Here is a 52,274-nt window from a genome sequence, read left to right as displayed (position 1 = left end):
GCCCCCACGCCCGGGGGGGGGCGGGCGCGCCGCGCCCCGCCCCCCCCCCCGCCCCCCCCCCCCCCCCCCCCCCCCGGGGGGGGGGCCCCCGGGGGGGGGGGGGGGCGCCCCCCCCGGCAGCGGCGCCGTCGGGGGCTCCGCCCCCGGGACCCCCGCGCCTCGAACGCCGGCGGGACTGAAGGGGGTCAGGCCTCCAGGGCCGAGAGCTGGGCCGTGAACCACTGGGCCGGGGGAAGGGCCGTCGCGGCGGCGGCCAGCCGCTTGGTGCGCTCCGCACGCTCCGCCACCGGCATGGCCAGCGCCGCGTGCAGCGCCTCCGCCGTCTGCGACACGTCGTACGGGTTGACCGTCAGCGCGTCCTCGCGGAGCTCCTCGTACGCCCCCGCGCCCGTCGACAGCACCACCGCGCACCCCGCCTCCGACACCACCGGGATCTCCTTCGCCACCAGGTTCATCCCGTCCCGCACCGGGTTCACCAGTGCCACGTCCGCCATCCGGTAGACCGCCAACGACCGCGCGAAGTCGTCCTTCACCGACACCAGCACCGGCTGCCAGTCCTCCGTGCCGAACTCCGCGTTGATCTCCGCCGCCAGCTCCGAGACGGCCGCCGTGTAGTCCCGGTACACCTTCAGGTCCTGCCGTGACGGGTAGGCCGAGGCCAGGTGCACCACCCGGCCGCGCCACTCGGGGTGGACCGCCAGCAGCTCCCGGTAGGCCAGCAGGCCGCGCAGGACGTTCTTCGACAGCTCCGTCCGGTCCACCCGGGCGATCGTCTTCCGGTCCCCGACCTCCGCCCGCAGCTCCGCCAGCTTCGCGTCCACCTCCGGCCGGTGCGCGAGCGCCCGCAGCTCGTCGGCGTCCACGCCCAACGGGTACACGGCCACCTCGGTCCGCTTGTGCCGCACCGGACTCGCCGGGTTCTTCTGGACGTACCTCGCGTGCGGCGGCTCCGTCCCGGCCGCGGACTTCGGCTCGGCGACGCCCCGTTCGTCGTCCAGGTGCGTGCCGCTCATGAAGGCGTCCGCCCAGGCCCAGGTGTGGAAGCCGACGACGTCCGCGCCGAGCATCCCCCACACCAGCTCGCTGCGGATGCCGTCGGGCAACATCCCCAGGACCTCCTGCGAAGCCCACGGGGTGTGCGTGAAGTGCGCGATCCGCAGGTCCGGCCGCAGTTCCCGCAGCTGCCCCGGGACCAGGGCCAGGTGGTAGTCCTGCACCAGCACACGGGCACCCTGCGCCGCCTCCTCGGCGAGGGCGCGCGCGAAGGCCTCGTTGTACGCCACGTACGAGCCCCACAGGCGCCGGAACTCCGCGTCGAAGACCGGCTCGCGCGGCACGTCGTACAGGTGGTGGTGGGTGAACCACAGCACCGAGTTCGCGATGCCGTTGTACGCGTCGTCGTACATCGTGGGATCGATGTCCAGCATCCGGACGCCCGGCTCGGAGACGTCCCGCCGGACCGCCTCCCGGTCCGCGTCCGACAGCGCCGCGCAGATCCACAGCGCCCCCGGCTGCTCCGCCAGGGCCGCCGAGAGTCCGGACACGAGACCACCCCCGCCGCGCCGGGCACTGAGGGTGCCGTCGTCGGAGAGGGCGTAGGAGAGCGGGCCGCGGTTCGCCGCGACGAGTACCTGAGAAGCCATGCGGCGAACCTAGCCCGGCCTGCGCTCGCTCAAACGTATGGACACGGTCAGGCGACGTGGCGCCGGCCGTACTCCTGAACGCCCAGCATCGGCGGCCGCTCCTCGGTGTCCACCGCGTACGTCCGTGGCACGAAGCCCTCCGGTCCCCGCTCGAACTGCGTCAGCTCCGGCCGTACGAGGTGCCCGCGCGAGAGCCGCACCTGAGCCGTCCGGTAGATCGCCGCGGCCATCCGGCCCAACGCCTGACCGCCCTGGTGGCGGTGCAGCCGTACGCCCACGTCCACCTGGGCCAGCGCGTCCAGTCCGACCGTGTGCAGCGCGTCGACCAGCAGGCCCAGCTCGACGCCGTAGCCGACGGGGAAGGGCAGGCGCTCCAGCAGCGAGCGCCGTACGGCGTACTCGCCGCCCAGCGGCTGGACGAAGCCGGCCAGCTGCGGCCAGTGGAGGTTCAGCAGAGGGCGGGCGACCAGCTCGGTGACCCGGCCGCCCTGGCCCGGTGCGTCGCCGAGCGGGCGGTCGTACATCGCCTTGACGAAGTGCACGCCGGGGTCGGTCAGGAGCGGGCCGACGATCCCGGAGACGAAGGAGGCGGAGAAGTCCCGCAGGTCGGCGTCGACGAAGCAGACGATGTCCCCGCCGGTGACCAGCAGCGAGCGCCACAGCACCTCGCCCTTGCCGGGCAGCGCCGGGATCCGCGGCAGGATCTCGTCGCGGTGCACCACCCGGGCGCCGGCCTTCGCCGCGACCTCGGCCGTCCGGTCGGCCGAGCCCGAGTCGATCACGACCAGCTCGTCCACGAGGGGGACCGGCAGCCCCTCGATCAGCTCACGCCGGATCACCTCGACGATCGCGCCGACCGTCGCCTCCTCGTCCAGCGCGGGCAGCACCACGCTGACCGTGGTCCCGGCCGCCCGTTTGAGGTCGAGCAGCTGGTCGAGCGGTCGGTCGGCGGCGGACCAGGAGCGGTCGGCCAGCCAGCGCTCCACCTCTTCCAGCACTCTCAGCACTCCCTGCGTGTCGGCGTTATCGGCCTTTATGTGATCCATCTCGCGGTTCGGACGGCTGTCTCAACCGCCCGGCCCTTCGGTTACAGTCTTGAACAACGCGAAGGACCACCGCATGCCGGGGTCCCCCGCGTACAAACGCACCGGCGCGCCACAGAGCGCGTGTGCCGGTGCCATACCGCTCATCCAGAGGGGCAGAGGGACACGGCCCGTTGAAGCCCCGGCAACCCTCCAGTCGGTTCTCGCGATCGCGCAGCAGCGCTCGTCAGCGAGGTCCCCGGCTAGGGAAGGTGCCAATTCCGTCTCATGGCGAAATGCGCCATGGGGAAGATGAGGAGAAAGGGCCTCGCCATCATGGCTGCACAGACTGTCGCCACCTCTGTCGATCTCGGACCTGCCACCGGCCTTTCCTGTCGCGAGTGCGGTACCCGCTTCGAGCTCGGCCCCATCTTCGCGTGCGTCGAGTGCTTCGGACCGCTGGAAGTCGCCTACGAGCTCCCGACCGGTGACCCCGAAGCCCTGCGCGCCGCGATCGAGGCCGGCCCCAACAACATCTGGCGTTACGCGCCGCTGCTGCCCGTCCCCGCCGACGTGGCGTCCAAGCCCAGCCTGAACCCCGGCTTCACCAAGCTCGTCGACGCGGCGAACCTGGCCAAGGAGCTGGGCGTCACCGGCAAGCTGTACGTCAAGGACGACTCCGGCAACCCGACGCACTCCTTCAAGGACCGCGTCGTGGCCATCGCCGTCGAGGCCGCCCGCGCCTTCGGCTTCACCACCCTGTCCTGCTCCTCCACCGGCAACCTGGCCGGCGCCGTCGGCGCCGCGGCCGCCCGGGCCGGTTTCCGCTCCTGCGTGTTCATCCCGCACGACCTGGAGCAGGGCAAGGTCGTCATGGCCGGTGTGTACGGCGGCGACCTGGTCGGCATCGAGGGCAACTACGACGACGTCAACCGCTTCTGCTCCGAGCTCATCGGCGACCCGCTGGGCGAGGGCTGGGGCTTCGTCAACGTCAACCTGCGCCCCTACTACGGCGAGGGCTCCAAGACCCTGGCGTACGAGATCTGCGAGCAGCTCGGCTGGCAGCTGCCCGACCAGATCGTCATTCCGATCGCGTCCGGCTCGCAGCTGACGAAGATCGACAAGGGCCTGCAGGAGCTGGTCAAGCTCGGCCTCGTCGAGGACAAGCCGTACAAGATCTTCGGAGCCCAGGCCGAGGGCTGCTCCCCGGTGTCGACCGCCTTCAAGGCCGGTCACGACGTGGTCCGCCCGCAGAAGCCGAACACCATCGCCAAGTCCCTCGCGATCGGCAACCCGGCGGACGGCCCGTACGTCCTGGACATCGCGCGCCGCACCGGCGGCTTCGTCGAGGACGTCAACGACGAGCAGGTCGTCGAGGCCATCAAGATCCTCGCCCAGACCGAGGGCATCTTCGCCGAGACCGCGGGCGGCGTGACCGTCGGCGTGACGAAGAAGCTCATCGAGAACGGGCAGCTCGACCCGGCGCTGACCACAGTCGTCCTCAACACCGGTGACGGCCTCAAGACCCTGGAGGCGGTGGCCGCGGACAGCGGACAGACCGCCACCATCCGCCCCAGCCTGGACGCGTTCCGCGCCGCCGGCCTGGCCTGACCACCCTCCACGTACTACCGGAAAGGCAGTAGCGCCATGAGCGTCAACGTCCGCATCCCCACCATCCTGCGCACCTACACCGCCGGTCAGGCCGAGGTCCCGGCCGAGGGTGCGACCCTCGCCGAGGTCATCGAGTCCCTGGAGAAGAACCACCCGGGCATCGCCGCGCGGGTCCTGGACGACCAGGGCAAGCTCCGCCGCTTCGTGAACGTCTACGTCAACGACGACGACGTGCGCTTCGAGGGCGGGCTGGAGGCGGTGACGCCGGACGGCGCCGGCGTCTCGATCATCCCGGCCGTCGCGGGCGGCTGCTGATCCGGGGCTGAACCCCGGCCGAAAACCGAAATTGCCCCCTCCGCTAAAAGTGGAGGGGGTAATTCTGCTTGATTGGGCACGGTAGAGTTGGGGAAGTCCCCTCCGCTGGACTTGCCCGCTGCATATGAACGGGTCGCGTGAGGGTCGACATCGGGTCAATGTGCAGGCGCGGTATGGGGCTTTGGCGAGATATGCGGGGCCCGAGTTGCCCTGGAATATGCCAAATTTTCACTCTATTTCAATGTTTCTCGGTGTCCAGATTTCTCGTCGGATTGACCTGTTGCAGACAGCACTCGCGCAGATACATTCAGCCTCGGTCGACGCGTTCCGACGCAAGTTCTGACCCGGGAACGCGAAGTGCGTTCCCGCGCAAGGGCCAGTAATAGGGGAGTTAGGCATGGCTCAGGGCACCGTCAAGTGGTTCAACGCGGAGAAGGGCTACGGCTTCATCGCGGTCGACGGTGGTGCGGATGTGTTCGTCCACTACAGCGCCATCCAGATGGACGGGTACCGCACCCTTGAAGAGGGTCAGCGGGTCGAGTTCGAGATCTCGCAGGGCCAGAAGGGTCCGCAGGCGGACATGGTCAAGCTCGCGCTCGGCTAGTCCCGGAGCATCGACCACCGACGCTCGGTCTTCCGTCGAAGACCCGGAAGATCCACGAGGGGCCCACATCCCGGACACGGGATGTGGGCCCCTCGCGTGTGCGCCCGACGGCGCCGGGATCGTCCCCCCGAGCCGCTTGCGCGCACCCGTCACCCGACCGCCACCCCTCATCGAGGCTTCTTCGAAGCCGCTTGCACTCTCGGGGGTCGAGTGCTAATCATTGGCGTTAGCACTCTACGAGTGAGAGTGCTACTGAAACGAGGACCGGGTCGGTGAGGCCCGCAGGGTCCGGTGGGAAGGAACCGCCGGGCACGCAGGCCGTCCGTCGCGGGCGCGGGCGCGGTCCTGGGAGCAATCCACCGCTGTCCGGGAGGACCACTTCAGATGGCCAAGATCATTGCGTTCGACGAGGAGGCCCGTCGCGGCCTCGAGCGTGGGATGAACCAGCTCGCCGACGCCGTCAAGGTCACCCTTGGCCCCAAGGGTCGCAACGTCGTCCTTGAGAAGAAGTGGGGCGCCCCCACGATCACCAACGATGGTGTCTCCATCGCCAAGGAGATCGAGCTCGAGGACCCGTACGAGAAGATCGGCGCCGAGCTGGTCAAGGAAGTCGCCAAGAAGACGGACGACGTCGCCGGCGACGGTACGACCACCGCCACCGTCCTGGCCCAGGCGCTCGTCCGCGAGGGCCTGCGCAACGTGGCCGCCGGTGCCAACCCGATGGCCCTCAAGCGTGGAATCGAGAAGGCCGTCGAGGCCGTCTCCGCCGCCCTGCTCGCCCAGGCCAAGGATGTCGAGACCAAGGAGCAGATCGCTTCCACGGCCTCCATCTCCGCCGCCGACACCCAGATCGGCGAGCTCATCGCCGAGGCCATGGACAAGGTCGGCAAGGAAGGCGTCATCACCGTCGAGGAGTCCCAGACCTTCGGTCTGGAGCTGGAGCTCACCGAGGGCATGCGCTTCGACAAGGGCTACATCTCGGCGTACTTCGCCACCGACATGGAGCGCATGGAGTCGTCCCTCGACGACCCGTACATCCTGATCGTCAACTCCAAGATCGGCTCGGTCAAGGACCTGCTGCCGCTCCTGGAGAAGGTCATGCAGTCCGGCAAGCCGCTGCTGATCATCGCCGAGGACGTCGAGGGCGAGGCCCTGTCGACCCTGGTCGTCAACAAGATCCGCGGCACCTTCAAGTCCGTCGCCGTCAAGGCCCCGGGCTTCGGCGACCGCCGCAAGGCCATGCTCGGTGACATCGCCATCCTCACGGGCGGCACGGTCATCTCCGAGGAGGTCGGCCTCAAGCTCGAGAACGCGGGCCTGGACCTGCTCGGCCGCGCCCGCAAGGTCGTCATCACCAAGGACGAGACGACCATCGTCGACGGTGCCGGTGAAAGCGACCAGGTCGCCGGTCGCGTGAACCAGATCCGCGCCGAGATCGAGAACTCCGACTCGGACTACGACCGCGAGAAGCTCCAGGAGCGCCTCGCGAAGCTGGCCGGCGGCGTGGCCGTCATCAAGGCCGGTGCCGCGACCGAGGTCGAGCTCAAGGAGCGCAAGCACCGCATCGAGGACGCCGTTCGCAACGCGAAGGCGGCCGTCGAGGAGGGCATCGTCGCCGGTGGTGGCGTGGCCCTGCTGCAGGCCTCCGCGGTCTTCGAGAAGCTGGAGCTGGAGGGTGACGAGGCGACCGGCGCCAACGCCGTGAAGCTCGCGCTGGAGGCCCCGCTGAAGCAGATCGCCGTCAACGGTGGTCTCGAAGGCGGCGTCGTCGTCGAGAAGGTGCGCAACCTTCCGATCGGTCACGGCCTGAACGCCGCGACCGGCGAGTACGTCGACATGATCGCCGAGGGCATCATCGACCCGGCGAAGGTCACGCGCTCTGCCCTGCAGAACGCCGCGTCCATCGCCGCGCTGTTCCTCACCACCGAGGCCGTCATCGCCGACAAGCCCGAGAAGGCCGGCGCCGGCGCCCCGGGCGGCATGCCGGGCGGCGACATGGACTTCTGATCGACCTGAAGGTTGATCGGCTGTTCTCGAACGAGGGCGGCACCCCCACGGGGGTGCCGCCCTCGGGCGTTCCCGCGCCGGCCCGGAGGCGGGAAAACCGCTGGCCGGGGTGGGTCGGGCTGTGTGACCGTACGGCCCATGGGCCAATCCGTCGCTTCTCCCGTCCCGCGCACCACCGATCCCGTCGATCCAGGGCGGGGCTGAACGGGGGATGGGGAGTTCGCGGGCGTACCCCGTGTACCGGACCGACGACCTCGGTGAGGCGTACCGGCGGGCCCGGCTGTTGTGCGGGCGGATGAGGCCGCTCGAACCGGAGATGTGGCTGTGCGCGCGGACGGAGAGCGTCGCGGAGGCCCGCGGGATGGCGGCGCTGCTGCCGACGGGCATGTTCGATCCGTCGGACTACTGGGCGGCGGCGGACACCTGGTACCTGGGTGCCGAACTGCCACGCGACGACCGGGAGCTGGCGGCGGCGCTGCCGCTGACCGTCGACGCGTACGCGGCTCCCGGGCCGGTGGAACAGGCGTTCCTGCGGGCGCTGCGCGGCGGGGCGGCCACGATGCTGTGGCGGGGGGCCTGGCCGGACGTGCCCGGGATACCGTCCTCGTCGGCCGATCCGACGAACCAGCGGGTGGAGCTGGACCTCAACGAGGAGCATCCCGACGGGCGGCACACCGTCTACGTGCACTTCGCGACCGCCGACGACGTGGGCGCCGCCCATCTCGCGGCCCTCGTCGGCGGGACCGTGCTCGGGCCCGTGCAGATCGGCCGCTGACCGGGGCCGGGCCGGTCCGCATAGGCTGGACGCATGGCTGACCTCTTCGTCAAGATCTGCGGGCTCAGGACCGCGCCGGACGTCGCTGCCGCGGTGGCGGCCGGGGCCGACGCCGTCGGGTTCGTGTTCGCCCCCGGCAGCCCACGCACGGTCGACGCCGCGACCGCGCGCGAGCTGGCGGCCCGGGTCCCGGACTCGGTGCTGACCGTCGGGGTGTTCCGCGGCCAGTCCGTCGAGGAGGTGCGCCGCTTCACCGAGGAGAGCGGCGTACGGGGCGTGCAGCTGCACGGCGAGGAGGGCCCGGGCGACTTCGCGGCGTTGCGGGCCGAGGGCCGCACCCTGCTGCGGGCCACCGCCGAGCGGGTGGAGCGCTGCGGCGAGTACGGCGAGGACCTCCTGCTGCTCGACGCCCCCGACCCCGGCTCCGGCAAGCCGTGGAACTGGGGGTCGGCCGACTTCATCGCGCCCGAGGGGCGGTGGCTGCTGGCAGGCGGGCTGAACCCGGGCAACGTGCGCGAAGCGCTCGCGGTCACCGGGGCGTGGGGCGTGGACGTGTCCAGCGGCGTCGAGCGGGAGCGCGGCGTCAAGTCGCCGGAGCTGATCCGCGCCTTCGTCGAGGCGGTGCGCGGAGCCTAGGTCGTGTCGTCGAAGTCCCGCCCGGCCGGCGGCCCTTCGGGCGGCCGCCGCTACTTTGACGACACTCCCTGAGGGCTGTGGCCCCGTGCGGGCGATCGGCACGGTCACGGGATCGGGCGCGCCGCATGGGATCCGGCGCACGGGGCACCAGGGCGGTGAGGACGCTTCGTCGTTCAGGAGGTGGAAGCGGTGCGCCGTACGAAGGTGCTGAACTCCTTTCCCGCCGGTGACCCTTACGGCAGTTGGCCCGCCGAGGAGTACGCGGCCAGGTGCCGGGAGCGCGGGCAGCGGGCGACCGTCGTGATGGACCTCGACAGGGACGCCTTCCTCGTCGTGGCCCTCGACGCTGAGGCGCCGCACGGGGCGGTGTGACACCGCCCGCCGCCGCGGGGGAGTGCGTCAGGAAGCCGCGCGCCAGATCGTCATGTCGGCCCTGAGCCAGCTGGGGTCCTTCGACAGGCCCGGGGCGGACTTGATCCCGATGACGAACAGCGCGATGTCCCCCGAGGGGTGCCTGACGCAGACCTCGCTGCCGGCCGCCAGGACGTGCAGCGTCAGGTCGTTCTTCTTCGCGAACTCCAGCTCCTCGCGGCACGTTTCGAGGTTGCCGGTGCCCGCCTTCTGGGGCATGGAGAACACGCTGGCGTCGCTCTCCATGCGGCAGCCGCTGGCGAGACCGCACTTCATGCGGATGTCCCCGGTGCGGTCACCGTCCTCGTGCTGGACGGGCTCCTTGAAGCTGATCGAGTTCTTCTCGTTCAGCTCCAGCCCGGGGTACGGGACGGGCTTGGGCGGCTGTGAGGCGCTCGGCGTCGGAGTGGGGGTGGGCGTGGGGGCGGTGCCGGCCGGCGTCGCCGCCGGGCCGGACGACGTGGTCGCGGCGCCCTCCCGTCCGGCCGCCCGGTCCGTCCCGTCCATCAGCTTCCAGCCCAGACCCGCGAGCGTCAGCGCGCCGGTCATCGCCACCACGCCGGCGACCCGCGCGGTGCGCCGCCGCTTGTGGACCGCCGCCGGAGCGCCCGCCCCCGCCTGCGCCCCAGCCGGTGCCGGTGCCTGTGCCTGCGCGTCCGCTTCCGCCGACGCGCCCGACGACGTCGCGTGCCCCGGTGCCAGTGCCGGGGCTCCGGCCGGGGCGGCCGTCACGTGACCCGCGCCGGCCCCCGGCGCCTCGTCCCCCCACGTCGTCGCCGCGGCGGGCCGGGCGACCGGATCCGGTATCTCCTCCTCCAGGCCCGCGACCTCCCGCCAGACGGCCGGTCCGCCGCCCGCGACGGCCTCGTCGCCCAGGTACTCGCGGCACCACGCCAGGATCTCCGCCGGGGTGGCCCGCTCCTCCGGGGCGGTGGCCAGGCACAGTGCGAACAGCGGCCGCAGCGGTTCCGGCAGTTGGGTCAGGTCGGGTTTGGAGTGGACGATCCGGAACAGCACGGTCATGGAGGGGCCGTCCCCGTACAGCGGCTTGCCCAGTGCCGCGAACGCCGCCGTCTGGCCCAGCGCGAAGACGTCGGTGGCCGGCGTGGTCTCGCCCGCCAGCCCCTGTTCGGGGGCCATGTACTGGGGCGTGCCGATGGTGTTGCCCGTGGCGGTGGCGGTGAGGCCGGAGGCCTGCGAGATGCCGAAGTCGATGACGCGGGGCCCGTCGGCGGCCAGCAGTACGTTCGACGGCTTGAGGTCGCGGTGCACGACGCCCGCGGCGTGGACGGCCACGAGGGCCTCGGCCACGCCCGCCATCAGCCACACCACGGCGGCGTCCGGCAGCGGCCCGCGCCGGGCGACGGCCTCCGACAGCGAGGGGCCGGGCACGTACACGGTGGCCAGCCAGGGCGGGGCCGCCTCCGCGTCGGCGTCGATCAGCTCGGCGGTGTACGCCCCCCGGACCCGCCGCGCGGCCTCCACCTCCCGGCGGAAGCGCCGCCGGAAGGCCGGGTCCTCGGCCAGCTCGGGATGCACCACCTTGAGGGCGACGGGGCGGCCTCCCTGGGTGTGCGACAGGTAGACCCGGCCCATGCCCCCCGACCCGAGCCGGGCGGCGAGGCGGTAACCGCCCACGGTCTGCGGATCGTCAGCCCGCAGCGGCTGGAACACCTCGGTCGCGCTGTTCATCGGTCTCCCCCCGATCCCTACCGGACCAACCGATGAGTTGATCCACGTAACCCTAAGCGCCGGGCGGGTACGGGGCGATGCCGGGGATCCGGTGCGGCCGGGCGGGCCGGGGGCGGGCCGGGCGGATGTCGGGTGCGGTCAGTCGGCCGTGTCGAAGGAGGACACGCCGCCGTCCTCCTGTACGGACTCCACCCCGGGGATGACGTGCAGGGCCATGACCTGCCCGGGGCTCAGCCGGGCGGAGAAGCCGTGCAGGGCGGTGCTGTAGACGTAGTCCGGGGAGGCCCCGACCATCCCGGCGACCCTCGCCGGATCGATGTCCTGGTGGACGGTGACGATGTACGGGGCTTCGTCGGCGGCGGCCGCACGGGATACGGGCGCGGCCACGGCGGCGGTGGCCGCGGCCACGGGCAGGGCGGTGAGGGCGGCAAGGACGGCGACAGCAGCGGGCAGGGTGCGGCCCGCTCGGCTCAGGAGGATGCGCATGGGTGGAGGGCATCACGCACGGCCGGGCCGGTCAAAGACCTCCGCGGGCGTGGCGGGTGCACGCGGGGCGCGCCGCCCGTGCGCCCCCTGAGGTGGCGGCGGACCGTACGGGTGATCTTGCCGGGGCGGCCGACGGCCGTGCGGCCGGGCCGTAGGCCCGACGGCACGTCGATGGCCGCCCCGCACGTCGAGGGCGTCGCCGCCCGCTGCGAGCAGGCGCGCCCGAGCGCTGGCCCGGACCTCGGTGACCGGCCCCCCGACAGGCACGCCGACTAGGCTGTGGCCAGGGGGGATCATGGACAAGCACACATCTCAGGGCGTGCGGTGGCTACCGCCCGCCCTGTTCGTCTCCGGCGTGGCGGTCGCCGCCGTGACCGTGCTGTACCTGGTACTGCTCGGGCGGATGGCTTTCGTCGAGTGGACCCGGGGCAGGGGCTGGCTGCTGCTGCTCACCCCCGCCCTGGGGCTCCTCGCGTACGTGCTGCTGGCCCGGGGGCGTGACGGCCGACGTGGGTGGATCCGCTGGGTGGCGGCGGCCGTCGCGCTGGTCGCGCTGTGGCCCGCCTGGCAGGGGTACGCCTGGATGCGCGGCCCGCAGGCGTACGCGTGGACCTGGTGGCAGGCGGAGAACCCGGAGCCGGCCCGGCCCGTGGGTGCCTGGCAGCTCCCCTCGGCGGGCCTCGTACGGGCCCGCACGGACGGCCTGCGCATCTACAACGGCGAGGGCCGCTCGGCCGGCGGGCAGGCCGCCCCCGAGGGCACCGTCTTCTGCGCCCTGAGCCGGACGGTCGCGGACGGCGTCGGACTGGTCGCGGCCGCGCGGACCCCGGGCGGCTGCGGCACACGGGTGTCGGCCGTGGACCTGCGTCAGGACGACGAACTGTGGGCCAAGGACCTCCCCGCGGCGCCCTCAGCCGACGTGGACTCACCGCCGGTGGCGGTGGTGGACGGCACGGCCGCCGTCGTCACGGACGGCGCCCTGCTCGGCCTGGCCCTGCGCGGCGGCGAGGAACGCTGGCGGATGCCGGTGCCGTCCGGCTGCCGGGTCCGCGCGCTCGACGGGACCGCCGACCGGATCCTGTACGTGGAGGACTGCCCCGGCGCCGGCACGGCGCGGCTGACGTCCCTGGACGCGCGGACCGGCACCCCGGCCTGGCAGACCCCGCTGCGGAACCCCTCGGGTGAGCTGCGGGTGCTGTCGGCACGGCCGATCGCGCTGCGCGCGGGCGACTCGGTGCGGTTGTTCGACGACGCGGGGCGGGAGCGCGGCGCGGTGCCGGTGTCGGGACCGGAGGAGGACCTCCTCGCGGAACCGGACCCGCTGGTCAGCGGTGATCTGCTGGTCCTCCCGGTGAAGGGCAAGGTCCCGGGGATCTCGGCGTACTCGCTGTTGGACGGCCGCCGCGTATGGCACGCCGGGCTCGACGGGGCCACCGTCCTCGGCCTCGCGCAGGGCCGCGCCCGGGGCGGGGCCGACGTGGTGACGTCGACCGCCGCGCGGACGCAACTGTGGCACCTGGACGGGACCACGGGCAGGGCGAAGGCCGAGCCCACGATCCTGCGGGACGTCCCGCTGGGCCGCCGGTTCGAGATCTACCCGACGGGCACCGAGGGCTACACGTTCGTGAACCTCGACCCGGCGGGAGACCTGCCGTCGTATGTGGCCCTGAAGCGGGTCACAGGCTGGTGAGGAACGCCTTCCAGGCGGGCCCGCTGAAAGTGAGGTTCGGCCCGCCGGGCACCTTTGAGTCCCGTACGGGCACCGTTGCGCTGCCGCCGGCCTCGCAGTGGGTGTACTTCGGCCAGGTGGCCATCTCCAGGCAGTTCCCGCCATCGCCGCCGCTGTAGCTGGACTTGTGCCAAGTGGCCGCTGACAGGTCGTACTCAGGCATGCTGGTCACGTTCGTACTCCTCCGCCACGGACTCGATCAGGGCCAGCGACCTGCGCGGTGACAGTGCGCTGGCCGTGAGCAGATCGTAGGTCAGTGTGTGGCGCGCGACCGTGGCCGGATCGTCGAACAACTGGCCCATGCCGATGCCGTCGACGTAGACGAGCGGGGGAGCGTCCTCGAAGGCCATCAGCTTGAGCGAACCGTCCAGGCCGGCGTGAGGACCTGCGCTGAACGGCAGCACTTGCACAATGACTCGGTGCGACCGGATCAGGGTCGCCACGTGCCGCAGGGCCTCGGCGAGTACTGCCGTGTTCTCACCCACCCGTCGGAGAACCGCCTCGTCGAGGACGCACCACAACAGTGGGGTAGTTGGATCACTCAGTAGCGCGGCTCGCGCGAGGCGGTTCTCGACGAGTTCGTCGATGGCCGTCTCAGGGGCGGTGGGCTGGTACGCGCGGAACACCTCGCGGGCGTACGCCTCCGTCTGGAGCAGCCCGGGGATCAGCTGAGGCGCGTACTCGCGGATGGCCTTCGCCAGAGCCTCCGCTTCGGCCGCCGCGGCGAAGTGGTCCGGGTACTTGGACTTGGCCGCCGCGCCGCAGTTGCGGACGAAGAAGCCGTTCGTGCTGAGGATGTCGTCTATCTGGCGGGCGAATTCGATGTGCATCCGGCGCGTGCCCGCTTCGAGTTGGCCGATGAACGAACCGCTCACGAAAAGCGGTTCGCCGAGCTCGGCCTGGCTCAGTCCCGCGGCTTCGCGCGCCACGCGCAGTTCGGCGCCGAGCAGGGCGCGGGGTGAGGAGGACGGGTCGAGGTTCTTACCTGCCATGGCAACTCCAAGGCCAACAGGTGGGGTTGTTCTCGGTGCTTCCTTGAAAGGCTAGCCAGCCGATCACCACTCTGTGTGCAGAAGCAGATCACTCAGAGTGGAAAGGTGACATGTCATGGTGCTCACGCCCACGGAACGGATCCGGGCGGCCGAGGAGGCCGTACGGGAACTGAAGGAGGCCCTCGGCGGGGTGGGCGTCGTGTTCCCCTCCCTGGGTGTGGAACGGGTCTCGGCGGCCGGTGCGTACGGGCTGCCGCTGGTCGACCTGGGCCGCTGCAACCTGGACACCGCGCTCCGGCTGGCCGCCGTGCTCCACGAGCGGGCCCACCCGTGAGCGGGTGCGACCGGCCCCGGGTGGAGGCGGCGCTGGAGGGGTTCTTCGAGGTGGCGCGGAGCTGGGAGTTCGAGCTGGCCTGGAAGCTGTGCTGGTTGGAAAGGGACCTCGCCGACGCCGGGTGGAGAGGTGGGCCGCCGGCTCCTCCGCCGCCGGGGTGGCAGCGGTTCACGCTGGTCCACGGCGGTGAGGACGATCCACGCCACGACGCGCTCCGGGCACGGCCGCCGCAGGGCTGCGTGGTGGACGACTCCGAGGGCTGCTTCACGCTGCGCTGCGAGCGGCCCGGCGGGCGGCTGCTGGACGCCGTGGCCGCGACGTGTGCCGAGATCCGGGACGAGTACGGGCTGCTGATGTCCGGGCTGGGCGCCGACGGCCCCGGCGACCGGGGCGCGTTGAACGTCGGGCGGCTGCTGCTGATGGCGGCCGACCGTGGGCCGCACGTCGGCTATTCGGTGGACGACCTGGCCCGCTTCCTGCGGAAGGCAGGCGGAGCGGACGAGGCAGGAGCGTGAGAGGGGCGGACTCGCCCGCTCGCCGACAAGATGGCATGCAACGTGATCCGATCCGTACGCCGAGGCTCCGGCCGGCTTCCGCTCACCGACGAGATCGGCGAACGCGCCATCGAGGTGCAGGCCTACGACACCGACTACGACGGCATCGTTCGAGGTCCCAGGTCAGTCTGTGGAGTGGGTGGTGAAACACGGGTCCGTCCCGTAGCCGGGCCGCCGCGGGCCCGGCATGATCGGCGCGACACCCCCTAAGGGGTGGGGTCCGTGCGGAGGCGGGCGTGGAGGTGTTCGTCGTGCCAGCCGTCCGCGTGGAGGAGGGCGCCGCGCATGGTGCCCTCCAAGGGGAAGCCGGCCTTCGTCGCGACGGCGCAGGAGGCCGGGTTGGCGACGGAGTGCGTGATGCGCACGCGGTGCAGGCCGAGGTCGTCGAAGGCCCAGCGGGTGAGGCGGTCGGCGGCCCGCACCATGACGCCGGTGCCGCGCCCGGCGGGCAGCAGCCAGTAGAGGATCTCGCCGCTGCCGCCCGCCAGGTCGATGTCGGCGATGCCGATGAGGCCGACGGCCCGGCCGCCGTCGGGGGCGATCGCCCAGGTTCCGGCCTTCTCCGCCTGCCAGCGGTCGCGCCAGAGGGCGATCCGCTCCTCGGCCCCGGCCAGGTCGAGGTGGCTCGGGCGGTTCCAGTGCCGGATGTCCGGGTCGTGGTGGGCCGCCACGAGTGCGGGGGCGTCGGCCGCGGTCCAGGGGCGCAGGGACATCCCGCCGGGGAGGGCGAGCTCCGGGTGCGGCAGTTCGCGCATCCGGCCGGGCGGGACCACGGGGGGTATGGAGTCGATCATGATCCGATCATGCCCGTCGCTTCGCGGAGACGGGCGGAGGGCGGGCGTCAGGCCAGGGCCGGTTCCTTCGGAGGGCCGGTCACCGGGTCCGGGCCGTCCGGGTCCGGGTCGGTGTTGAGGTCGGCCAGCATCTGGCGGGTGAAGCCGAAGAAATAGGTGGCGGCGAAACCGACGAGGTAGCCGGTCAGCAGGCCGCCCGCGTAGATCGCGACGGTGACGCCCAGGTTCGAGCTGCCGTCCAGCAGGGGGAAGAGGGCCCAACCGGAGGGGCCGATGGCGGTGGATCCGAAGGCGATGCCCAGCTGGTTGAAGAGGCCGACGAAGGCGCCGCCGGCCGCGCCGCCGACGCAGGCGGTGACGAAGGGGCGGCCGAGCGGCAGGGAGACGCCGTAGATCAGCGGTTCGCCGACACCGAGGAAGCCCGCCGGCAGGGCGGACTTGATGGTGGCGCGGAGCGAGCCGTTGCGCGGGAGACGGCGGTGGACGGCGATGGCCGCGCCGACCTGGCCCGCGCCCGCCATGGCGAGGATCGGCAGCAGGACGGTGTGGCCGGACTGCTCGATGAGCGTGGTGTGGATGGGGATCAGGGCCTGGTGCAGGCCGAGCATCACCAACGGCAGGAAGAGCCCGCCCAGGACCAGTCCCGCGAACGCGCCGCCGGTGGACAGCAGCCGGTCGGCGAAGGTGCCGATGGCCGCGGAGGCCTCACCGGCGAGGAACATCAGGCCGAAGAGGGTGACCAGGCCCGCGATCAGGACGGTGAGGGTGGGGGTGACCAGGACGTCCAGGGCCTCCGGGACCAGGCGCCGGCAGCGCTTCTCCACGTACACGGCGAGCAGGGCGGCCGCGAGCGCGCCGAGGACGCCGCCCTGGCCGGGCCTGAGCTCCGTCCCGAAGACGGTGATCTTCGCGACGCCCGGGAAGACGATGATGGCGGCGACCGCGCCGCCCAGGATCGGGGTGCCGCCGAACTCCTTGGCGGTGTTGTGGCCGACGAACACCGCGATCAGCGACATGAAGCCGGACGCGATCGCGGTGAGCGCCGGGACGACGGAGGGCAGCCGGTCGAGGTTCGTGAGCAGGCCGCCCAGGCCGGCGATGATCCCGCAGCCGATGAGGGCCGGGATCAGCGGCACGAAGATGTTCGCGATGCGGCGCAGCATCAGTTTGAAGGGGGTGGCGTTGCGTGCCTTCTGTGCCTCCTTCAGGGCCGCTCCCTGCGCGGCGAGTTCGGCGGCGGTGACCGGGTGGGCGGCGGCGGGGGGCGCCGCCGAGCGGCCCTCCTCGACCAGCGCCTCGAACTGCGGGGTGACGCGGGCGACGGCGCCCGGACCGAGCACGATCTGGTAGGTGTCGTCCTCCACCACGCCCAGCACCGCCGGGAGGGCCTTGAGGGCCTCGTCCTGGACGAGCGAGCGGTCGCGCAGCGAGATGCGCAGGCGGGTCATGCAGTGCGCGATCGAGGTGACGTTGTCCGGGCCGCCGACCAGGGGGAGGATCGCGGCGGCCGTGGCGCGGTTCTTGTCAGGGGACTCAGTGGACTCAGTGGACATGGTGGTGGTCGCCTTGCCGTAGGGGGTGGGTCAGCGGGTCCGGGCGTGGGCGAGGGCCGCGCGGAGGTGGCCGCGGGAGGCGGCGAGGAGTTCGGCGGCGGCCGGGCCGTCGACCTCGCCGAGGACGACGAGGATGGCGTTCTTGACCTCGCCGCCGGTGGCCGTCAGCGCGGCCTCGATCTCCTCGTCGGGAGCGCCGGTGGCCAGGGCCACGATGCGGCGGGCGCGGGCGCGCAGCTTCTCGTTGGAGGAGCGCATGTCCACCATGAGGTTCCCGTAGGTCTTGCCCAGGCGGATCATGGTGATCGTCGAGATGAGGTTGAGGACGAGCTTCTGCGCGGTACCGGCCTTCAAGCGGGTGGAACCGGTGAGGAGTTCGGGGCCGACGACGACCTCGATGCCGTGGTCGGCCGCGGCGGCGAGCGCGGAGCCGGCGTTGCAGGACAGGCCGACGGTGAGCGCGCCGCGGCCGCGGGCGGACTCGACGGCGCCGATCGCGTACGGGGTGCGGCCGGAGGCGGAGATGCCGATGACGGTGTCGTCCGGTCCGATCCGCAGCGCGGCGAGGTCCTCGGCGGCCAGCTGCGGGGAGTCCTCGGCGCCCTCGACGGCCTTGACCATGGCGGAGGGGCCGCCCGCGATCAGGCCGACGACGTCGGCCGGGTCGGTGTTGAAGGTGGGCGGGCACTCGCTGGCGTCCAGGACGCCCATCCGGCCGGCGGTGCCGGCGCCCGCGTAGACGAGGCGGCCGCCGCGGGCCATCCGCTCCGCGATCGCGTCGATGGCGGCGGCGATCCGCGGCAGCTCGGCGGCGACGGCGGCCGGGACGGTGGCGTCCTCGGCGTTCATGGTGCGGGCGATGTCGAGGGTGGACAGCCGGTCGATCTCGGCGAGTTCGGGACGGAAGGCCTCGGTGGTCAGCGTCTCCAGCTGGGCGCGGAGTTCGGCGTACGCGGTCATGGGCGGGGGCCTCCGGCGGTTGGTCGGTTCGGCGGTGGGGGTGTGGGCGGGGTCCGGCGGGCGAGTGCGGTGCCGGTCGGTGGCGGGGGCGGCGGTTCCTCGGGACGGGCGGCCTGCCGCCGGGCGTCGGGTGCTGTGGTGGCTTCCGCCGCGGGGGCGCTCGTGGCGTTGGCGCTGTGGCAGGGAGGCCGGCGCGGCGTCCTGGGCAGCTCCCGCGGCAGCCCGCCGTGCCGCACCGCCCTGGTGGGCGCCGGGGCGGCCTCCGCGTCGGCTGCCGCGCGGGCGGCCCGCCCTCGGCCCGGGGGTCTGCGGCGGTGGTCCTGCGGGCGTGGGAAGGGGCCCGGGGTGGGCCTCCGGGCGGGCGGCCGGGAGTTCCTTTCGGCTCCTTGGTCACGCCTGAAAGCTATTTTCAGGCGGGGTGGGGGTCAATCCGCCATTGGGCCCACGGCAGGCGGGCCTTCTTCACCGGCGCCCGGCAGGTTCACAATGGGCCCATGGACCACACGACCCCCCTGGAACAGGCGCTGCACGTCGCCCGCGCACTCGTGCTCGCCGATCTCGCCGCAGGTGAGGTCGCCGATGCCGATGTCGTCTCCCTCGTCGAGGACTCGGTCACGCACCGCCGGTGGTGGGTGGAGCAGTGGCCGGAGGGCGTCGACTACCTCCCGGGGCTCGTCGCCCAGGACGTGCAGGACTCGCTGCTGGAGAAGTACGGGCGCTGGCCGCTGTGCCCGGTCTGCCACCACGGCGATCCGCACGCGCTGGACGTGGAGCCGGAGCTGGGACCCGACCCGCACTGGGTGTGCTCGGAGGCGGGCGTGAGAGTGGCCGCGGTCGGCGGCCTCGGCCCGGTCCTCGGCCTCAGGTGAGCCGCCGATGACCGTCTACATCGACCCGCCGACCTGGCCGGGCCACGGCCGTATGTGGTCGCACCTGGTCAGCGACGTCTCGTACGAGGAGCTGCACGCCTTCGCAGCGGGCATCGGCTGTCCGCCGCGGGCCTTCGAGCGGGACCACTACGACGTGCCCTCGTACCGGTACGCCGACGCGGTCGGGGCGGGTGCGGTGGAGGTCGGCAGCAAGGAACTCGTCCGCCGCCTCACCGCGGCCGGCCTGCGCCGCCCGAAGGGCCGGCCGGCGGCTTAGGACCGGGCCGACGGACCTACGGCTTCACGACGCGGGCGACGCGGGTGAGGCGGGCGGTGCGGGCGGTGCGGGCGACGCGGACGGTACCGGGTCGGGCTGGGCCGCGGCCGGGAGGTCCCAGACGTGCTCCGGGGTCACGATCTTGGTGATCCTGTTGGCGATGAGGGAGCTCAGGCTGCCGAACTTCCCGTCGACGTCGGAGTTCACCACGATCACCATGGTGGCGCGGGCCTGCGGGAGCCGGACGGCGACGGTCTCGTAGCCGGGCAGCTCGCCGTTGTGGCCGATCCAGCCGTCGAGTTCGGCGATGCCGAGCCCGTAGCCCACGTCGGGGTGCCCGGTGGGCAGCATGCGCAGCCGCTGGGCCTGGGTGTCCCGCTCCAGGAGCCGGTCGCCGTCCGGCAGCCGTCCGCTGACCAGGGTCGGGACCCAGCTGTGCAGGTCGTCGATGGTGGAGATCATCGCGCCGGCCGCCCAGCCCCAGGACGGGTTCCACTGGGAGGCGTCGACCGTCGCGCCGTCCGGGGTGAAGTTCGTGTAGCCGTGCACGTACGGGCTGGTGATCGCGGCGCCGGTCGGCAGCGACGTCGCGTCCAGGCCTGCGGGCGCGAAGACGTGCTGCTCCAGGTAGGTGTGCAGGGGCTGCCCGCTGACCTTCTCCACGAGCAGGCCGAGCAGGATGGTGTTGGTGTTGGAGTACTCCCAGCGTGCGCCCGGCGGGAAGTCGGCCGGGTGCCGGAAGGCGATGTCCAGCAGCTGCTGCGGGGTCCAGGCGCGGTACGGGTCGGCCTTGAAGGCGGCCATCCAGCGCGGGTCCTCGGTGTAGTTGTAGAGGCCGCTGCGCATCTCGGCGAGCTGCCGGACGGTGATGCGGTCGCCGCCGGGCACGCCGTCGAGGTACGTCGAGATCGGCGCGTCGAGCCGTACCTTCCCGTCGTCGACGAGCTGGAGGACGCCGGTGACGGCGAAGGTCTTGGTGACGCTGCCGATGCGGGTGTGCATGTCGGTCTTGACGGGCGCGCCGGTGGTCTTGTCGGAGGTGCCGAAGGCGCGCACGTAGGCCTCGTCGCCGTCGATCCACAGGCCGACGCCCACGCCGGGGATGCCGGCCTCCCGCATGGCCGCGGTGATCGCGTCGTCGAGCTTCTCGGCGATCACGTCGTCGATGCCGACCCGGCCCGGCGGGGCGGCGGCGGGCGCCTGACCCGCGCACAGCGCGGTCAGCAGGAGGGAGGCGGCGGCCAAGACGGTGGGCGTGCGGTACCGGCCCATGCAGATCACCTCTGACGCACGTCCCCGAGCCGACCTTCCCATCGTAGGAAGGCGGGTCCGGGGCGGCGACCGGGACCGGCGCCCGTGCGCTGGGACGCCGGTGGCGGGGACGCTCCCAGGACCCAAGAACACGAGAGAAAGGACGACACCCCACCCCACCCCTCCCGCCCGTGGCACGCACTCACTCGCTTGAGTGAAAAAGGCCAACTTGACTGGCTTCGGGGCGGGTTGCCTGATCTACGCTCAGCGCGACAGACCACATCACCGGCTGCGGTGACGCCGAGACCCTGGGCCGCTGGCTCCGGCGGGCCGTGACCGCGCCCTCGGCCGACGCGATCTTCGGGGGCGGGTAGCGGGCGCCGTCAGGCGCGGGTGGTCACCGGGGCGGTGGCGCTGCTCCCGGCCACGACGCGGGTCGCCCGCGGCGGCGTACGGCGGTCCAGGCGCAGGGCGGTCACGGCGAGGGCGATCGCGGTCACCGTCATGGCGGCGCCGGCCCAGGCGGTCGCGGAGAAGCCCAGGCCCGCGTCGATGACGGTGCCGCCGAGCCAGGGGCCGCCGGTGTTGCCGAGGTTGAAGGCGGCCGTGGTGGTCGCTCCGGCCAGCGTCGGCGCGGCACCGGCCACGTTGAACATGCGGGCGTTGAGCGCCGGGGCGGTGAAGAACGCCGAGACGCCCAGCAGGAAGGACAGCGTGATCGCGGCGACGGCGACCGGGGCCAGGAGGGCGAGTACGGTCAGGAAGACGGTGGAGGCGGTGATGCCCCAGATCATCACGCCGAACAGGTGCGCGTCGGCGACCCGGCCGCCGATGGTCGTGCCGACGAGCGCGCCGATCCCGAAGAGGCCGAGGATCCACGGGACCCACTTCGAGTCCAGCCCGGCCACGTCCGTGAGCAGCGGCGACAGGTAGCTGAAGGCGCAGAAGACGCCGCCCGCCCCCAGGGCGGTGATGCCGATCGCGAGCCACACCTGGCGGTCGCCGTAGATGCGCAGCTCGCGGCGGAGCGTCGGCCTCTCGCTGGGCAGCGGGATCCGGGGGATCAGGGCGAGGATGCCGGCGAGGGCGACCGCGGAGGCCGCGGCAACTGACCAGAACGCGGAGCGCCAGCCCAGGTGCTCGCCGAGGAACGCGCCGGCCGGGACGCCGAGGACGTTGGCGATGGACAGGCCGCCGATCATCACGGCCATCGCGCGGGCGCGCTGGTCCTTGTCGACCATGGCGATGGCCACGGCCGCGCCGACGGCCCAGAAGCCGGCGCAGGCGAAGGCCGCGACCACGCGGGAGGCGAAGAGGAGCTCGTAGGAGGGGGCCAGCGCGCCCGCGACCTGGCCGAGGCCGAAGAGGCTGATCAGGGCGATGAGGGTGGTGCGGCGGGGGAGGCGCAGGGTGGCCACGGCCAGCAGGGGAGCGCCGATGACCATGCCGATCGCGAACGCGGAGATGAGCAGACCCGCCTGCGGGATGCTGACGCCCATGTCGTCGGCGATCGGCGGCAGCAGCCCGGAGAGCATGAACTCGCTGGTGCCGAGTGCGAAGACGGACAGGCCGAGGACGTAGACGGCGACGGGCATGCGGCGGCGTGCGGCGACTGCGGGCATGACTGTCACCAACCCGTGCGAACGCGCTTGAATTCCCCCGGGTGTGTCATTCCTGTGACGGCTGTGCGGTCAGGGCGGCGAGCTCGGCGGCCAGGTTCGCGCGGGCCGGGGCCTCCCAGTGCGCCGTGCCGTAGGGGGTGCGGAAGAGCCGCGGCAGGTCGAGGAGCTGGCGCAGTACGGCGGCTCGGCCGGCGCGGAAGGCGTCGTCGGGGACGAAGACGTACTCGTCGCGGACGGCGGCGGCGTAGGCGGCGTACGCCTGCGCGGAGCCGGCCAGCACCGCCAGGTCCGCGTCGCAGAGCACCTCGCCGTCGGTGTCGCCGGGGGCGGGGTCGTGGGTGATGGTGAGCCGGACCAGGCGGGCCACCTCGGCGGTGCGGGCGGCGTCGACGCCCAGCTCGGGGAGGGCGCGCTCGGCCAGGGCGGCGCTGCGCTCCTCGTTCTCGGAGCGGTCGGGACGGTAGACGGCGTCGTGGAACCAGGCGGCGAGCCGGACGGCGGCGGGGTCGGCGGCGTAGGGGGCCAGTACGTCGATCCGTGCGAGTACGTCGGCCAGGTGCGCGGTGGTGTGGTAGCGGCGCTGCGGCTCCGCCCAGGCGGCGAGGAGGCGGTCGGCGTAGGGGTCGGGATCGCGGTCGGCGGGGGCGCCGGCCTCGGCGACGGCGGCCCGCCAGCGGGCGCGGAGGTCCGTCGTGTCGGTGTGCGGGGTGCCTATGTCCATGCGCACATTGTGGGGGTGGCGTGATTGTGCTGGTGGAGCGCGGCCGGAGGAACGTACCCTGGATATTGGACTAGACCTATTTTGTGTGACTTCTCGAAGGATGGGATCGAATGAGCAACCGTGCGCTCCTGGAGGTGATCGCCCTCGACGTGGAGGACGCGGTCGCGGCCCAGGCCGGTGGGGCCGATCGACTGGAGCTGGTCACCGACATGGCCGCCGACGGGCTCACCCCGGCGCGCGAGACGTTCGCGGCGATCCGGGCGGCGGTCGACATCCCGCTGCGCGTGATGATCCGCACGGCGGACGGCTTCGCCGCGGGGGACGTCTCGGTCCTGGCCGCGACGGCGCGTCGGCTGCGGGCGGAGGGCGCGCAGGAGTTCGTCCTCGGCTTCCTGCGCGCGGACGGCAGCCCCGACCTGGCCGCCGTCGAGGCGGTCGTCGCGGAACTTGACGGCTGCCCGTGGACCTTCCACCGGGCGATCGACCGCGCGGCGGACCGGGACCAGCTGCGCAAGGCGCTGGCCGACCTGCCCGGCCTCGACACCTACCTGACGGCGGGCTCGGCGGCCGGGGTCGACGAGGGTCTGGCGGTGCTGCTCGCGGAGGCGGGGCGGGGTGGCGAGCCGGGGTACGGGGCGCGGATCCTCGTCGGCGGCGGCCTGACGCTCGCCCACCTGCCGGTGCTGCGGGCGGGCGGGGTCGACGCGTTCCACATCGGCGGGGCGGCGCGGCCCGACGGCTGGGGCCGGCCGGTCTCGGCGTCGGCGGTCGCCGAGTGGCGCGCTGCACTGGACGAATCCAGCCCCGCCGGCGTTTGAGGGGCGGGGGCCGGGGTCAGGTCAGGGCTGGGGGGAGGGGGGTGGCGTGGAGGGCTGTCAGGCCCGAGACGGCTCGGGTGAGGCAGACGTACAGGCGGCGCAGGCCGGTCCGTTCGTCCGGTTCGCCGTCGACGATCGCGGCCGGCTCGTCGAGTACGACGTAGTCGTACTCCAGGCCCTTCGCCAGCGATGCCGGGACCAGCGTCAGGCGGGACTCGGCGGTCGTCTCCTCGCCGGGCGACAGGTACGGCAGGTCCGCCGCCAGCAGGGCCTCGGCCAGGACGGGGATGCGGGCGTCAGCCGCGATCAGGCCGATCGAGCCCTCATGGGTCAGGGACTCGCGGCAGGCCCGGACCACCGATGCGGTCAGGTCGTCCGTCGCCGTCACCCGCAGCGAGCCCGGAGTCTCACGGACCGAGGAGACCGGGGCCAGGCCCGGGGAGATCTCCGGCAGCAGGCGGGAGGCGTAGGCGATCACCTCGCGCGGCACGCGGAAGCCCGCCGTCAGCTCCTCCAGCACCGCCTGAGGCTTGCCCAGGTGCGCCAGTGCCTCGTCCCAGCTGCGCGTGGCCCACGGCGTGGTGCCCTGCGCGAGGTCGCCGAGGACCGTCGCCGAGCCGGTCGTGCAGCGCCGTCCCACCGCCCGGTACTGCATGGGGGAGAGGTCCTGGGCCTCGTCGAGGACGACGTGGCCGAGCGAGGGGGTGCGTTCCACCAGGTCGGCGGCCTCGTCGATGAGGACCAGGTCCGCCGCCGACCACTTCGCCGACTTCACGCTCCGGAACGGCTTGGGCCACAGCAGGAGTTTCTGTTCGTCCGCCGTCAGGACGTCCTGCGCGTGGACGGCGAGGAAGTCCGGGTCGGAGAGGAGGCGCAGGACCAGCTTCGCCGGTTCGACGGGCGGCCAGATCTCCTTCACCGCCGCCTTCACGGCCGCGTTGCGCGCCACCGCGTCCTGTACGCGGTCGTCGGGAGCCTCGCCGGCCTGTTCCATGCGGACCAGGACGGCGTGCGCGATGCGCTGGGGGAGGGCGTCGCGGGCGGCGCCGTAGCGGATGTCGCGGTTCTGCAGCTCCTCGACCATCTCCTCCAGCTCGTAGGCCGGCACGCGCCAGCGGCGTGAGCCGCGGACCACCATCAGCGGCTCCGTGGGGCGGCCGACGTGCGAGCGGACCGCGCGGCGCAGCACCTCCGCCATGCGGGCGTCGCCCTTGACGACGGCGGTTTCGGCCGGGTCGGTGCCGCGTACCTCCAGGCCCTCGCGGGCGACCAGGTCGTCGACGGTGGCCTGCTTGACCTCCAGCTCGCCCAGGGCCGGCAGGACCTGCTCGATGTAGTGCAGGAAGGAACGGTTCGGCCCGATGACGAGGGTGCCGGTGCGGGCGAGGCGCTCGCGGTGGGCGTAGAGCAGGTACGCCACGCGGTGCAGGCCGACGGCGGTCTTCCCGGTGCCGGGGCCTCCCTGGACGCAGACGGAGCCGGACAGGCCGGAGCGGACGATCTCGTCCTGCTCGGGCTGGATCGTCGCGACGATGTCGCGCATGGGGCCGACGCGCGGCCGCTCGATCTCCTGCTGGAGCAGCTTGCTGACCGCGGCGGCCTCGGCGGGGTCGGAGAGGTGCTCGTCCTCGTACGCGGTGAGTTCGCCGCCCGTGTAGCCGAAGCGGCGGCGCAGGGCGATGTCCTGCGGGTCCTTCTTGGAGGCCCGGTAGAACGGCTGGGAGACGGGTGCGCGCCAGTCGATGACCATCGGGTCGCCGTCGGCGTCGTGGACGTGGCGGCGGCCGATGTAGAACTGCTCGCCCCCCGCGCCTTCGGCGAGCTCGGCGCCGGGGGAGTGGAGGTAGTCGAGGCGGCCGAAGAAGAGGGGCGTGTGGGCGAGGTCGGCGAGGGCCTTGATGCGGTCGTCGATCTGGGCCTGGAGGACGATCGCGTTGACCCAGTTCGCGGTGACGTCGCGGATGTCGAGGGCCTCGACGTCCTCGCGCATGGCGCGCAGGGCCGAACGCGAGGCGGCGAGGTGGGCCCGTTCGCGGCCCAGCGGGTCGGCGGGCGGGGTCGCGTCGTCGGGGGTGGTGTCGGGAGCGTGCGCGGGCACGGGACTGCCTCCAGCTGCTGGTACGGAACAGATGCCCCCGGTTTCCGGCCGGCGGGCGGCTCTCCCCGATGAGGCGGTGGGAGGCGGCAAGAGCGGAGATTGTAGTCAGCGGGGCGCGTCCGCGCGAACGAATTCAACGGGCCCGAAGTCCGTCCGGGCGGGACCTCCGTACGGGTGTCGTACCCGGGAGTATCAGGCCTTCGGGAGGTCCGGCAGGGAGTGTCTTGTCGATCAGGCCGGAACTCCCTAGGGGACGGCATGCGACGGGAGGATGAGGCGGGGGGCCTTGGGATTGGCTCCGCAGAGCGATGTGGATCGGGTGGCGGCGGCGCACCATGGATGTATGAGCACCGCAACCTTCACCCCGATCCAGGGCGGCCGCCCGAGCGGCGCCACCGCCATCTCCGACTCCACTCCCCGCCACCGCCTGGGCAGCGTGCTGCACGCCGCGAAGGTGTTCGTGACGGCCGCGGTGAGCGTCGTCGTGCTGGGCGAGTACGCCGAGGACGCGGGCGTCATACGTCGCTGACGGCCCGCCCTCGGTGTCAGGCGTCGACCGCCTGGTAGACCGTGGTCCAGAAGTCGTGGATGAGCTGCGCCGGAGCCGCAGTGGTCAGCCCGACCTGCGTGAGCAGGATGCCGGTGATCCCGTTCTCCGGGTCGGCGTACGCCGAGGTGCCGGTTCCGCCGTCCCAGCCGAACTGGCCGGGGGGCGCGTAGTCGCCGCGGTAGGTGCGCACCGCCATTCCGAAGCCCCAGCCGCCCTGCTGTCCCTGGCCGAACGACACGTGGACGGCGCTCCGCGCGAGGGCGGAGCGCGCGGCCTCCTGCTCGGGGGTGAGGCGGTTGGTGGTCATCAGCTCGACGGCGGGCCGGGACAGGATCCGCCGGCTGCCGTGCATGCCGTGGTCGAGCAGCATCCGGAAGTAGGCGTGGTAGTCGTCGACGGTGGAGACCAGCCCGCCGCCGCCCGCCTGGAACGCCGGGGGCGCGCTGTACTGCCCGGTCTTCGCCTCGTCCCAGACGGTGAACTCACCGGTCTGCGGGTCGGGCGCGTAGCTGGGCGGCAGCCGGTCGATCTTGTCGGCAGGCACGTGGAAGGCGGTGTCCTCCATCCCGAGCGGATCGAGGACGCGCTCGCCCAGGAAGGTCTCGAACGGCCGGCCCGTGACCCGCGAGACGAGGACGCCGAGCACGTCGTGGCTGAGGTGGTACTGCCAGTGCTCGCCGGGCTGGCGCATCAGCGGGAGGGTGCCGAGGCGGCGCATCCACTCGTCCTGCTCCGGCAGCGGCACCGCGCCCTGGCTGAAGACGCCGCTCTCGAAGATCGCGTTGAAGATCGGAGAGCCCACCGCGGTGAGGTCGATGCCGAGGCCGAAGGTGGAGGTCATCAGGTCCCGGACGGTGATCGGGCGCCGTGCGGGCTCGGTGTCGTCGAGCGGGCCGTCGATCCGCTTCAGCACCTGGCGGCCGGCGAGTTCGGGCAGCCACTGGTCCACCGGGTCGTCCAGCCGCAGCCGGCAGTCGTCGAGGAGAGCCATCGAGGCCGCCATGGTGACCGGCTTGGACGTGGACGCCATCCGGAAGATCGTGTCCCGGCTCATCGGCGCGCCCCCGCCGTGGCGCATCGTCCCGATGGCCTCGACGTGCGTCTCCTCGCCGCGGCTGACCAGGGCGACCACGCCGGGGATCTTCCCGGAGTCGACGTGGCGCGTCAGCACGTCGCGCATGGTGCGCAGGCCTGCTTCGGAGAAGCCGCCGTTGGTCCTGTCCATGATGAATCTCCCCGTGATCCGTGTTCGGCATTTGCTGAACGACTTCGAAGCTACATTGCGTTCAGAGATCGGTCAACAAGGATGGAGGCTGAAACTGCCTTGTATTTCGCGGGACTCAGCCCTGTGTTGCAATGGATATGTGGCTGAATGCAATGGGTGGTTGATGCCTGCATTGCAATGACCTGAGGGTGAATGCATACTGCCGACGGGACGGTACGACGCGTCGACAGAGCGGAGCGAGCACAGATGCCCGGAGGCAGGCTCACCAGTGAGGAACGCCGGTCCATCGCCACGGGGCTGGCCGAAGGACTCGGCTACGCCGAGATCGGCCGGCGGCTCGGGCGGCCCGCCTCGACCGTGATGCGCGAGGTCGCCCGCAACGGCGGACCCGACGGCTACGGGGCCGACCGGGCCGAGGAGGCCACCCGTGACCGGGCCCGCCGGCGCCCGCATGACCGGACGCAGCCGGCGCCCGTCGCCGACGGCGGCCACGCCGGCGGCCGGGACCCCGGGGCCGTGCGGGACTTCACGGACTCCTTCACCGAGCTGCTCGTCCAGCAGGGGCTGCCCCGCATGGCCGCCCGGGTGCTCATGTGCCTGTACGTCACCGACTCGGGCGCCCTCACCGCCGCCGAGCTGGTCCAGCGCCTCCGCGTCAGCCCGGCGTCCGTCTCGCACGCCGTCGCCTTCCTCGAACAGCAGGGGATGCTCAGCCGGCAGCGCGCCTCCGGCGGGCGCCGCGAGCGCTACGTCATCGACGACGCGGTCTGGCTGCGCTCCACGCTCGCGGCGGTGCGGATGAACGACGTCCTGGCGGGCGAGTCCCGGCGCGGCGCCGAGATCCTCGGGGCCGACACCCCGGCCGGCGCCCGCTTCGGGTCCTCCGCCGAGTTCCTGCTCCTCATGAGCCGGACGCTCCGGCAGGTCATGGAGGAGTGGCGGCGCAGGCCGCCCGTGCGTCCGGAGCGGCGAGGCGACTGATCCACTAGGGTCTCGCGCGTGACCCTGAGCCCCGCCCCGCGCCGCTCGCCGTCTTCCCTCGCCGGTGTGCTGGTGACGGGCTCGCTGCTCGTGCTGGGCGTGCTCTGCATCGCCCTGCGCGTCCCGATGGCCGACGCCCTCGTCGAGGGCTTCTCCGCCGCCGAATGGCACCCGCCCGCCGGGTACCCGCCGTTCGCGGCGATCCTGTTCACGCCCGCCGCCTGGCTGCCGACCGGGCTGCTGAAGGCGGTGCTCGTCCTCGGCAACGCCGGCCTGCTCGCCCTGCTGATCGCCCTGTCCTGCCGCCTCGCGGGCCTGCCGGCCCGGACCGGTCCCGTCCTGGCCGCCACCATCGCCGGGCTGTGGCTGGAGCCGCTGTTCCAGGCCCCCCTGCCCGGTCAGATCAACCTCGCCCTCGCCTGCCTGGTCCTGTGGGACCTCGGCCGCTCCGCCGCCGCCCTCGGCAAGGGCTTCGCGGTGGGGGTCGCCGCCGGGATCACCCTGACCCCGGCGGTCCTCGTCCCGTACCTGCTGGCCACCCGCCGGGTGCGGGCCGGGCTGACGGCGCTGGCCGCGCTCGCCGGCACCGCCCTGCTCGGACGGCTGGTCCTGCCCGAGGAGTCCGCCGCGTTCTGGTCCGGGCACCTGGCCGCCGCCGGCCGCGCCCTCGTGCTGGACGGGCCGGGCCTGTGGGTGTGGTGCGTTCCGCTGCTCACCGTGGCTGTCGCCCGGGTCCGGGCGGCGCACGGCCGGTCGGTCAGTCGTTGGCCAGCAGCTCGTCGGCGTCCATGATCCGGTAGGCGTAGCCCTGTTCGGCGAGGAAGCGCTGGCGGTGCGCCGCGAAGTCCTGGTCGATCGTGTCGCGCGCGACGACCGAGTAGAAGCGCGCCTCGTGGCCGTCCGCCTTCGGGCGCAGGACGCGGCCCAGGCGCTGCGCCTCCTCCTGGCGCGAGCCGAAGGTGCCCGACACCTGGATGGCGACGGTGGCCTCCGGCAGGTCGATGGAGAAGTTCGCGACCTTCGACACGACCAGCACGCTGATCTCGCCCTGGCGGAAGGCGTCGAAGAGCTTCTCGCGCTGCGCGTTGGAGGTCTCGCCCTTGATGACGGGCGCGTCGAGGTGCTCGCCGAGTTCGTCGAGCTGGTCGATGTACTGGCCGATGACGAGGGTCTGCTCACCCTTGTGCTTGCGCACCAGCGCCTCGGTGACCTTCCGCTTCGTCGCCGTCGTCGCGCAGAAGCGGTACTTCTCCTCCGTCTCGGCGGTCGCGTAGGCGAGCCGCTCCGACTCGGTCAGGTTGACCCGCACCTCCACGCAGTCGGCCGGCGCGATGTAGCCCTGCGCCTCGATCTCCTTCCACGGGGCGTCGAACCGCTTCGGCCCGATCAGCGAGAAGACGTCCGACTCCCGGCCGTCCTCGCGCACCAGCGTCGCCGTCAGGCCCAGCCGGCGCCGCGCCTGCAGGTCCGCGGTGAACTTGAAGACCGGCGCGGGCAGCAGGTGCACCTCGTCGTAGACGATCAGGCCCCAGTCCCGCGAGTCGAACAGCTCCAGGTGCGGGTAGACGCCCTTCCGCTTCGTCGTCAGGACCTGGTACGTGGCGATCGTGACCGGCCGGATCTCCTTGCGGGTGCCGGAGTACTCGCCGATCTCCTCCTCCGTCAGCGAGGTCCGCTTGACCAGCTCGTGCTTCCACTGGCGGGCCGAGACGGTGTTCGTCACCAGGATCAGCGTGGTCGCCTTGGCCATCGCCATCGCGCCCGCGCCGACCAGTGTCTTTCCGGCGCCGCAGGGCAGCACGACCACCCCGGAGCCGCCGTGCCAGAAACCCTCGACGGCCTGCTGCTGGTACGGGCGCAGCGCCCAGCCGTTCTCGGCCAGGTCGATCTGGTGCGCCTCACCGTCGACGTAGCCGGCGAGGTCCTCGGCCGGCCAGCCCAGCTTGAGCAGCGTCTGCTTGATCTGCCCGCGCTCGGAGGGGTGCACGGCCACGGTGTCGGGGTCCAGCCGCGCCCCGACCAGCGGAGTGATCTTCTTGGACCGCAGGATCTCCTCCAGAACCGGCCGGTCGGTGCTGGTCAGCACCAGGCCGTGCACGGGGTGCTTGGAGAGGGTGAGGCGGCCGTAGCGGGCCATGGTCTCGGCGACGTCGACCAGCAGGGCGTGCGGCACCGGGTAGCGGGAGTACTCCACGAGCGCGTCGACGACCTGCTCGGCGTCGTGCCCGGCGGCCCGGGCGTTCCACAGCCCGAGCGGGGTGATCCGGTAGGTGTGGATGTGCTCGGGCGCCCGCTCCAGCTCGGCGAACGGAGCGATGGCGCGGCGCGCTGCTCCGGCGAGCTCGTGGTCGACCTCAAGCAGGAGGGTCTTGTCGCTCTGGACGATTAGTGGACCATTCACGCGCGGCGCCCCGTTTCACTCAGGTCAAACCTCCAGTGTGCCGTACGGGGCGGGGGGTGGGAACACGGCGCTGCGACGGGGCGGCGGGCGGGTCAGCGTGCCAGCCCCGCCGGCAGCAGGGCGAGGCCGCCCCGGAACTCCCGGTCGAGGGTGAGGGAGCGCGCGCCGCGGGCGGCCTCGGTCAGGTACGGGTACTCGTCCGCCGGGAGCCCGGCGATCGCGGTGGTGCCCGCGCCGGAGAGGGCGCCGAGGTGTTCCTGCTGGATCGCGCCGATCACGTAGGCGAGCAGGGCGCGCAGGGCGACGATCCGCTCCCGTCCCCCCCCGCTCGTCGTACGGCGAGCACGTCGACGACCAGTGGCCGGTGGAAAAGCTGCTGACGCTCGCGCGGCGGGCGCGTACGGTCCGGGCATGACCGATGATCAGCACGCCTTCGTCCCCGCCGGATTCACCGTGCCGCGCACCTTCGTCGGTGACGGCTTCCGGCTGGAGCCGCTCGGTCCGCAGCACAACGCCCGCGACCTCGCCGCCTGGACCGCCGGCATCGACCACATCAGGGCCACACCCGGGTTCGTGGGCCGGGGCTGGCCGCCCGTCGAGGGCATGTCCGCCGAGGCGAACCGCGCCGACCTCGTCCGGCACGCACGGGAGTTCGAAGAGCGGGTCGCCTTCGCGTACACCGTGCTGGAAGGCGACGACGACGGCCCCGGCAGCGGTGACGTCGTCGGATGCCTCTACGTGCACCCCGCGCGCGAGGCACCCGGCCGGATCCAGGTGTCCTCATGGGTCCGGGCCGACCGCGCACACCTGGACGCCCCGCTGCACCACGCCGTACTGGCGTGGCTCCGGACCGAGTGGCCCTTCGACGCGACGCGCATCGACTACGCGCCCAGGTGAGACGGGCGGGCGGGTGAGACGGGGCGGGTGAGCCGGGCGGGGTGGGCCGGGGCCGAACGGGTCGAGGTCGGCGGCCGACGACGTTGCGGCCGGGTGATCGCCGAGGGGCGTCATAGGGTGGCCGTCGCTCCCAGGCGACGTAGGACCGGACGCTCCTCACGAACGGGAACCTCATGACGCAAGCACGCTACGACCGCTCGCTCCTCTTCGACTCCCCTGCCCCCGCCCCCGCCCACACGCCCGTCCACGACATCGGCCTGCTCGTCCTCAGGCTCGTCATCGGCCTGTCGATGGCCGGCCACGGCACGATGAAGCTCTTCGGCTGGTTCGGCGGCCCGGGCCTCACCGCGACCGGCAAGGGATTCACGAAGGCCGGCTACCCCGCCGGGGACGCCATGGCCGTCATCGCCGGACTCTCCGAGACCCTCGGCGGCCTCGGACTCGCCCTCGGCCTGCTCACCCCGCTCGCCGGCGCGGCCCTGACCGGCGTCTTCATCAACATCCTCGACGTCCGGGGCTTCGACGCCTACTTCCCGCCCAAGGGCATCGAACTCGAAGTCGTGCTGTTCGCCTCGGTCATCGCCCTCACGCTCACCGGGCCCGGCCGCTACGCCGTCGACCACTACCTGCCGGTGCTGCGCGCATCACGGCCCCGCTACTCCGTGCTCGCACTGCTGGCGGGCGCCGTCGTCGGCTTCATCGTCCTGCTCGTCCGCGACTGACGGGCTCACGCCCCCAGGTGCCCCAGCGGGCCCGACGGATAGGGCGTCTCCACCGGCAGCAGAGCGTGCGCCGCGTCGTCCCGGCCCGACCGGAGCAGGCCGTGGACCTCCCGCGCCAACGGGGTCACATCGCGGATGGAGACCGTCCACTCGTCGGCGTACGCCCGCGAGGCCGGACCCGACAGGCCCAGCTGGAGCGAGCGGTACGGCAGCGGGTTCAGGTGCAGGTCGCGCTCCGGGTCCCACTGCACGCGGGCGGGAGCCCCGCGCAGCGACTCCTGCCAGGCCGCCCGGTCGGCGTGCACGCCCGCCTCGTAGTGCGACAGGCAGGCCCCGCGCAGCGCACTGTCGAAGCCGTCGCGGGTGATCTCGACGGCCAGCACCGTCTCCTGGTCGGCCTTGGTGGCCCAGCCGCAGCGGTACATCATCCACAGGAACGACGGCTTGATCCACGTCATCCGCTCCCGCTTCCAGGCGGGCGGGAAGCGGCCGTCGCGGGCGGCGGGGAGCCCGAGGCGGGGGGCGTAGGCCTGGTAGACGGTGATCGTGGTGTCGGTGTGCGTGGCGCGGATCTGGCGGTGCGGTACGGCTTGCATGGCCTCAGGGTCTCCGGCGCCGGGGCCGCGCCGCCAGCCGTTTTCCGTGCGGGTGCGGCGCCGTCGCCGGGGGCACTGCCCCGCGCCCCCGCGCCTCGAACGCCGGCGGGGCTGGATGTGCGGCCGGGGCTGGAGTGCCCGGCGGGCTGGAGTGCCCGGCGAGTGACGACACGACCTAGAGGTGGTCGTCCGCCAGTTCCGCCACGCCCGTGACACGGTGCAGGGCGTACGTCCGGACCTCGTCCGCCGTGTGGTCGTAGCCCGTGACGAAGCCGCCCTCTACCCGTACCGGTGCGATGACCCGCTGGCTCGCCGCGCCGTCCGCGTTCACGTAGCCGATCCACACCGCGGACCCGGTCAGCGCCGCCGCCTGCACCGTCGCCAGGGTCTCCGCCGCGCTCGTGCGCGGCAGCTCGCCGGGCACCCCGGCCGCCGGCCCCGGGTCCTTGCGGACCGCCGTCGCCGCCAGGTCGCCCGCACGGATCGCCCGTACGGCCGCCCCCAGCAGCGTCGCGTCCGGCACCGGCGGGCCGTCCGGCACCGGTACGGGCGCCGAACGGGCCGGTGCGCGGTGGGCGTCGGCCCGCGCCACCAGCACGTCGCCGGTGCCCGACTCCGCGGCCGGCGCGTACCCCATCGCCCGCAAGCCCTCCAGCAGCGCGGTCGGTTCGGCCCGCGCGGCCAGCACCGTCGGCGCCAGCCGGCGCAGACCCAGTCCCGCCGAGCGCTTGTCCGCGAGGATCTCGCCGAGCATCGCGTCGTCGTCGCAGCGCACGTACGAGGAGGCCGCGCCGACCCGCAGGTGCCCGTGCCGCCGGGCCACGTCGTCGATCAGGTACGCCAGCGGCTGCGGAACCGGCGTGCGGCTGTGCTCCTTGAGGAAGGCGTGCAGATCGGCGGCGGCGTGACCGGCGTCCAGCGCCCGCCGCACCGAGCCCGGCGTGAACCGGTACACCGTCGCCCCGCCCTTGGACTCCACGTCCGCGAGCACCGCCAGGGTGTCCCCGAGCGGGCGGCGCAGCGGTCCCGGCGCCACCGCCGTCAGGTCGGCCTGGAGCAGTACGTGGTCCACCGGCTCCGGCAGCAGCGGCGCCAGCAGCGGCGCCGGATCCCGGTGCTCCAGCAGGGCCCGGCCCGGCCCCGACAGCGCGCCCCGGCCGGTCACGCCGAGGACCTCCGCCTCGGTCAGCGCCCAGCCCGCGAGACGGGCCCGCAGGTCGCTCGCCGTACGCACGGGCCGCTCCCACGCGAGCCGTGCCAGCACCGCCTCCGTGTCGGGCGAGCCGCCCTCCGGCAGGTCCGCCAGGAGTTCCAGGACGCGCCGGCGCACCTCGGGCGCCGCGGAACGGTCCAGTTCGGGGCCGAGCGCCGACAGCGTGCGCCCCTTCGCGTCCTGCTCGCCGACCAGGCCGGCCGTACGGGTGGCCGGCAGCCAGGCGGCCGCCAGTACCGACCACCGCTCGGCGGGCGGCAGTTCGCGCCAGTCGTCGAAGGCCGGGGTCGGCGCGTACCGCTCGTCCGCCTCCCCGTCGCCGGCCAGCAGCCCGGCCGCGTAGGCGAGTTCGATCCAGAACGCCGCCGACGCCTCCGTGGTGTCCAGGACGGCCGCGGCCCGCTTCAGGTCCCGTACGGACAGCCCGCCCGCCCGCAGCACCGGCGGACCGGCGTGCTCCCAGGACTTCACCAGCTCCTCGACGGTGGCCAGCGCGGCCAGCGCCTGACCCGCGGCGTTCGCGTCCACAAGCTGTGGACGGTGCTCGCGGTGCGCGGGCACCGGCGGAGCCACCGGGGCGGTGTCCCGGTGCGCGAGCCCGCCGCGCAGGTGCAGCGCCACCTCCCGGGGCAGGACCACGGTCCGCGCCGTCGCGGGCAGCAGCAGCCCCCGGTCGCGCAGCCAGCGCACCGGCGGCGCCGGGTTCGGGGTCACCTCCCCGTACGGCGGCCCCCACACCAGCCGCCCCAGCACCTGGTGCGCCTCGGCCGGGGCCTCGTCCAGCAGCGCCGACATCCGCTCCTGGTCGGTGAACAGTGAGGTCAGCGCCGTGACCGCGGACACCGGATCGTGCGTCGCGGGCAGCCCGGCCGCCGCCACGATCTCCTGCACCCGGGTCGGCGACATCCCGGCCGTGGCCTCGGCGACGGTCGGCCCGAGCCCCGTCGGCGAAGGGCGTTGCGCGGACGGCGCGAGCAGTTCGCGGGCGGTGCGCACCAGGCGCAGCCGGTCCTCGTCGCCCCACACCAGGGCCTGGTCGCGCAGGGTGCCCAGGGCCCGGGGGAGCGCGGCACGGGCCCGCTCGTCCTCGCCGCCGGTCAGCAGCCCCTCCAGCACCGGGTACGGGCACGGATCCGGGGCCACGGCGAGGGCCTCCGCCGTCTGCAGCGTGAACCGGTCCAGGCGCTCCAGCGCCCGCACCACCGAGGCCCGGGTACCGGCGCGCGTCGCGAGCTGGGTGACGTCACCGGGCACCGGGTTCAGCAGGTCGGGCCGGGAGTGCAGGAGGGCGGAGAGCGCGGCGTCGTCTCGGGCGCGCAGCGCCTCGGCGAGGGAACGCGGGGAAGTGGCCCCGGTCCCGCTCTCCGGAGCTGCCGCAGCAGTGCTTGGCTCGGGCACAGTCGCCTCCCGGTCGCGTCGGCCGGTCGTGTCGGCCGGTCCCCATCCGGCCAACGGTATCCGCTGCGCCCGGGGCGGCTCCACGGGTGCACGCGCTACCTTCGGGAGAGGCGGTACGGGAGGAGCCTGCGCGTGGGGATCGAAAGCGACCACCTGGTCTACGAATATCTGAGCGCCGTCGGGGACTTGGCGCAACGCCGGCACCTCTCCTCCGGCGACCGGATGCGGCTCGTGGCGGGCCTGCGGGACGAGATCGACCGTCGGCGCGCCAAGTACGACCCGGAGACCCCGGCGGCCGTACGCCGCATCCTGGAGCGCATCGGCACGCCGGAGGAGGTCCTGGACACCCTCGGCACCCGGCAGGGCCGGGCCCCCGCCGCCGGCGCCGCCGACCCCGTCCCGGCGGTGCCCGCCCAGCGGGCTCCGGGCCGTCTGCGGCTGCCCGGGGTCCCCCCGCCGCGGCCGGCCCCCGAGCGGGAGCCGGAGCCGGAGAACGTACCGCCACACCTGGCCGGGCTGGACGAGCTCGGCCCGTCCGGCGGCGCCGAGCCCGACTGGTGGCGGACGACCCCCGGCGCGTACGGGGACGGCCCGCAGGTCGAGGGCTTCGCGGGCGGCATCGAGATCCCGGACCTGTTCAAGAAGCGGCCGGAGGACGAAGACGAGGAGGAGGCGGAAGGGGCCCCGCCCGGACCGCCGGACTCGCGCGCACGCACCCTCGTACGGTTCCTGCGCGAACGGCGGCGCGCGAAGGCGGAAGCCGCCGGGAAGGCCGGGAAGCAGCCGGAGGCGGCCGCCGCCCCGGCCCGCCCGCGGCCCAACGCCTTCCTGCTGCTGGCCGCCGCGGTCCTCGTCGTCGGCGTCGTGAGCGGCCACTGGCTGCTCCTCGTCATCGGCTGGCTCCTGCCGTACGCCTCGCGGGTGCTGCGGCCCGCCGAACGCAAGTGGGCCGTCTTCGGCCCGCCGGGCGTGGTCCTCGCGGGCGCCGCGGTGTGGCTGTGGGGCCGCACCAACGGCAAGTGGGGCGAGACCCTCGCCGACGACCAGGTCGGCGGCGCGGTCCAGGGTATGTGGCCGTGGCTGCTGCGGGGCGCCGCGCTGGCGTCCGTGCTGTACCTGGTGTGGCGGGCACGCCGGCGCTGAGGGCGCGCGCCGCGGGCCTCAGCCGCCGGGGATGCTGCGCTGCTCCTTCTCCATCGGCTGCGCCGCGGCGGCCTTGACCAGGTCGAGGAAGGCGGGTGCTTTGGCCACCTCCAGCAGCTGGGCGGGGTTGACGGGCGCCGACGTGTTCGACGCCTCGTGCGGGAAGACCGACAGCCTGACGTTGCACGTGCCGTAGCGGAAGGAGACCTCCGTCTCGGCGACGGCGCCGGTCGGGATCGTCGAGGCGTGGGCCTCGATGCCGCCGGGCAGCGTGGCCTTCGCACAGACGCGGCCCCGGACCTCCCGGCAGGGCTGGGGCTGCTCGCTCGACGGCCGGACCGAGAAGATCAGCGGGAACGCCTTGCCGTCCTTGGTGGCCTGGTAGAAGTTCACCCTGAGGTCGGTGCGCTGCACGGTGCCGACCGTCGGGGGCAGCAGGCGCTGGAGCACGCCGACGGCCTCGTCCTGGAAGTTCTCCTGCCGGGTCCGCTCCGCGGCCGGCAGGTCGGCCATCGACGATTCGCCCGGTGTCGGCTCGATGTGCAGCGGCTGCGGCGGAGCCGACGACTGCGGCGGCGCGGCCACCACGGCCTCGACCGGGCGCTGCGGGCCGCCGCCCGGCAGCATGGACGCGGTGACCGCCCCGAGTGTCGCGACGGCCAGTACCCCTGCGCCGATCGCCACCCGGACGCGCGCCTTGCGGCGGCCGCCCTCGGCACGGGCCGGGCCCGCCAGGTCCATCAGCGCGGGCAGTTCCCCGGTCGCCCGTTCCATCGCCTCACGGACCAGCAGAGCGGTACGGGCGTCGGCAGTGTCCTCGTTGGTACCCATTGACGTCTCCTCAGCTCTCGATGGCGTAGTCGGTGGCGTAGACGTGGGCGTCGCCGAGCCGCACGCGCAGCTTCGCCAGCGCGCGCGAGCACTGGCTCTTGACCGTTCCCTCGCTGCAGCGCAGCAGTTCCGCGACCGTCTCGACGCTCAGGTCCTCCCAGTAGCGCAGGACGACCATGGCGCGGGACCGCGGCGGCAGCTCGGCCAGCGCGGCGAGCAGGGTGACCCGCAGGTCGGCGTGGTGCGGGGCCTGCGGCGGATCGATCCGCCGGTGGGCCAGCAGGTCCCGCAGGCGCCGGCGCCGCTCCGCGAGGAAGGTCCGGGTCAGCACGGTCCGCGCGTACGCCTGCGGGTTGTCGGCGGCGGCCACGCGCCGCCAGTGCTGGAACAGCTTGGCGAGGGTCGTCTGGGTCAGATCGCGTGCTCCGTCGGCGTTCCCGCACAGCAGGTACGCCGTCCGGTACAGCCCCCGCTGGGCGGCCCGGGCGAAGGTCTCGAAGTCGAGGCCGCCGGTCGCGGCGTCCCGCTCGGCCTCCGCTCGCCCGGGCCCGTACCGCTGCACGTACCCGGGACCGTACGCATGCCCGTCATCGGGCCCGAAGTCCCGCGCTGCGTTGTGTTCGGCGCCTGGTGGCATGCGCCCTCCCTCTCACATCGTGTCCGTCACCCCTGTCCTGAGCGCTCCCGCACCGAAAAGGTTGAACACGAGTTCCGGAGAGGTCCGCCACACCGTCCACCGCAGTCCGCCCCCCTCGGCACAATGGCCGTATGAACCTCACCGTCGGCTTCGACCTCGACATGACCCTCATCGACTCCCGCCCGGGCATCCGGGCCGCCTACCGGGCGCTGTCGGCCGAGACGGGCACGTACATCGACGCCGACATGGCGGTCACCCGCCTGGGACCCCCGCTGGAGGAGGAGCTCGCGCACTGGTTCTCGCAGGCCGAGATTCCGGCCATGGCGGACCGCTACCGGGAGATCTACCCGGACCACGCCATCACTCCGACGCCCGCGATGCCCGGCGCCCGCGAGGCCGTGGCGGCCGTCCAGGCGATGGGCGGCCGCGCGATCGTCGTCACCGCCAAGCACGAGCCCAACGCCCGCCTGCACCTGGCACACCTCGGCATCGAGCCGGACGCGGTCATCGGCTGGCTGTGGGCGGAGGCCAAGGCGGGCGCGCTGCGCGAGCACGGCGCGCAGGTCTACGTCGGCGACCACATCGGCGACGTGCGCGGCGCCCGCACGGCCGGCGCACTGTCCGTGGCCGTGCCGACCGGCCCCTGCCCGGAACCGGAACTGCGCGCCGCGGGCGCGGACGTGGTGCTGCCCGACCTCACCGCGCTGCCCGAGTGGCTCACGCAGTACCTCGCCGCACAGCCCGTCTGACCCGGTTTGCCCCGGGCCTTCCGGCCTCCCGGTCCCGGCCTCCCGGGTCAGGCCTGGGAGGCCCGCGCCGCCTTGCGCTGCGCCGCCGCCGAGCGCAGCACGCCCGCGGCGGAGATGGCGAAGCCGACGCCCATCAGCATGCACACGGCCCACGCGTACGACGGGAACGGGTCGACGTCGAGGAACAGCGGGGCCATCGTCGCCAGCGTGGCCACGGCCCCGGCGATGAACACGATGCCGCCGGCCCTGACCAGTCCGTCGCCGGGCCGCGCTTCGTCTGAATGAGGAGTAACAGTCACCTCACCAGGGTAGTTCCCTGGCCGAAGCACCGACCGTGAAGGACCGGGGAACGTCTTGTCACCCGGCCCCCGACCATTAGCCTTGAGGTGGCGGGTCACACATGGCCCGCTGCGCTGTTGTCCGGAGCCGTTCGCGGCACTCCGGACCCCCGACGAGCACAAGGACAGAGGACGGACGTGCCTACCGGCAAGGTCAAGTGGTTCAACAGTGAGAAGGGCTTCGGCTTTCTCTCCCGCGACGACGGCGGAGACGTCTTCGTCCACTCGTCGGTGCTCCCTGCCGGGGTCGATGCCCTCAAGCCCGGTCAGCGGGTCGAGTTCGGCGTCGTCGCCGGACAACGCGGTGACCAGGCACTTTCGGTGACCGTCCTGGACCCGGCGCCGTCCGTCGCGGCCGCCCAGCGCCGCAAGCCCGACGAGCTCGCCTCGATCGTGCAGGACCTCACGACCTTGCTGGAGAACATCACCCCGATGCTCGAACGCGGCCGCTACCCCGACAAGGTGCACGGCACGAAGATCGCCGGCCTGCTGCGCGCCGTGGCCGACCAGCTCGACGTCTGACCCGCGTACGCACACCCGCGCCCCGCCCCTCGTACGAGCGGCGGGGCGCAGCCGTGTGCGGCGCGCGGACCCCTACGGGAAGGCGAGCGCGCCCGGCGCGATGGCCGGTACGAGCCCCTCGGCCGCCGCCCGCGTCAGCAGGCCGCGCACCGCCGCGTAGCCGGATTCGCCCAGGTCCGCCGTGAACTCGTTGACGTACAGGCCGATGTGCTGGTCGGCGACGGCCGGGTCCAGCTCCTGCGCGTGCGCGCGTACGTACGGGCGGGAGGCCTGCGGGTCGTCCCAGGCCATCCGGACCGAGGCGCGCGCCGACTCGGCCAGCCGGCGCAGCCGCTCCCCACCCAGCGACCGCTTCGCGATGATCGCGCCGAGCGGGATCGGCAGACCGGTCGTGGACTCCCAGTGCTCGCCCATGTCGGCAAGGCAGTGCAGGCCGTAGTCCTGATAGGTGAACCGGGCCTCGTGGATGACCAGTCCGGCGTCCACCCGGCCGTCCCGGACCGCCGGCATGATCTCGTGGAACGGCAGGACGACCACCTTGCCGACGCCCTCCGGCAGCACGTCGGCCGCCCACAGCCGGAACAGCAGGTACGCGGTGGAGCGTTCGCTCGGCACCGCGACCGTCCGTCCGGCCAGGTCCAGGCCCGGCTCCGCCGCCAGCACCAGCGGCCCGCAGCCCCGCCCGAGGGCCCCGCCGCACGGCAGCAGCGCGTACTCCTCCAGCACCCACGGCAGCACCGCGTACGACACCTTCAGCACGTCCAGCTCGCCGCGCTCGGCCATGCCGTTGGTGATGTCGATGTCCGCGAAGGTGACGTCCAGGGCCGGCGCGCCGGGCACCCGTCCGTGCGCCCACGCGTCGAACACGAACGTGTCGTTCGGGCAGGGCGAATAGGCGATCTTCAGCGGTTCACCGTCGACCACGGTGCGGCTCATGGCGTTCTCCCCAGTTCGCGAGTACGGGCCCCAGCACGCGGAAGCCTTCGGCGAGCGCCGCCAGCGCGTCCGCGATCCGCCAGGCGGCACGGTCGCGCGGCCCCACGGTGTTGGACACGGCGCGGATCTCCAGTACGGGCAGCCCGTGCGCGGCGGCGGCCTCCGCGACCCCGAAGCCCTCCATGGCCTCGGCCCCGGCCATCGGATGCCGGGCCGCGAGCCCGGCCGCCCCGTCGGCGGTCCCGGTCACGGTGGAGACGGTCAGCACGGGCGCCAGCAGCGCCCCGGTCGCTTCGGCGGCCCGGGCGGCCAGCTCGGCGGGCGGCAGGTGCACACTGCGCCCGAAGCCCAGCGCCGACACGTCGACGAACCCGTCGGGGGTCTGCGCCCCCAGGTCGGCCGCGACGATCGCGTCCGCGACCACGAGGGATCCGAGCGGGGCGGCGGGAGCGAACCCGCCGCCGATGCCGGCGCTGACGACGAGCCCGTATTCGGTTCCGGCGAGGGCCAGCGCCGTGGCGGTGCCCGCGGCGGCCGCCGCCGGACCGACGCCGCCGACGAGCACGTCGAAGGCGATGCCCGGAAGGTCCCGGCGGGTGATGAGGTACCCGCCGGGGAGCGTGCGCGGCTCAGGACCGGGACTGTCCGGATGAGGGGTCAGACCGGTGAGGACGGAGTCCGACTCCGCCCCCACCGCCGTCACGACGAGCACGCGCACCGGTGTCGTCCGGTTACTTGAGCTTGAGGTTGAAGGACCAGACGGCGAGCGGCTTGCCGTCCTCGCCGATCTGCAGGAAGGCCAGCTTCTTCGAGGTCGGCGCCTCGCCCTGGCCGCCCGTCGCGAAGACGTCGGCGTTCGGGAAGCTGCGGTACGTGCTCGACGAGGGCTCGGTGATCGGCTGGCCGTCGAGGACCGCCGACCAGCGCTTGCCGTCCTCGACGACCTCCGGCTCGACGCCGAGGCGCAGCGTTTCGCCGCGGCCGTACTTGATGGTCTTGGGGTTCTTGAGGTTCGTGAGGCACTCCTGGACCTCGTCCATGGAGAGCTCCTTGCCGTCGTTGTGGCAAGAGGCTTCCGCGGACACCGACGAGCTGCCGACCGTCACGGTCGCGAGCGGGGTCGGCTTGTCGCAGGCGGAGAGAAGGAGGAGGCCGGCGGACACGGCTCCGAGGGCCGCGACGCTGCGGCGGGCCCTACCCGAGAAAAGCGGTGCGGTCATGAGCCGAAGGCTATCGGGCCCCTGGGCTGCGCCGCTGCACGGGGTACCGCGGGCCTGCGGCGCGCCGCCCTTCGGCTCCCGCCGGGGTGACCGTGCGCGTGCCGGTGCGGCGCCGCTGCGGGGGCGCTGCCCCCGGGCCCCCGCGCCTCAAGCGCCGGCGGGGCTGAAAGAGCGGGGCTCCGCCCCGGACCCCGGGCCTCAAGCGCCGGCGGGGCTGGATGCGGGGGCCGGAGCGTCAGGCGACTCGGGTGCGGGACGTGTGTTGCTGCGGTTGGTGGCGGGGGGCCGACAGGGCGCCGCGGACGGCCATCGTCGCGCCCAGCGCCACGATCGCCGCCGCCACCGCCATGCCCAGTACGCCGTTCAGCGGCAGGGCGATGCCGATCGCCCCGCCCAGCACCCACGCCACCTGCAGCAGCGTCTCCGAACGGGCGAACGCGGAGGTCCGTACCGCCTCCGGCACGTCCCGCTGGATCATCGCGTCCAGCGACAGCTTCGCCAGCGCCTGGCAGAAGCCCGCCGTCGCGGCCAGCACGGCCACGAACACCCCGCTGTAGAAGACGGCCGCCAGCACCGCCACCCCCAGCGTCACGCACAGCACCGACGCGACGATCGCCTCCGGGGCGCGCGCCCGCAGCCACGCGCCCACCGCCGTACCGCAGGCGTTGCCCACGCCGGCCGACACGCCCACGATGCCCAGCGACACCGCCGCGCTCTGCCCCGCCAGGGGATGCTCACGGAGCAGGAACGCCAGGAAGAAGATCAGGAACCCGGACAGCCCGCGCATCGCCGCGTTCGCCAGCAGCCCGCACAGCACGCTGCGGCTCACCGTCCGCAGCCCCGGCCGCTTCGAGTGCGCCTCGTGCGTCGAGAGCCGGGCACGGCGCTCGCCCTTCGCCTCGTCCACCTTGTGCGGCAGCGTGAACGCCGCGAAGGCGCCGCCCAGGAAGATGACGCAGGCCCCGTACAGCGGCCACTGCGGCCCGATCGAGTTCAGCCCGGCGGCCGCCGGCGCCGCCGCGCCCGTGGCCAGCAGACCGGCCAGCGTGACCCGCGAGTTCGCCTTGACGAGTGAGAATTTCGGTGGGAGCAGCCGCGGCACCACCGCACTGCGCACGACCCCGTACGACTTGGACGCGACCAGCACGCCGAGCGCCTCCGGATACAGCTGGAGACCCCCCGTGGCCACCACGGCCGACATCAGCAGCGCGAGGACCGCCCTCGCCAGCATCGCCGCCGCCATCGAGGCCCGCCGTCCGTGCGGCAGCCGGTCCAGCAGCGGACCGATCACCGGGGCCAGCACCGTGAACGGCGCCATCGTGATCGCCAGGTACAGGGCCACCCGGCCCCGTGCCTCGTCCGTGGGTACCGAGAAGAACACCGTCGACGCCAGCGCCACCGTGATCATCATGTCGCCGGCGCCGTTGATCGCGTGCAGCTCGATCAGCTTGCCCAGACCCGATTCGCCCGCCCCGTGCGCGTGCGTGGCCCGCCGGATCCCCTTGGCCGGACCGGTGATCGGACGGTGCAGGGCACGCCCGACAGCCCGGCCGGCCCGCCTGGCCGGTCCCGAGCCGTCGTCGGACGACCGTACGGGTGCCACACTCGACATAGTGCCCCACCCGGCCCCCGCGGTGCGCCTCCCGGCGCGTCGCGGAACCGGCGGCTTGTCCGCGAATCGGACCTTGCATGTGTGCCCAGGGCTTAAGAGGAGGTAGCGTGCGTAGCGCGCCACCGGCGGTTGCTCCTGGCCGCGCGCCTCTTCGTGATCCCGCAGAATGGATCGCAGTGAGGTGCGCCCGGAGTCCGATCGGGTGCGGACGTCGACGCGGCCCTCTGGTCCGCTCCGCCCGCGCCTCGTACGGACAGCACCACCGGGTCGTTGTGGACGACAGTACGGACGGCGCACACGTGAGACGGCGTAGGAGAGAACGAGACCAGTGAGTGCTGCGACGACGCGAAGCCGTACCCCGCGTACCCCCGACCGCCTGTGTGTCGAGGCGGTGGAACTCGCCCGCGCGGCCGCCGAGGAGGCAGCCTTCCCCGGCGTGGTGGGCGCGCACGTCTCCGCCGTGGCGGAGGGCGACCGCGTCGTCACCCACTTCTTCGAGTCCAAGGAACCGGGCTACCGCGGCTGGCGCTGGGCCGTCACCGTCGCCCGCGCCTCCCGCGCCAAGAACGTCACCCTCGACGAAACGGTGCTGCTCCCCGGCGACGACGCCCTGCTGGCCCCCGAGTGGGTGCCGTGGAGCGAGCGGCTGCGTCCCGGCGACATGGGCCCGGGCGACCTGCTGCCCACCGAGGCCGACGACCTGCGGCTGGAGCCGGGCTGGTCGGGCGAGGACGCCCCGCCGCCGAACTCCGTGGTCTCCACCGAGATGGCCGAACTGGTCGAGGCCGAGGACGCCGACGTCACCGACCGTGTGACGGTTCCCGCTCGCGGCTCCATCTCGTCGGTCGCCGAGGAGCTCGGCATGCGCCGGGCGCGCGTGCTGTCCCGGTACGGGCTGCACAGCGCCGCCGACCGCTGGGACGAAGCCTTCGGCGCGAAGACCCAGATGGCGCAGGCCGCGCCCGCGTCCTGCGTCTCGTGCGGCTTCCTCGTCGCCGTCGGCGGCTCGCTGGGCCAGGCCTTCGGCGTCTGCGCGAACGAGTTCAGCCCGGCCGACGGCCGCCTGGTGTCGCTGTCCTACGGCTGCGGCGGCCACTCCGAGGCCGCTGTCATGCCGGCGCCGCTGCGGCCGGCCCCGCCGGTCCTCGACTCGATGGCCTCGGACGAGTTCGTCCTGCGGCCGGCCCAGGACACCGGCTCGGTCCCGGCCCCCGACGCCCAGGCCGCGGACCTGGACCTCGGCCACTCGTAACCCGTACGGCCCTGTCGGCGGGACGGCGCGGGCGCCCCCGCGCCGCCGGCCCCGTGCGGTCCGGCCCCGTACGGTCAGTTCCGTGCGCGGCGGCGGAAGAGCCGCTTCGCACCGAAGACCAGGACCAGGCCGCCCGCCAGGACCAGCGCGCCCTTGCCGAAGCTGCCGGTCGGCTCCGGCGAGGTCGCCGCGTCCGGCGGTGACCCCGGCTGCGGCGAGGCCGAACCGCCGGGCGAGGTGGCCGCCGCCGGGACCGCGACCACCCGACTGCTCGCGCCCTCCGAGCCGAACATCAGCGTGGAGCCGTCCGCGGCGTACGTCACCGACTCCGCCTGCCCCTGCCACGGGGCGTCCACCCGCTCGCCCTCGCCCTGCGGCCGGCCGTCCTTCCACGGGTACGTCCGGGCGGTGAAGTAGCCGCGCAGGGTCAGCCGGTTCCCGTCCGGGGAGAAGGCGCCGTCCGTCACCCACGGAACGTCGCCGACCCGCCGGAAGACGTTGTCCGCGCCGGCCGACAGCTGCGCGGGGCCCTCGTACAGGCCGCCCCTGCTCTCGTCCTTGCTCGCGATGTAGACCCGGCCCGTCACCGGATGCACCATCAGGGACTCGGCGTTGCGCGGCCCGTCCTCGTACCGCACCGTGAACTGCGTCGCCTTGACGGTGACATCACCCAGTTGCCGCGGCTCCTGGAAGCGGTAGATCCACACGTGGTCCCAGGTGCCGCCCCGGTTGTCGCCGACGTCACCGACGTAGAGCTGTCCGTCCGGGCCCAGCGAGATCGCCTCGACGTCGCGCGGCCTGCCGATGCCCGTCAGCGTCACCCGGGCCACGGTGGCGCCGGTGGCCGAGTCCACGGCGTAGACGTACGGGCCGTCGTCGCTGTCGTTGTGCGTCCAGTAGACGCCCGGATGGACCCGGCTGGCCGCCAGCCCGCTCGACTCCTTGATCCGCGGATCGGAGATGGTGAACGAGGCGGTCCCGGGGGACTGCGCCGCGTAGGCCGTGCCCGGCAGCCCGGCGAGGGCGGTGGCAGCGAGGACGGTGGCGGCGAGGACGGTGGCGGCGGCGGTCGCGCGGGCGGCGGCGGACGGCAGGGACGGGCGCATCCTCCCAGCCTGCCAGTACGTTCCGCGTGTCCGGCGTCACAGATGCTTCTGTCGCGCGATCCGCGATGATGACCGGATGCGTTTCATGTTCGTCGGCGACTCCATGACCATCGGACGCGCCGGCGACTACACCTGGCGCTACCGGATGTGGCAGCACCTCAACTCGACCTTCGGCGGCCCCTACCGGATCGTCGGCCCGCGCTGCGAGGTCTACGACACGGGCGCCGACGCGGCCGTCAGCCACGAGTACGCCGACCCGGCCTTCCCGGAGCACGCCCGCCGCCACCTGGCCGGCTGGGGCGAGGGCTGGCAGCACATGGCCCCCGTCATGGGCGAGACCGTGGCGGCGCACCGCCCGGACGTGCTGCTGGTCTCCCTGGGCCTGATCGACCTCGGCTTCTACACGGACGCCGAGCAGACCGTCGCCAACGTCCGCCGCTTCACAGCGGGCGCCCGCGCCGCCCGCCCCGGCATCCGCATGGTGCTGCTGCCCGTCATCCCGAACAGCCGGGCCGAGGAGGACGCCCCCTTCGCGGCCGAGGTCGACCGCTTCAACGACCTCCTCGCGAAGGCGGTGGCCGACCTCACCACGGACGCCTCGCCGATCCTGCTGGCCGCGCGCCCGGCCTCGTACGACATCCACCGGGACACCTACGACGGCACCCACCCAAACGCCTCCGGCGAGCACCGCCTGGCGGGCGAATTCGCCGCGGTCCTCCACCAGGCGTGGGGCCTCGGCGGCCCCTACCGCGCGGCCCGGACCCCGTAACACGCCCTGTGCGCGGGGGTCTTGCTTCGAGTGCGCTCGAAGCAGTTGGCTAGTGCCCCATGAAGTACACACAGCTCGGACGCACCGGCCTCAAGGTCAGCCGACTTGTACTCGGCACCATGAACTTCGGACCCCAGACCACGGAGCCCGAAAGCCACTCGATCATGGACTCCGCCCTCGACGCGGGGATCAACTTCTTCGACACAGCCAACGTCTACGGGTGGGGCGAGAACAAGGGCCGCACCGAGGAGATCATCGGGACCTGGTTCGCCCAGGGCGGCCGGCGCCGCGAGAAGACGGTCCTCGCCACCAAGGTCTACGGCTCCATGTCCCGCGAGGGCGAGACCTGGCCCAACTACGACCGCCTGTCGGCGCTGAACATCCGGCGGGCCGTCGACGCCAGCCTCAAGCGGCTCCAGACCGACTACATCGACGTCTACCAGTTCCACCACGTCGACCGCCGGACCCCCTTCGAGGAGATCTGGCAGGCCGTGGAGGTCCTCGTCCAGCAGGGCAAGATCCTCTACGTCGGCTCCTCGAACTTCCCCGGCTACAAGATCGCCCAGGCCAACGAGGTCGCGGCGCGCACCGGGAGGCTCGGACTGGTCAGCGAGCAGTGCCTCTACAACCTCGCGGAGCGGCGCGCGGAGATGGAGGTCATCCCGGCCGCCGAGGAGTACGGGCTCGGGGTCATCCCGTGGTCCCCGCTGCACGGCGGGCTGCTCGGCGGCGTGATCAAGAAGGAGGCCGTCGACGGGCGGCGGGCCTCCGGGCGGTCCGCGGAGGCACTGGCCAACAGCGCCGTGCGGGCGCAGGTGCAGGCGTACGAGGACCTGCTCGACAAGCACGGCCTGGAGCCGGGCGAGGTCGCACTGGCCTGGCTGCTGACGCGTCCCGGGGTCACCGGGCCGATCGTGGGGCCGCGTACGCCGGAGCAGCTCGCCTCGGCGCTGCGCGCCGTGGAGCTGGAGCTGATCGAGGAGGTGCTGGCCGGGCTGGACGAGATCTTCCCCGGTCCCGGGCCCTCGCCGGAGGCCTTCGCCTGGTAGTCGTGCGGCAGTCGCCGCCGGTGGCGGGCGGCCGCGTGGCCGGTCAGCGGCCGGCGTAGGGGCTACTGGCCGACGGCGGCCGCCACGGCGACGACGACGAACATCAGCACGAGCACACCGGCCATCACACGGTTTCTGGTCTTGGGATCCACCCGTCGAGCCTAACGCGGCAGCCCCTGCATCGTGGACGCAGGGGCTGTGCCGTGGTGGGTGCGCTGCGGGCCGTGGCCGAGCGGTCACTGCCAGCTCATGTCACCGTTCTGGGCGGCGACCGGGGGCTTCGCGGCGGTGAGCGGGGCGGCGGAGGCGACGGCCGGCGTACCGAGGACGAGGGCGAGGGCGACGACCGCGGCGGCCTTGAAGATGCGAGTGGTGTTCATGAGGTCCGGTGTCCCTTCGGGGTGCCGTGAGGCGTGATGACGGTGGCTTCCCGGTCGGTCCCGCGCCCCGCGGTGGCGCTGTCCCTTCCGGTGAGACCCAGCTAAGCCGCAGCTCAGCGGGGGGAGAAGGGGTAGCGGCTGGCCCAAACCGTCCGTGGACGGATGAGGACAGGGGCCGGGCGGCGGCCCCTTCCGGCCGTATGTGGGGGACCGCCGTGCCTGACGGGCCGCAGCGGTCAGCCGCTGCGGAGCTCCAGCACCGACACCGGCATCAGCGGGACGCCCACGTCCAGCAGGCGCGCGTGGGGCAGCGCCCGCGCGCCGAGCAGGCGGCGGCAGACGGACTCGGCGTGCCGCTCCGCCTCCTCCAGGGAGTCCGAGAGCAGGTAGAAACCGAGCGTGAAGTGCTCCGCGGACTGCGGGTGCACGGCCAGGTGCTCCACCCGGTCCCTCGGGCGCAGCCCGGCGCGGGCCGTCTCGCGCAGATCGTCGGGCACTTCCGCCGGAGGGACCGTCCGCAGACGGGCATGGACGAGGTACATGCCTCCACCGTCGCCCCGGCGGGCCCGTGCGGGACACCGATCCGGCTGGCCGTTTGTGGCCGTGGACACATCTGGCCAGACAGTGCTTCTTTGAGATGATCTTCCTCATCGAAGTGCCAACGGGGTGGGGGGATACACATGTTGACCGAACTGGGCCTCGACGCGAGAGCCGAGGCCGTCTACCGGGCCATGCTCATGGAACCCGGTTCGGGCGTGACCGCGCTCGCCGACGCCGTGGGGATCGGCGAGGGCGACGTACGCGAGGCGCTGGACATGCTGAGCGAGCTGGCCCTGGTCCAGCCGTCGGCCGACGACAGCGGACGGCTGCGCGCCGTCTCCCCGGACATCGGGATGGAGATCCTGATGGCCCGGGGGCAGGCCGAACTCGCCGCGCAGCAGCAGCGGCTGGAGGCGTCCCGGGCCGCCGCGGCCAGGCTGATCTCGGAATACTCGGAGCTGCGGCCGGCCGCCAGGCACCCGGGGGTGGAGCAGCTCATCGGCCTCGACGCGGTCCGCGACCGCCTGGTCGCACTGACGCGGGAGACGAAGGAGGAGCTGCTGGCCTTTTCGCCGGATGCCACGCTGAGCGAGTCGGCGCTGGCCGCCTCCCGCCCCCTGAACAGGGCACTGCTCGAACGCGGCGTCCGCATGCGCACCCTCTACCTGGACAGCGTGCGCAACAGCCGGCCCTCCGTCGAGCACGCCAACTGGCTCACCGAGCTCGGGGGTCAGGTCCGTACGGTGGCGTCGCTGCCGACGCGGATGCTCATCGTGGACCGCAGGACGGCGCTGATCCCGGTGAGCGACGACTCCTCGGCGGGAGCGGTCGTCCTGACCGGGCACGGCATGTTGGTCGCCCTGTGCGCGCTCTTCGAGTCGACGTGGGCGGCGGCGCAGCCGCTGGCGGAGGTGGCGGTCCTGGGGCCGGACGGCCTGACCGCGCAACAGACCGCCGCCGTACGGCTGTTGGCGGAGGGGCACACGGACGACGCGATAGCCAAGCGGCTGGGGGTCTCCTCGCGCACGGCCCGGCGTATCGCCAACGAGCTGATGGAACGGCTCGGGGCGCGCAGCCGTTTCGAGGCCGGCGTCCGAGCCGTCCAGGAAGGCTGGCTGCCCGCCCGCGCCTGACGGGCACGGCCGATCGAAAGCCGCCCGGCGGGACCACTCTCGTGGTCCCGCCGGGCGGTTTTCGTGTGTGGGGAGGCCGGAAGGAGGGGCTGGATCAGGCCACTGTGGCCAGGTTCGGCCATGGCCTTTTCGGGCCAGTCGATCTCTCTTCCGCCCGGCCCGGGCAGCGGCGAATCTATTGCTTGTCAGCGGGGCAGCCCCCCGGAGACAAGCACCGAAGGCCCTGAAACCCCTGAACGGACGCCACCGCGGGACGTCCGAGGACGACGGGTTCAAGCCACCATCCCATTCGTTTCGGAAGGACGAACCACCCCCATGCGTACTGGAATCCTCCGGGCCACCGCGGTCGTCGCCCTCACCCTCGGCATCACCTCCGTCGCACCGATGGCCTCCGCCCACGCCCCGGCCCACCCGGTCCAGGTGGCGGGCAGCACGGCCGGCCAGTCCGCCCCCGTCGACGCCCCGCCGGCAGTGGTGACGAGCCGGCCGTAGGGCCCCGTAGCCAGCCAGCCAGCCAGCCAGCCAGCCGGCCGGCCAGCCACCCAGTCAGGCCCGGCCCCGCCCCGCACACCGCCGCAACACCCCACAGGACCGCTGTACCTGCAGGACAGCTGTCCGTCCGCCCCACCTCGCACACCCGCAGCACCACCGCCGGTCGAGCCCGCGCTCCCGGCGGCCCCAGACCTCACCTGACCAGAACCGGAGCACAGCCATGTCCCGATACGGGTTGAACACCCGCCATGCCGCCGTAGCCGCCCTCATCGCCGGGGCCGTCGCCGCAGGCACCGTGCTCGCCGTCGACACCGCGGCGTTCGCCGCTCCGGCGGCCGCCGCAGCCGAAACCCCCCTCGCAGACGACTACGGCAGCACCGGCCAGGGCGCGGAGGAGCCGGTCGACGGGGAGGTCCGAGCGGCGGTCTACTCCTCGACCAGTACGAAGATCACCCGCAGCTCGGTGATCGCCCGCGCCAAGAGCTGGGTCGGCATCGGCCTGCACTACAGCGGGGGCGGCCGCCACGGCGGCTACCGCACCGACTGCTCCGGATTCGTCTCGATGGCCTGGGACCTGGACTCCTCGCTGCTCACCGACACCTTCGGCCCCCGGGGCGTGACCGAGCAGATCACCAAGGGGGAGCTGAAGGCGGGCGACGCCCTCCTCGACGACGACTCCGGTTCGAGCGGCCACGTCGTCCTCTTCGAGAAGTGGGTCGACTCCAGCCGCACCAAGTACTGGGGCTTCGACTTCACCCCGAGCGGAGTCCACCACCGCGTCTACGACTACCCCTACTACGACGGCTACGGCCCCTTCGTCCCGGTGCGCAACAAGAACGTCGTGGACGACGTGACCACACCCCCGGCCCCGCCCGCCGGCATGACCGACCTCGTCGCGGTCAACATCAACGACGACGCCGTCGACGACGTGGTCGGCGTGGAGGCCTCGACCGGCAAGCTGTGGCTCTACAAGGGCAGTTCCGCCGGAACCATCGCGACCGGCAGCACCCGCGTGGAGATGGGCAGCGGCGGCTGGAACGGCATGTCCAACCTCGCCGGCGGCGACTTCAACGGCGACGGCAAGGACGACATCGTCGCGACCGAGGAGTCCAGCGGAAAGCTCTACCTCTACCCGGGAACGGGCAGCGGTGTCGGCTCCCGCAAGGAGATCGGCTCCGGAGGCTGGAACGGCATGCAGGACCTGGTCGGCGGCGACTTCAACGGAGACGGCAAGGCCGACATCGTGGGCGTCGAGAAGTCGACGGGCCAGCTGTGGCTCTACAAGGGCAACGGCGCGGGCTCCATCGGCGGCGGCGGCACCCGTGTGCTGATCGGCTCCGGCGGCTGGATGGGCATGCACGACCTGGTCGGCATGGACATCAACAACGACGGCAAGACCGACATCGTCGGGGCCGAGAGGTCGACGGGCAAGCTCTTCCTCTACAAGAGCAACGGCACCGGCCTGAACGCCCGCACCGAGATCGGCTCGGGCGGTTGGAACGGCATGAACGACCTCACCGGCGGCGACTTCACCTCGAACGCGAACGATGACCTCGTCGGCGTCGAGAAGGCCACCGGAAAGCTCTACCTCTACCCGGGCACCGGCACGGGCCTGGGGGCGCGCAAGGAGATCGGCACCGGCGGCTGGTAGCCCCACGCTCGACGCATCTCCCCGCTCTCCTTTCGCAACTCCCCTTTCCTGACACCCTTTTTTGGCACCTCCGTGCCGGTTTGGAAGCACTCCCATGTCTGTTGAGACCACCGCCGCCGCCACCACCGCCGCCACCACCGCCTCCGGCCTCTCCCGC

General features: G+C 73.1%; 56 protein-coding genes and 1 riboswitch (1 of these 57 only partly in view). Of the genes, 28 read left to right on the top strand and 28 right to left on the bottom strand.

All coding sequences use genetic code 11. The features are described 5' to 3' along the window. Positions 1–185: 185 nt before the first annotated feature. The gene (locus ACZ3X1_RS20705) at positions 186–1,643 is read right to left on the bottom strand and encodes an alpha,alpha-trehalose-phosphate synthase (UDP-forming) (protein ID WP_356814051.1); all 1,458 of its coding nucleotides are present in this window, start codon (positions 1,641–1,643) and stop codon (positions 186–188) included. A 47-nt stretch (positions 1,644–1,690) separates the two neighbouring features. Further along, positions 1,691–2,641 (bottom strand): glucosyl-3-phosphoglycerate synthase, encoded by a 951-nt coding sequence (locus ACZ3X1_RS20700; protein ID WP_356814091.1) that lies wholly within the window; start codon positions 2,639–2,641, stop codon positions 1,691–1,693. Positions 2,642–2,826: 185 nt separating this feature from the next. Further along, positions 2,827–2,984, top strand: a riboswitch (SAM riboswitch). 17 nt (positions 2,985–3,001) lie between these two features. Here ACZ3X1_RS20700 and thrC point away from each other — a divergent pair. The 7 genes from thrC (at position 3,002) to ACZ3X1_RS20665 (ending at position 8,985) form a co-directional block, all read left to right on the top strand. Further along, positions 3,002–4,276: a threonine synthase gene (thrC, locus tag ACZ3X1_RS20695; RefSeq protein WP_356814052.1), complete on the top strand. Its 1,275-nt coding sequence runs from the start codon at positions 3,002–3,004 to the stop codon at positions 4,274–4,276. Positions 4,277–4,312: 36 nt separating this feature from the next. After that, positions 4,313–4,591, top strand: a complete 279-nt coding sequence (locus ACZ3X1_RS20690; protein ID WP_356814053.1) for a MoaD/ThiS family protein — start codon at positions 4,313–4,315, stop codon at positions 4,589–4,591. 397 nt (positions 4,592–4,988) lie between these two features. Continuing rightward, on the top strand, positions 4,989–5,195 hold the full coding sequence (locus tag ACZ3X1_RS20685; protein ID WP_030009783.1) for a cold-shock protein: 207 nt from the start codon (positions 4,989–4,991) through the stop codon (positions 5,193–5,195). Positions 5,196–5,579: 384 nt separating this feature from the next. Then, positions 5,580–7,202, top strand: coding sequence for a chaperonin GroEL (gene groL, locus ACZ3X1_RS20680; RefSeq protein ID WP_356814054.1), 1,623 nt, complete (start codon positions 5,580–5,582; stop codon positions 7,200–7,202). A gap of 235 nt (positions 7,203–7,437) precedes the next feature. Continuing rightward, the gene (locus tag ACZ3X1_RS20675; RefSeq protein ID WP_356814055.1) at positions 7,438–7,977 is read left to right on the top strand and encodes a hypothetical protein; all 540 of its coding nucleotides are present in this window, start codon (positions 7,438–7,440) and stop codon (positions 7,975–7,977) included. Positions 7,978–8,010: 33 nt separating this feature from the next. Beyond that, entirely contained in the window at positions 8,011–8,613 is a 603-nt protein-coding gene (locus tag ACZ3X1_RS20670) for a phosphoribosylanthranilate isomerase (RefSeq protein ID WP_356814056.1), read from the top strand. Between the two features lie 189 nt (positions 8,614–8,802). Further along, positions 8,803–8,985, top strand: a complete 183-nt coding sequence (locus tag ACZ3X1_RS20665; RefSeq protein WP_356814057.1) for a hypothetical protein — start codon at positions 8,803–8,805, stop codon at positions 8,983–8,985. Between the two features lie 27 nt (positions 8,986–9,012). Here the strand turns inward: ACZ3X1_RS20665 and ACZ3X1_RS20660 are convergent, their stop codons facing one another. Together ACZ3X1_RS20660 and ACZ3X1_RS20655 are read right to left on the bottom strand one after the other, a co-directional pair. Then, positions 9,013–10,716: a serine/threonine-protein kinase gene (locus ACZ3X1_RS20660; protein ID WP_467280552.1), complete on the bottom strand. Its 1,704-nt coding sequence runs from the start codon at positions 10,714–10,716 to the stop codon at positions 9,013–9,015. A 138-nt stretch (positions 10,717–10,854) separates the two neighbouring features. Next, complete coding sequence (locus ACZ3X1_RS20655) at positions 10,855–11,202, bottom strand: protease inhibitor I9 family protein (RefSeq protein ID WP_356814059.1); 348 nt, start codon at positions 11,200–11,202, stop codon at positions 10,855–10,857. Between the two features lie 295 nt (positions 11,203–11,497). Here ACZ3X1_RS20655 and ACZ3X1_RS20650 point away from each other — a divergent pair, with 295 nt between their 5' ends. Then, complete coding sequence (locus ACZ3X1_RS20650; protein WP_467280551.1) at positions 11,498–12,892, top strand: outer membrane protein assembly factor BamB family protein; 1,395 nt, start codon at positions 11,498–11,500, stop codon at positions 12,890–12,892. Here ACZ3X1_RS20650 and ACZ3X1_RS20645 read toward each other — a convergent pair. Further along, positions 12,879–13,094 (bottom strand): DUF397 domain-containing protein, encoded by a 216-nt coding sequence (locus ACZ3X1_RS20645; protein WP_467280575.1) that lies wholly within the window; start codon positions 13,092–13,094, stop codon positions 12,879–12,881. The genes ACZ3X1_RS20650 and ACZ3X1_RS20645 overlap by 14 nt on opposite strands. Next, complete coding sequence (locus ACZ3X1_RS20640; RefSeq protein ID WP_467280550.1) at positions 13,087–13,923, bottom strand: helix-turn-helix domain-containing protein; 837 nt, start codon at positions 13,921–13,923, stop codon at positions 13,087–13,089. Before ACZ3X1_RS20640 ends, ACZ3X1_RS20645 begins: the two co-directional genes overlap by 8 nt. Positions 13,924–14,038: 115 nt before the next feature. Here ACZ3X1_RS20640 and ACZ3X1_RS20635 point away from each other — a divergent pair, with 115 nt between their 5' ends. Together ACZ3X1_RS20635 and ACZ3X1_RS20630 are read left to right on the top strand one after the other, a co-directional pair. Next, complete coding sequence (locus ACZ3X1_RS20635; protein ID WP_356814062.1) at positions 14,039–14,257, top strand: hypothetical protein; 219 nt, start codon at positions 14,039–14,041, stop codon at positions 14,255–14,257. After that, entirely contained in the window at positions 14,254–14,772 is a 519-nt protein-coding gene (locus ACZ3X1_RS20630; RefSeq protein WP_467280549.1) for a hypothetical protein, read from the top strand. The genes ACZ3X1_RS20635 and ACZ3X1_RS20630 overlap by 4 nt, the downstream gene beginning before the upstream one ends. A gap of 245 nt (positions 14,773–15,017) precedes the next feature. On the opposite strand, the gene ACZ3X1_RS20625 is transcribed toward ACZ3X1_RS20630, so the two are convergent. Genes ACZ3X1_RS20625 through murQ form a run of 3 tightly spaced genes read right to left on the bottom strand, consistent with a single transcriptional unit; the run spans position 15,018 to position 18,118 of the window. After that, the gene (locus ACZ3X1_RS20625; protein WP_467280548.1) at positions 15,018–15,605 is read right to left on the bottom strand and encodes a GNAT family N-acetyltransferase; all 588 of its coding nucleotides are present in this window, start codon (positions 15,603–15,605) and stop codon (positions 15,018–15,020) included. A 47-nt stretch (positions 15,606–15,652) separates the two neighbouring features. Continuing rightward, the gene (locus ACZ3X1_RS20620) at positions 15,653–17,158 is read right to left on the bottom strand and encodes a PTS transporter subunit EIIC (protein WP_467280547.1); all 1,506 of its coding nucleotides are present in this window, start codon (positions 17,156–17,158) and stop codon (positions 15,653–15,655) included. A 30-nt stretch (positions 17,159–17,188) separates the two neighbouring features. After that, on the bottom strand, positions 17,189–18,118 hold the full coding sequence (gene murQ / locus ACZ3X1_RS20615) for an N-acetylmuramic acid 6-phosphate etherase (protein ID WP_356814067.1): 930 nt from the start codon (positions 18,116–18,118) through the stop codon (positions 17,189–17,191). A 494-nt stretch (positions 18,119–18,612) separates the two neighbouring features. On the opposite strand from murQ, the gene ACZ3X1_RS20610 reads away from it, so the two are divergent. After that, complete coding sequence (locus tag ACZ3X1_RS20610; protein WP_356814068.1) at positions 18,613–18,987, top strand: hypothetical protein; 375 nt, start codon at positions 18,613–18,615, stop codon at positions 18,985–18,987. A gap of 7 nt (positions 18,988–18,994) precedes the next feature. Further along, positions 18,995–19,264: a DUF4031 domain-containing protein gene (locus ACZ3X1_RS20605; protein ID WP_030037438.1), complete on the top strand. Its 270-nt coding sequence runs from the start codon at positions 18,995–18,997 to the stop codon at positions 19,262–19,264. Positions 19,265–19,288: 24 nt separating this feature from the next. On the opposite strand, the gene ACZ3X1_RS20600 is transcribed toward ACZ3X1_RS20605, so the two are convergent. The 3 genes from ACZ3X1_RS20600 to ACZ3X1_RS20590 form a co-directional block, all read right to left on the bottom strand. Beyond that, a complete protein-coding gene (locus tag ACZ3X1_RS20600) occupies positions 19,289–20,536 on the bottom strand; it encodes a serine hydrolase domain-containing protein (protein WP_467280546.1) in 1,248 nt (415 codons plus the stop codon). Positions 20,537–20,898: 362 nt separating this feature from the next. Next, entirely contained in the window at positions 20,899–22,110 is a 1,212-nt protein-coding gene (locus ACZ3X1_RS20595) for a Cmx/CmrA family chloramphenicol efflux MFS transporter (protein ID WP_467280574.1), read from the bottom strand. Positions 22,111–22,183: 73 nt separating this feature from the next. Beyond that, positions 22,184–22,858 carry an HD domain-containing protein gene (locus tag ACZ3X1_RS20590; RefSeq protein WP_467280545.1) on the bottom strand — a complete coding sequence of 225 codons (675 nt, stop codon included), beginning with the start codon at positions 22,856–22,858 and terminating at the stop codon, positions 22,184–22,186. Positions 22,859–22,968: 110 nt separating this feature from the next. Between ACZ3X1_RS20590 and ACZ3X1_RS20585 the strand changes: the two genes are divergently transcribed. Then, positions 22,969–23,676: a copper homeostasis protein CutC gene (locus tag ACZ3X1_RS20585; RefSeq protein WP_467280543.1), complete on the top strand. Its 708-nt coding sequence runs from the start codon at positions 22,969–22,971 to the stop codon at positions 23,674–23,676. 16 nt (positions 23,677–23,692) lie between these two features. Here ACZ3X1_RS20585 and ACZ3X1_RS20580 read toward each other — a convergent pair whose 3' ends face one another. Further along, a complete protein-coding gene (locus ACZ3X1_RS20580) occupies positions 23,693–25,666 on the bottom strand; it encodes a HelD family protein (protein WP_467280573.1) in 1,974 nt (657 codons plus the stop codon). Between the two features lie 451 nt (positions 25,667–26,117). On the opposite strand from ACZ3X1_RS20580, the gene ACZ3X1_RS20575 reads away from it, so the two are divergent. Continuing rightward, the gene (locus ACZ3X1_RS20575) at positions 26,118–26,303 is read left to right on the top strand and encodes a hypothetical protein (RefSeq protein ID WP_356814072.1); all 186 of its coding nucleotides are present in this window, start codon (positions 26,118–26,120) and stop codon (positions 26,301–26,303) included. A 16-nt stretch (positions 26,304–26,319) separates the two neighbouring features. Here the strand turns inward: ACZ3X1_RS20575 and ACZ3X1_RS20570 are convergent, their stop codons facing one another. Beyond that, positions 26,320–27,549: a serine hydrolase domain-containing protein gene (locus tag ACZ3X1_RS20570; RefSeq protein ID WP_467280542.1), complete on the bottom strand. Its 1,230-nt coding sequence runs from the start codon at positions 27,547–27,549 to the stop codon at positions 26,320–26,322. A 246-nt stretch (positions 27,550–27,795) separates the two neighbouring features. Between ACZ3X1_RS20570 and ACZ3X1_RS20565 the strand changes: the two genes are divergently transcribed. Further along, the gene (locus tag ACZ3X1_RS20565; RefSeq protein WP_467280541.1) at positions 27,796–28,530 is read left to right on the top strand and encodes a GbsR/MarR family transcriptional regulator; all 735 of its coding nucleotides are present in this window, start codon (positions 27,796–27,798) and stop codon (positions 28,528–28,530) included. 18 nt (positions 28,531–28,548) lie between these two features. Beyond that, positions 28,549–29,322: a glycosyltransferase 87 family protein gene (locus ACZ3X1_RS20560; RefSeq protein WP_467280540.1), complete on the top strand. Its 774-nt coding sequence runs from the start codon at positions 28,549–28,551 to the stop codon at positions 29,320–29,322. Here ACZ3X1_RS20560 and ACZ3X1_RS20555 read toward each other — a convergent pair. After that, positions 29,288–30,931 carry a DNA repair helicase XPB gene (locus ACZ3X1_RS20555; RefSeq protein ID WP_356814077.1) on the bottom strand — a complete coding sequence of 548 codons (1,644 nt, stop codon included), beginning with the start codon at positions 30,929–30,931 and terminating at the stop codon, positions 29,288–29,290. The two genes, ACZ3X1_RS20560 and ACZ3X1_RS20555, sit on opposite strands and share 35 nt — an antisense overlap. Before the next feature lie 92 nt (positions 30,932–31,023). Beyond that, positions 31,024–31,209 carry a hypothetical protein gene (locus ACZ3X1_RS20550; RefSeq protein ID WP_467280539.1) on the bottom strand — a complete coding sequence of 62 codons (186 nt, stop codon included), beginning with the start codon at positions 31,207–31,209 and terminating at the stop codon, positions 31,024–31,026. Between the two features lie 133 nt (positions 31,210–31,342). Between ACZ3X1_RS20550 and ACZ3X1_RS20545 the strand changes: the two genes are divergently transcribed. After that, positions 31,343–31,828, top strand: coding sequence for an N-acetyltransferase (locus tag ACZ3X1_RS20545; protein ID WP_390078803.1), 486 nt, complete (start codon positions 31,343–31,345; stop codon positions 31,826–31,828). Between the two features lie 173 nt (positions 31,829–32,001). Beyond that, positions 32,002–32,550 carry a DoxX family protein gene (locus ACZ3X1_RS20540; protein ID WP_467280538.1) on the top strand — a complete coding sequence of 183 codons (549 nt, stop codon included), beginning with the start codon at positions 32,002–32,004 and terminating at the stop codon, positions 32,548–32,550. A gap of 5 nt (positions 32,551–32,555) precedes the next feature. Here the strand turns inward: ACZ3X1_RS20540 and ACZ3X1_RS20535 are convergent, their stop codons facing one another. Both ACZ3X1_RS20535 and ACZ3X1_RS20530 read right to left on the bottom strand, forming a co-directional pair. Further along, the gene (locus ACZ3X1_RS20535) at positions 32,556–33,146 is read right to left on the bottom strand and encodes a DUF4291 domain-containing protein (RefSeq protein WP_467280537.1); all 591 of its coding nucleotides are present in this window, start codon (positions 33,144–33,146) and stop codon (positions 32,556–32,558) included. Between the two features lie 175 nt (positions 33,147–33,321). Then, the gene (locus ACZ3X1_RS20530) at positions 33,322–35,757 is read right to left on the bottom strand and encodes a helicase-associated domain-containing protein (RefSeq protein WP_390078800.1); all 2,436 of its coding nucleotides are present in this window, start codon (positions 35,755–35,757) and stop codon (positions 33,322–33,324) included. Positions 35,758–35,889: 132 nt separating this feature from the next. Here ACZ3X1_RS20530 and ACZ3X1_RS20525 point away from each other — a divergent pair, with 132 nt between their 5' ends. Further along, positions 35,890–36,900: a hypothetical protein gene (locus tag ACZ3X1_RS20525; RefSeq protein WP_362628934.1), complete on the top strand. Its 1,011-nt coding sequence runs from the start codon at positions 35,890–35,892 to the stop codon at positions 36,898–36,900. A gap of 18 nt (positions 36,901–36,918) precedes the next feature. Here the strand turns inward: ACZ3X1_RS20525 and ACZ3X1_RS20520 are convergent, their stop codons facing one another. Next, positions 36,919–37,731 carry a hypothetical protein gene (locus tag ACZ3X1_RS20520; RefSeq protein ID WP_467280535.1) on the bottom strand — a complete coding sequence of 271 codons (813 nt, stop codon included), beginning with the start codon at positions 37,729–37,731 and terminating at the stop codon, positions 36,919–36,921. Positions 37,732–37,741: 10 nt separating this feature from the next. Further along, complete coding sequence (locus ACZ3X1_RS20515) at positions 37,742–38,368, bottom strand: SigE family RNA polymerase sigma factor (protein ID WP_356814086.1); 627 nt, start codon at positions 38,366–38,368, stop codon at positions 37,742–37,744. A gap of 131 nt (positions 38,369–38,499) precedes the next feature. Here ACZ3X1_RS20515 and ACZ3X1_RS20510 point away from each other — a divergent pair, with 131 nt between their 5' ends. Further along, positions 38,500–39,117 (top strand): HAD family hydrolase, encoded by a 618-nt coding sequence (locus ACZ3X1_RS20510; protein WP_467280532.1) that lies wholly within the window; start codon positions 38,500–38,502, stop codon positions 39,115–39,117. A gap of 47 nt (positions 39,118–39,164) precedes the next feature. Here the strand turns inward: ACZ3X1_RS20510 and ACZ3X1_RS20505 are convergent, their stop codons facing one another. Next, positions 39,165–39,416 (bottom strand): hypothetical protein, encoded by a 252-nt coding sequence (locus ACZ3X1_RS20505; RefSeq protein WP_030662415.1) that lies wholly within the window; start codon positions 39,414–39,416, stop codon positions 39,165–39,167. A 177-nt stretch (positions 39,417–39,593) separates the two neighbouring features. Here ACZ3X1_RS20505 and ACZ3X1_RS20500 point away from each other — a divergent pair, with 177 nt between their 5' ends. Continuing rightward, positions 39,594–39,977, top strand: a complete 384-nt coding sequence (locus ACZ3X1_RS20500) for a cold-shock protein (RefSeq protein WP_030012939.1) — start codon at positions 39,594–39,596, stop codon at positions 39,975–39,977. 72 nt (positions 39,978–40,049) lie between these two features. Here ACZ3X1_RS20500 and ACZ3X1_RS20495 read toward each other — a convergent pair whose 3' ends face one another. From ACZ3X1_RS20495 to ACZ3X1_RS20480, 4 genes are all read right to left on the bottom strand, one after another. Beyond that, entirely contained in the window at positions 40,050–40,913 is an 864-nt protein-coding gene (locus tag ACZ3X1_RS20495) for a 1,4-dihydroxy-6-naphthoate synthase (protein WP_356814089.1), read from the bottom strand. After that, positions 40,888–41,631, bottom strand: a complete 744-nt coding sequence (locus ACZ3X1_RS20490; protein ID WP_467280529.1) for a futalosine hydrolase — start codon at positions 41,629–41,631, stop codon at positions 40,888–40,890. The genes ACZ3X1_RS20495 and ACZ3X1_RS20490 overlap by 26 nt, the downstream gene beginning before the upstream one ends. A gap of 13 nt (positions 41,632–41,644) precedes the next feature. Continuing rightward, positions 41,645–42,133 carry a hypothetical protein gene (locus ACZ3X1_RS20485; RefSeq protein WP_030662405.1) on the bottom strand — a complete coding sequence of 163 codons (489 nt, stop codon included), beginning with the start codon at positions 42,131–42,133 and terminating at the stop codon, positions 41,645–41,647. Positions 42,134–42,368: 235 nt separating this feature from the next. Then, positions 42,369–43,745 carry an MFS transporter gene (locus ACZ3X1_RS20480; protein WP_356812950.1) on the bottom strand — a complete coding sequence of 459 codons (1,377 nt, stop codon included), beginning with the start codon at positions 43,743–43,745 and terminating at the stop codon, positions 42,369–42,371. 328 nt (positions 43,746–44,073) lie between these two features. On the opposite strand from ACZ3X1_RS20480, the gene ACZ3X1_RS20475 reads away from it, so the two are divergent. After that, entirely contained in the window at positions 44,074–44,997 is a 924-nt protein-coding gene (locus ACZ3X1_RS20475) for a DUF3027 domain-containing protein (RefSeq protein ID WP_467280528.1), read from the top strand. 74 nt (positions 44,998–45,071) lie between these two features. Here ACZ3X1_RS20475 and ACZ3X1_RS20470 read toward each other — a convergent pair whose 3' ends face one another. Then, entirely contained in the window at positions 45,072–46,103 is a 1,032-nt protein-coding gene (locus ACZ3X1_RS20470) for a WD40 repeat domain-containing protein (RefSeq protein WP_467280527.1), read from the bottom strand. A 76-nt stretch (positions 46,104–46,179) separates the two neighbouring features. On the opposite strand from ACZ3X1_RS20470, the gene ACZ3X1_RS20465 reads away from it, so the two are divergent. Both ACZ3X1_RS20465 and ACZ3X1_RS20460 read left to right on the top strand, forming a co-directional pair. Next, complete coding sequence (locus ACZ3X1_RS20465; RefSeq protein WP_390078791.1) at positions 46,180–46,872, top strand: GDSL-type esterase/lipase family protein; 693 nt, start codon at positions 46,180–46,182, stop codon at positions 46,870–46,872. Between the two features lie 59 nt (positions 46,873–46,931). Then, a complete protein-coding gene (locus tag ACZ3X1_RS20460) occupies positions 46,932–47,921 on the top strand; it encodes an aldo/keto reductase (protein WP_467280526.1) in 990 nt (329 codons plus the stop codon). A gap of 236 nt (positions 47,922–48,157) precedes the next feature. Here the strand turns inward: ACZ3X1_RS20460 and ACZ3X1_RS20455 are convergent, their stop codons facing one another. Both ACZ3X1_RS20455 and ACZ3X1_RS20450 read right to left on the bottom strand, forming a co-directional pair. Next, on the bottom strand, positions 48,158–48,301 hold the full coding sequence (locus ACZ3X1_RS20455; protein WP_356812957.1) for a hypothetical protein: 144 nt from the start codon (positions 48,299–48,301) through the stop codon (positions 48,158–48,160). A 236-nt stretch (positions 48,302–48,537) separates the two neighbouring features. Beyond that, the gene (locus ACZ3X1_RS20450) at positions 48,538–48,843 is read right to left on the bottom strand and encodes a hypothetical protein (protein ID WP_356812958.1); all 306 of its coding nucleotides are present in this window, start codon (positions 48,841–48,843) and stop codon (positions 48,538–48,540) included. Between the two features lie 138 nt (positions 48,844–48,981). On the opposite strand from ACZ3X1_RS20450, the gene ACZ3X1_RS20445 reads away from it, so the two are divergent. From ACZ3X1_RS20445 to ACZ3X1_RS20430, 4 genes are all read left to right on the top strand, one after another. Beyond that, entirely contained in the window at positions 48,982–49,974 is a 993-nt protein-coding gene (locus tag ACZ3X1_RS20445; RefSeq protein ID WP_467280525.1) for a helix-turn-helix domain-containing protein, read from the top strand. 315 nt (positions 49,975–50,289) lie between these two features. Continuing rightward, on the top strand, positions 50,290–50,466 hold the full coding sequence (locus ACZ3X1_RS20440) for a hypothetical protein (RefSeq protein ID WP_467280524.1): 177 nt from the start codon (positions 50,290–50,292) through the stop codon (positions 50,464–50,466). 220 nt (positions 50,467–50,686) lie between these two features. Continuing rightward, positions 50,687–52,117 carry a C40 family peptidase gene (locus ACZ3X1_RS20435; protein WP_467280523.1) on the top strand — a complete coding sequence of 477 codons (1,431 nt, stop codon included), beginning with the start codon at positions 50,687–50,689 and terminating at the stop codon, positions 52,115–52,117. A 94-nt stretch (positions 52,118–52,211) separates the two neighbouring features. Beyond that, a protein-coding gene (locus ACZ3X1_RS20430; RefSeq protein WP_467280521.1) for a peptidoglycan DD-metalloendopeptidase family protein crosses the window boundary here: on the top strand, positions 52,212–52,274 show its beginning. Its footprint extends 1,479 nt past the window's final position; only the first 63 of its 1,542 coding nucleotides appear in the window; it begins with the start codon at positions 52,212–52,214; its stop codon lies beyond the right edge, outside the window.

The organism is Streptomyces sp. NPDC023541 (assembly GCF_055559995.1).
Note: the sequence above shows the minus strand (reverse complement) of the source record. Positions and strands in the feature narration are given on the sequence as shown.

Bases quoted from the DNA above. Each gene is read 5' to 3' on its own strand.
- ACZ3X1_RS20540 (WP_467280538.1), top strand. From the start codon at position 32,002: ATGACGCAAGCACGCTACGACCGCTCGCTCCTCTTCGACTCCCCTGCC.
- ACZ3X1_RS20605 (WP_030037438.1), top strand. From the start codon at position 18,995: ATGACCGTCTACATCGACCCGCCGACCTGGCCGGGCCACGGCCGTATG.
- ACZ3X1_RS20445 (WP_467280525.1), top strand. From the start codon at position 48,982: ATGTTGACCGAACTGGGCCTCGACGCGAGAGCCGAGGCCGTCTACCGG.
- ACZ3X1_RS20565 (WP_467280541.1), top strand. From the start codon at position 27,796: ATGCCCGGAGGCAGGCTCACCAGTGAGGAACGCCGGTCCATCGCCACG.
- ACZ3X1_RS20520 (WP_467280535.1), bottom strand. From the start codon at position 37,731: ATGGGTACCAACGAGGACACTGCCGACGCCCGTACCGCTCTGCTGGTC.
- ACZ3X1_RS20515 (WP_356814086.1), bottom strand. From the start codon at position 38,368: ATGCCACCAGGCGCCGAACACAACGCAGCGCGGGACTTCGGGCCCGAT.
- ACZ3X1_RS20685 (WP_030009783.1), top strand. From the start codon at position 4,989: ATGGCTCAGGGCACCGTCAAGTGGTTCAACGCGGAGAAGGGCTACGGC.
- ACZ3X1_RS20575 (WP_356814072.1), top strand. From the start codon at position 26,118: ATGAGCACCGCAACCTTCACCCCGATCCAGGGCGGCCGCCCGAGCGGC.
- ACZ3X1_RS20455 (WP_356812957.1), bottom strand. From the start codon at position 48,301: ATGAACACCACTCGCATCTTCAAGGCCGCCGCGGTCGTCGCCCTCGCC.
- ACZ3X1_RS20600 (WP_467280546.1), bottom strand. From the start codon at position 20,536: ATGGGCCGGTACCGCACGCCCACCGTCTTGGCCGCCGCCTCCCTCCTG.
- groL (WP_356814054.1), top strand. From the start codon at position 5,580: ATGGCCAAGATCATTGCGTTCGACGAGGAGGCCCGTCGCGGCCTCGAG.
- ACZ3X1_RS20480 (WP_356812950.1), bottom strand. From the start codon at position 43,745: ATGTCGAGTGTGGCACCCGTACGGTCGTCCGACGACGGCTCGGGACCG.
- ACZ3X1_RS20535 (WP_467280537.1), bottom strand. From the start codon at position 33,146: ATGCAAGCCGTACCGCACCGCCAGATCCGCGCCACGCACACCGACACC.
- ACZ3X1_RS20660 (WP_467280552.1), bottom strand. From the start codon at position 10,716: ATGAACAGCGCGACCGAGGTGTTCCAGCCGCTGCGGGCTGACGATCCG.
- murQ (WP_356814067.1), bottom strand. From the start codon at position 18,118: ATGACCGCGTACGCCGAACTCCGCGCCCAGCTGGAGACGCTGACCACC.
- ACZ3X1_RS20610 (WP_356814068.1), top strand. From the start codon at position 18,613: ATGGACCACACGACCCCCCTGGAACAGGCGCTGCACGTCGCCCGCGCA.
- ACZ3X1_RS20570 (WP_467280542.1), bottom strand. From the start codon at position 27,549: ATGGACAGGACCAACGGCGGCTTCTCCGAAGCAGGCCTGCGCACCATG.
- ACZ3X1_RS20620 (WP_467280547.1), bottom strand. From the start codon at position 17,158: ATGTCCACTGAGTCCACTGAGTCCCCTGACAAGAACCGCGCCACGGCC.
- ACZ3X1_RS20435 (WP_467280523.1), top strand. From the start codon at position 50,687: ATGTCCCGATACGGGTTGAACACCCGCCATGCCGCCGTAGCCGCCCTC.
- ACZ3X1_RS20510 (WP_467280532.1), top strand. From the start codon at position 38,500: ATGAACCTCACCGTCGGCTTCGACCTCGACATGACCCTCATCGACTCC.
- thrC (WP_356814052.1), top strand. From the start codon at position 3,002: ATGGCTGCACAGACTGTCGCCACCTCTGTCGATCTCGGACCTGCCACC.
- ACZ3X1_RS20690 (WP_356814053.1), top strand. From the start codon at position 4,313: ATGAGCGTCAACGTCCGCATCCCCACCATCCTGCGCACCTACACCGCC.
- ACZ3X1_RS20485 (WP_030662405.1), bottom strand. From the start codon at position 42,133: ATGACCGCACCGCTTTTCTCGGGTAGGGCCCGCCGCAGCGTCGCGGCC.
- ACZ3X1_RS20440 (WP_467280524.1), top strand. From the start codon at position 50,290: ATGCGTACTGGAATCCTCCGGGCCACCGCGGTCGTCGCCCTCACCCTC.
- ACZ3X1_RS20705 (WP_356814051.1), bottom strand. From the start codon at position 1,643: ATGGCTTCTCAGGTACTCGTCGCGGCGAACCGCGGCCCGCTCTCCTAC.
- ACZ3X1_RS20470 (WP_467280527.1), bottom strand. From the start codon at position 46,103: ATGCGCCCGTCCCTGCCGTCCGCCGCCGCCCGCGCGACCGCCGCCGCC.
- ACZ3X1_RS20460 (WP_467280526.1), top strand. From the start codon at position 46,932: ATGAAGTACACACAGCTCGGACGCACCGGCCTCAAGGTCAGCCGACTT.
- ACZ3X1_RS20595 (WP_467280574.1), bottom strand. From the start codon at position 22,110: ATGCCCGTCGCCGTCTACGTCCTCGGCCTGTCCGTCTTCGCACTCGGC.
- ACZ3X1_RS20495 (WP_356814089.1), bottom strand. From the start codon at position 40,913: ATGAGCCGCACCGTGGTCGACGGTGAACCGCTGAAGATCGCCTATTCG.
- ACZ3X1_RS20580 (WP_467280573.1), bottom strand. From the start codon at position 25,666: ATGCGCGAGGACGTCGAGGCCCTCGACATCCGCGACGTCACCGCGAAC.
- ACZ3X1_RS20655 (WP_356814059.1), bottom strand. From the start codon at position 11,202: ATGCGCATCCTCCTGAGCCGAGCGGGCCGCACCCTGCCCGCTGCTGTC.
- ACZ3X1_RS20465 (WP_390078791.1), top strand. From the start codon at position 46,180: ATGCGTTTCATGTTCGTCGGCGACTCCATGACCATCGGACGCGCCGGC.
- ACZ3X1_RS20590 (WP_467280545.1), bottom strand. From the start codon at position 22,858: ATGGACATAGGCACCCCGCACACCGACACGACGGACCTCCGCGCCCGC.
- ACZ3X1_RS20670 (WP_356814056.1), top strand. From the start codon at position 8,011: ATGGCTGACCTCTTCGTCAAGATCTGCGGGCTCAGGACCGCGCCGGAC.
- ACZ3X1_RS20545 (WP_390078803.1), top strand. From the start codon at position 31,343: ATGACCGATGATCAGCACGCCTTCGTCCCCGCCGGATTCACCGTGCCG.
- ACZ3X1_RS20645 (WP_467280575.1), bottom strand. From the start codon at position 13,094: ATGCCTGAGTACGACCTGTCAGCGGCCACTTGGCACAAGTCCAGCTAC.
- ACZ3X1_RS20625 (WP_467280548.1), bottom strand. From the start codon at position 15,605: ATGATCGACTCCATACCCCCCGTGGTCCCGCCCGGCCGGATGCGCGAA.
- ACZ3X1_RS20635 (WP_356814062.1), top strand. From the start codon at position 14,039: ATGGTGCTCACGCCCACGGAACGGATCCGGGCGGCCGAGGAGGCCGTA.
- ACZ3X1_RS20640 (WP_467280550.1), bottom strand. From the start codon at position 13,923: ATGGCAGGTAAGAACCTCGACCCGTCCTCCTCACCCCGCGCCCTGCTC.
- ACZ3X1_RS20585 (WP_467280543.1), top strand. From the start codon at position 22,969: ATGAGCAACCGTGCGCTCCTGGAGGTGATCGCCCTCGACGTGGAGGAC.
- ACZ3X1_RS20450 (WP_356812958.1), bottom strand. From the start codon at position 48,843: ATGTACCTCGTCCATGCCCGTCTGCGGACGGTCCCTCCGGCGGAAGTG.
- ACZ3X1_RS20650 (WP_467280551.1), top strand. From the start codon at position 11,498: ATGGACAAGCACACATCTCAGGGCGTGCGGTGGCTACCGCCCGCCCTG.